Source organism: Pseudomonas sp. GL_090 (assembly GCF_057837765.1).
In genome coordinates, this window is record NZ_CM174452.1 from 111,698 (window position 1) to 169,368 (window position 57,671).

Genomic DNA, 57,671 nt, shown 5'->3' on the forward strand with positions numbered 1-57,671 from the left:
TTTCCAGAGATGGATTGGTGCCTTCGGGAACATTGAGACAGGTGCTGCATGGCTGTCGTCAGCTCGTGTCGTGAGATGTTGGGTTAAGTCCCGTAACGAGCGCAACCCTTGTCCTTAGTTACCAGCACGTCATGGTGGGCACTCTAAGGAGACTGCCGGTGACAAACCGGAGGAAGGTGGGGATGACGTCAAGTCATCATGGCCCTTACGGCCTGGGCTACACACGTGCTACAATGGTCGGTACAGAGGGTTGCCAAGCCGCGAGGTGGAGCTAATCCCACAAAACCGATCGTAGTCCGGATCGCAGTCTGCAACTCGACTGCGTGAAGTCGGAATCGCTAGTAATCGCGAATCAGAATGTCGCGGTGAATACGTTCCCGGGCCTTGTACACACCGCCCGTCACACCATGGGAGTGGGTTGCACCAGAAGTAGCTAGTCTAACCTTCGGGAGGACGGTTACCACGGTGTGATTCATGACTGGGGTGAAGTCGTAACAAGGTAGCCGTAGGGGAACCTGCGGCTGGATCACCTCCTTAATCGACGACTCAGCTGCTCCATAAGTTCCCACACGAATTGCTTGATTCATTGAAGAAGACGATATAGAAGCAGCCTAAATGGTTGTGGCTTGGTTGGTTAGAGCGCACCCCATGCTCTGTGGTAAAGAGCAGGGTGAGGTCGGCCTTGTAGCTCGAAATTGGGTCTGTAGCTCAGTTGGTTAGAGCGCACCCCTGATAAGGGTGAGGTCGGCAGTTCGAATCTGCCCAGACCCACCAATTTTGTGTGGGAAACGCCTGTAGAAATACGGGGCCATAGCTCAGCTGGGAGAGCGCCTGCCTTGCACGCAGGAGGTCAACGGTTCGATCCCGTTTGGCTCCACCACTACTGCTTCTGATTGTATAAAGCTTAGAAATGAGCATTCCATCGGTTCGATGGTGAATGTTGATTTCTAGTCTTTGACTAGTTCGTTCTTTAAAAATTTGGGTATGTGATAGAAAGATAGACTGAACGTTACTTTCACTGGTAACGGATCAGGCTAAGGTAAAATTTGTGAGTTGCTCTTAGGAGCTCAATCGAATTTTCGGCGAATGTCGTCTTCATAGTATAACCAGATTGCTTGGGGTTATATGGTCAAGTGAAGAAGCGCATACGGTGGATGCCTTGGCAGTCAGAGGCGATGAAAGACGTGGTAGCCTGCGAAAAGCTTCGGGGAGTCGGCAAACAGACTTTGATCCGGAGATGTCTGAATGGGGGAACCCAGCCATCATAAGATGGTTATCTTGTACTGAATACATAGGTGCAAGAGGCGAACCAGGGGAACTGAAACATCTAAGTACCCTGAGGAAAAGAAATCAACCGAGATTCCCTTAGTAGTGGCGAGCGAACGGGGACCAGCCCTTAAGTGGCTTTGAGATTAGCGGAACGCTCTGGAAAGTGCGGCCATAGTGGGTGATAGCCCTGTACGCGAAAATCTCTTAGTCATGAAATCGAGTAGGACGGAGCACGAGAAACTTTGTCTGAATATGGGGGGACCATCCTCCAAGGCTAAATACTACTGACTGACCGATAGTGAACTAGTACCGTGAGGGAAAGGCGAAAAGAACCCCGGAGAGGGGAGTGAAATAGATCCTGAAACCGTATGCGTACAAGCAGTGGGAGCCTACTTTGTTAGGTGACTGCGTACCTTTTGTATAATGGGTCAGCGACTTATTTTCAGTGGCGAGCTTAACCGAATAGGGGAGGCGTAGCGAAAGCGAGTCTTAATAGGGCGTCTAGTCGCTGGGAATAGACCCGAAACCGGGCGATCTATCCATGGGCAGGTTGAAGGTTAGGTAACACTGACTGGAGGACCGAACCGACTACCGTTGAAAAGTTAGCGGATGACCTGTGGATCGGAGTGAAAGGCTAATCAAGCTCGGAGATAGCTGGTTCTCCTCGAAAGCTATTTAGGTAGCGCCTCATGTATCACTGTAGGGGGTAGAGCACTGTTTCGGCTAGGGGGTCATCCCGACTTACCAAACCGATGCAAACTCCGAATACCTACAAGTGCCGAGCATGGGAGACACACGGCGGGTGCTAACGTCCGTCGTGAAAAGGGAAACAACCCAGACCGTCAGCTAAGGTCCCAAAGTTATGGTTAAGTGGGAAACGATGTGGGAAGGCTTAGACAGCTAGGAGGTTGGCTTAGAAGCAGCCACCCTTTAAAGAAAGCGTAATAGCTCACTAGTCGAGTCGGCCTGCGCGGAAGATGTAACGGGGCTCAAACCATACACCGAAGCTACGGGTATCATCTTCGGATGATGCGGTAGAGGAGCGTTCTGTAAGCCTGTGAAGGTGAGTTGAGAAGCTTGCTGGAGGTATCAGAAGTGCGAATGCTGACATGAGTAACGACAATGGGTGTGAAAAACACCCACGCCGAAAGACCAAGGTTTCCTGCGCAACGTTAATCGACGCAGGGTTAGTCGGTCCCTAAGGCGAGGCTGAAAAGCGTAGTCGATGGAAAACAGGTTAATATTCCTGTACTTCTGGTTATTGCGATGGAGGGACGGAGAAGGCTAGGCCAGCTTGGCGTTGGTTGTCCAAGTTTAAGGTGGTAGGCTGAGATCTTAGGTAAATCCGGGATCTTAAGGCCGAGAGCTGATGACGAGTGTTCCTTTGGAACACGAAGTGGTTGATGCCATGCTTCCAAGAAAAGCTTCTAAGCTTCAGGTAACCAGGAACCGTACCCCAAACCGACACAGGTGGTTGGGTAGAGAATACCAAGGCGCTTGAGAGAACTCGGGTGAAGGAACTAGGCAAAATGGCACCGTAACTTCGGGAGAAGGTGCGCCGGTGAGGGTGAAGGACTTGCTCCGTAAGCCCACGCCGGTCGAAGATACCAGGCCGCTGCGACTGTTTATTAAAAACACAGCACTCTGCAAACACGAAAGTGGACGTATAGGGTGTGACGCCTGCCCGGTGCCGGAAGGTTAATTGATGGGGTTAGCTAACGCGAAGCTCTTGATCGAAGCCCCGGTAAACGGCGGCCGTAACTATAACGGTCCTAAGGTAGCGAAATTCCTTGTCGGGTAAGTTCCGACCTGCACGAATGGCGTAACGATGGCGGCGCTGTCTCCACCCGAGACTCAGTGAAATTGAAATCGCTGTGAAGATGCAGTGTATCCGCGGCTAGACGGAAAGACCCCGTGAACCTTTACTATAGCTTTGCACTGGACTTTGAATTTGCTTGTGTAGGATAGGTGGGAGGCTTTGAAGCGTGGACGCCAGTTCGCGTGGAGCCAACCTTGAAATACCACCCTGGCAACTTTGAGGTTCTAACTCAGGTCCGTTATCCGGATCGAGGACAGTGTATGGTGGGTAGTTTGACTGGGGCGGTCTCCTCCTAAAGAGTAACGGAGGAGTACGAAGGTGCGCTCAGACCGGTCGGAAATCGGTCGTAGAGTATAAAGGCAAAAGCGCGCTTGACTGCGAGACAGACACGTCGAGCAGGTACGAAAGTAGGTCTTAGTGATCCGGTGGTTCTGTATGGAAGGGCCATCGCTCAACGGATAAAAGGTACTCCGGGGATAACAGGCTGATACCGCCCAAGAGTTCATATCGACGGCGGTGTTTGGCACCTCGATGTCGGCTCATCACATCCTGGGGCTGAAGCCGGTCCCAAGGGTATGGCTGTTCGCCATTTAAAGTGGTACGCGAGCTGGGTTTAGAACGTCGTGAGACAGTTCGGTCCCTATCTGCCGTGGACGTTTGAGATTTGAGAGGGGCTGCTCCTAGTACGAGAGGACCGGAGTGGACGAACCTCTGGTGTTCCGGTTGTCACGCCAGTGGCATTGCCGGGTAGCTATGTTCGGAAAAGATAACCGCTGAAAGCATCTAAGCGGGAAACTTGCCTCAAGATGAGATCTCACTGGGACCTTGAGTCCCCTGAAGGGCCGTCGAAGACTACGACGTTGATAGGTTGGGTGTGTAAGCGCTGTGAGGCGTTGAGCTAACCAATACTAATTGCCCGTGAGGCTTGACCATATAACACCCAAGCAATTTGACGCCTCTAACGAGCATCAGATTGCGGTGTGTGAAGACGAAAAGAACCGAAAGTTCGAAAGGCTCACAAAACACCGAAAGCTGTCACATACCCGATTTGCTGAAGCGCGGCCGACTGGCCACGATTCGGTACCCGAATTTCTTGACGACCATAGAGCGTTGGAACCACCTGATCCCATCCCGAACTCAGCAGTGAAACGATGCATCGCCGATGGTAGTGTGGGGTTTCCCCATGTGAGAGTAGGTCATCGTCAAGATTAAATTCCGAAACCCCTATCTGCGTATGCAGGTAGGGGTTTTGTTTTAGTAGAAGTCACCAGTTTTCACCGGCACGTTAAAATTCTAACGGGCTGGTCACAGAATTTCTTGACGACCATAGAGCGTTGGAACCACCTGATCCCATCCCGAACTCAGCAGTGAAACGATGCATCGCCGATGGTAGTGTGGGGTTTCCCCATGTGAGAGTAGGTCATCGTCAAGATTAAATTCCAAAACCCCTGTCTGCTCACGCAGACAGGGGTTTTGTCGTTTCAGTCTTACGCAAACAGCTTCAGCACATTGTTCATCGCATCATCGGCAAAACCCTGTACGAAAACCTTGAAGCCCGGCAGCGCCTCGGCGCCACCCTGAGCCGGTTCGGCAACGATGGTCCAGGTAGCTCGGGACTTGCCCGCACCCAGTGGTTCAACGCTCATTGCTGCCCACAGATTGGCCACACCCAGGGTGTTGTAGATAGTGGTCCAGGTCATGTGCCGTGCCTGGTCGTCCCGGGAGTTGAGTTGCTCGACCACCAGGTTGCCGTCGCTGAAAAACTTTTTGCGTAGCGATGACACGCCTTCACCCGTCATTTCGATGTGCGACAGCGCCGGGATGAAGCGATCGAAGCCGGCAAAGTTGCCGACTACGGCCCATACCTGCGTGGCATCGGCGGGCACGTCCACCGAGGACACCACGTGGCAGCCTTGAGGGTTTTTGATCAGGGTATCGGGTTGCAGAGTACTCATGGTCTTGCTCCATTGGGTCGAGTCAGATGAAATTGATTTCTTTGAGGTAGTCGCAGCCGCGACGCAGCAGCGCCGGGGACTTTTGCGGGTAGTACGCGCCCATAAGCCGTACGCCGACCTGGGCGTTGTCGTGACCGATCATCGAGATATCGCCGATGTCCTCCTCGAAGCCGTTGAGGTAGAACCCCAGCACGCCGAACAACGCGTTGTCGCTGTCGACCCGACCCAGTTGCTGTTGCCAGTCGGCGACGCTGACCATCGCGAATTCGCGCCCTGCCTCGCGGAAGGACGCCACGTAGTTGTCCCAGCTCAAGGGCTCGGGGTTGTGCAGGTTGAATACCGCTTGTTCCGGTTGATAACGACTGGCGTGGAAGGCGATGAATCGGGCGAGAAAGTCCACCGGCATCAAGTCGAAGTTCAAGGCGAACTCCGGCACTTGTCCCAGCTGGATCGAGCCCTTGAGCATCAGCATCAGGCGATTCTTGTGCGGCTGGCACACGCCCGTGAGGCTGTTGAAGCTGATGTTGCCGGGGCGGTAGAGATTGACCCGCACCCCAAGCTCCCGCGCCCGTTCGAGGGTTCGCTCGCCGACCCATTTGGACAGGTTGTAGCCGTTCTTGATGTAGATCGGTGGAGTCGGGGCGGCCGGCAACTCAAGCACTCGGCCGTCGGCGGATATCGTGCTGGAGGCCGAGAGCGTCGAGACGAAATTGAAGATTTTTTTGCTGCGTCCTTCGCACAGGCGCAAACACTCGAAAATCGGCTCGACGTTGTCCCGGGCGAGCGACTCGTAATCGAGGACGTGATTGACGTTGGCCGCGTTGTGCACCAGGGCGCCAAACTCCTGATCCAGTCGCTGGTAAACCTCGGGCGCCAAACCGAGTTCCGGCCGCGTGATGTCTGCCGTGTAAACCCGCACCCGGCTCATATCCAGATGCTCCAGACGGTTCTCCCGCAAGGCTTGGGCAAAGCGCTCGTCCGCCGATTGCCCGCTGCCGTCGCGAACCAGGCAGGCGATTTCGCTGGCACCCCAGGCCAGCAACGCCTCGACGATGTGTACACCGACAAAACTGTTGGCACCGGTGACGATCACCTTGTGCACATCGCCCATGCGGCTGACGGGCAGCGGCTGAACATCCAGTTCGCGGAAGGCATCGCGCATGGCCTGTTCGCTCAGCACTTCTTCGCCGTCGGAGCCGCGGACCAGTGTCGCCAGTTTCGCGATAGTGGGCAGTTCGATGAAGCGATTGATCGAGATGCTGCGCCCGAACTCCTCGCGCAGTCGCAGGAGCATGCGCGACAGCAGGATCGAGTGCCCGCCAAGATTGAAGAAACTTTCGTCGGTGGAAATGTCGCTCGCCGGCAGCTCCAGCAACTCCGCCCATATCTCCAGCAGCAAGGCCTCATCGGTACTGGCGGGCAGACGTCGTGGAGGGTGCTCGGTGACGTTGAGCGGCAACTCCAGAAGCGCCTTACGGTCGACCTTGCCATTACTGGCGTAGGGCATGGCTGTCAGCTCGGTCCATGCAACGGGGAGCATGTAGTCCGGCAGGTGCTGTATCGCGTGGGCCTTCAACGCTTGGCGAGCGGCGCCGGGAAGGTCTTCCCGGGGTTGGGCAAGGAAAGCCAGAATCCGCCGCTGGCTATCGATGACCACGGCAACCTGGCGGTACAACCGGCTGTCGCGCAGGCAGCGCTCAATCTCTTCCGGCTCGACCCGGAAACCGCGAATCTTCACCTGATTATCACGCCGACCACACAACTCAATCCCTTCGCTCGTCCACTTCGCCATGTCCCCAGTGCGATAGGCGCGCAGGGTCCGGCCATCAGGCAAGTTCAGGTCCAGATAGCGCTCAGCGGTTTGCTGGGGGTTGTTCAGATAACCCAGGCTCACACCCGGACCGGCGATGTACAACTCGCCGACGGTTTGTTCGGCCACCGGTTGAAAGTCGTCATCGAGAATCAACACCTGGCTGTTGGCAATTGGAGCGCCCAGAGAGCGATTGTTGTCGCCTGGCTGGAGTTTGCGCGCGGTAATCAGCACCGTGGCTTCGGTGGGCCCATAGAGGTTGTAGAGCTTGCCTTGGCGGCTCAGTTGCTCGATGACCCACGGCTCGCAGACATCGCCACCGGTCATCACATGGTCCAGGCACTGCAATTGCTCCAGCGGCAGGATGCTCAACAAGGCCGGCGGTAAAAAGGCGTGGCTCAGTTGCCGATGACGAATCAGGTCCACCAGTTGCAGCGGATCGCGGCGCTGGTCATCGCCGGGCACGATCAGTTCGGCGCCCTGCAACAGAGTGGGGAAGATGTCGATCAGTGATGAGTCGAAACTCAACGAAGAAAACTGCAACACCCGGCTCTGGCGGGTCAGCTGAACATAGTCGGCGTACCAGTGGGTGAAGTGCGCGAGGTTGGCCTGACTGAGCAGCACGCCCTTCGGATGGCCGGTGGTGCCCGAGGTATAGAGCGCCATGCATGGCGCATCGAGGTCGGGGCGTTGGCGCATCAAAGGTTGAGTGAGGTCCGCGTCGAGGGCGTCGATGCTGCTGATGTCCAGCCCTGGCATCCCGCTCGCCAGGGGATGCTCGCCGTCATGTAGCAACAACACCGCACCGGCGCTCGACAGGATGTACTGCTGACGTTGTAACGGATGGCTCGGTTCCAGCGGCAAGTACACCGCACCACTGCCCAGGATCGCCAGGATTCCCGCATACAGCGCACTGCATTTTGGCAGGCAGATCCCGATGACTACCGGGCCTTGATGCTGATCCAGAAGCGTCTGCAGACGTTGCTCGATGGCGCGGCTGTGGGTGTGCAACTGGCGATAGTCGAGGGTGTTGCCGTCGATGCTCAAGGCCGGATGGTCGGCACTCTGGATGCACTGTTGCTCCAGCCTCTCGATCATCGGCGTTTGCGCGAGTTGCTGCAGTCGTGGGTCGGCGGTGGCATTGAGGCGATGCACGAACGCAAGGCTGTCCAGAAACCGCAGGCTTTCGATGCGCTCAAAGTGGGCAGGTACGGCGGGTTCGGCGTGTTGAAAATAATCGGCATCGCGCGAGTAGCGGCTGACCAGCAACGCCACGTGGTCAACCAGTGCTGTCATGGCCTGCATACGCAACGCCTGGCCGTTACCCGACTGTTCATCGGCGATGGGTACACGGCTCAGCAGCGTTGAACCATGCCAGCACAACACGTCCAGCGATGGCAGGCCGGACGCTCGTGGCAGGCCAAGGCCCAACTGCAATGTCAGTCGTGGCGCCTGACCGGTGAATTGAAGCGAGGTGCCATCGTCGACCAGTAGATCCGCAGTCCCCGGCATTTCGTCGAGTGCGGATATCCGGGTCAGTGAGTGACCGTGTTGTTCGAGTTCCAGCGCCAGGTCGGCCATGGCCTGGCTTTGTCCGTAGAGCAAGATGTCGAGACGTCTCATGATGGGCTCCTCGTCAAACCAGATAGTTGTTGAGGGCGGTTTGTACGCACGGCGAATCGAGCAGCGAGCTGCTGTGGAAAAACCGCACAATGTTGGCCACCAGTGGGTGATGACGATTGATCGGAAAGGCCAATGCCGACACTTCGTTCCTGAGAGCGTGGCGCGTCGCGTCGTTGATCTGCAGTGCGTTGATCAAGCGGAAGTCGAAGGATTTCTGGATGTCATTGGTCAGGTAATGGGCAATGAACACCGGCAGGATCTGCGCGATGCACTGGCGGTCGTCTGCACTTGCGGCATGCCAGTAGATGCGTACCAGCCGCGCCCAGAATCCGGAATGGCGCCCCTCGTCCAGCAAGTGATCGGCCATCAGGCCCTTGATCGATTGCTTGACTGTGTTGTCCTTGGCGAACGCGGCGACATCACCGGTCACCGTGTTTTCGGCGATGGCCACGCAGATCAGCTCTACAGCGCTACGCAGGTGCTCCGGTGCGAGCGCCACGGCCGCCGGTATCGCCCGACTCAGCTCAATCTCATCCGGTAACTCGATGGGGGCGATACCGGTCATGGCGATGGTCTGTTGCATGAAATCCATCGCCACCAACGCGTGGTAATCCTCGTCCACCACTACAGTCATGGCGTCGTAGCGGCAGGCGAACGGAAACTCGATCGCGAAGTGATTCTTGGCGATGCTGCGGGCGGTTTTGTCGACGATCTCGGTTTCGAAGATCACCACATCGTTGATGAACTTGTAGAGGGTCTGCACCAGGGCGAAGTCGCGCTGTTCCGGGCATTGGCGCAGAAAGGTTTCGCTCAGCACCAGCGGTTGCCGGCTCAAGGGATAGATCAGTTTGTCGTCGTTTTCCAGCACGCGGCGCGGGCGCGTACGGATGGTCGCGCGGTTTTCCCAGGCGTCGGCGAAGGATTGGTAGTCGGCGGCGTTCATGCGCTCACCTCCACGACGGATTTGTTCATGCTCAGGCGCAACCCGTCCCACAGGGCGATACGACTTTCCACGGCAGCGATGGCGCTGGCGTACACGTCTTCCTGCCGTTGCGAGTCGCTATCGACCAGTCGCGACAGGAGCTTTTCCGCTGCCGGGCCGTGGTCCTCGGAATCGACCTCAATGTGCCGTTCGAGGTAGTACCGGAAAGTCGGCGCCTGCTCGATGCCGATGCCCCAATCGTCGAGGATGCGCTGGAACATCTGAGGGATAACGCTCTCGCGACCGTGCAGAAACGCCGCCGCCACACTGTGACCTGGCGCATGCAGTGCGGTGTGTAGCGTATGGCGAACGAAATTGGCGGCCGCCGGTTCGACGTTGATGCTCTGCAAGGCCACGTCGTAGCTCACGCCTTCTTGCTGCAGGGCCACGAAGCGTTCGATGGCAAGGGTGCATGCCCCGACTTCGCGCATTGCATCCAGGTACAACTCGAAGTGGCTGTAATGACCCTGGGCCGGACGATCATCCGACTCCTCACCCAGTACGATCTCGTTAATCAACCGCGCGGCGTGGGGATCCTGCGGCGGCAGCCAGGGCAGTCGCACGCAGGTCAGCTCCTGTTGCAGGCGCTTGGTTAGCGACATGAAGTCCCATACGGCAAACACGTGGGTTTCCATGAAGCGTCGCAGGACCGGCAGCGAATGTATTTCAGAGAAGATCGGGTGTTCGCCAAGTTCGGTCTTTTTTTGAAGCAGTCGTTCTTTAGTTGGTTTCATGGATGAGCCTGTAAATGATCTTGGATAAAAAGTCATCGAGCACTGAAGTTCGCTGGAAGTTTTCTCCTGGCGAACGGGTACCTCAAACGTATTGATCTTTTTCAGTGCTATGGACGCCGAGTAACTGAGGCGCTACTGCCGCTTGTGGCTGGCGGCGAAGAAAAATTAATACACATATAAAGTGTTGATCAAGTTGTTTTGTTGTTATTTGAGTATTCAACTTTTTCGAAGATGACAAGTTCCAATAAAACTTTTTATGTTGGTTTTATTTTGGCGTAGTTACTCCTTCCGGCTTATATAAGTCAGAATTGAATAAAGAGTGAATGCCTCACTCGAAGTAACTTTTTTGCGGGCGTCGTTTGGGGGTGTCTAAGGGGGTGGAAGTGGGTCGCGAGTGATGCCGATCCTTCCGTTCCCGTGATGAGGCTCCTTCCTTCGCTTCTCGGGGCAGGGACTGCTCCATTCGCACGGAGCGTCACCCGTTTTTTGTCCTGGTTATCCAGAGTGGGCGTAAATCGAGGTGGCCGCCATTACTGAGGCATCATGCAATCGTTGCAATGGTCGGTTTTAAGGCGGCGGGACGTTGGGGCGCGGTATGGCGCCGCAAGGGCGGTTTGGTATGGGGGCAGGGGATTTGTAATCAAATTATTCGCGGAGCATTTGGAGGGAATGCGCGGCAAGCGAGGAAAACCCTTCGGTACATTCCCCGGGCTTGCCGCCGCAGGCTACTTCGACTTGTTCCTGGCCTGTACTTCAGGGCTGTTGAGGTAGCGCGTAATGACCTCGACCCCCCGGTTCAGGTGATGCTCGAGCAGTTGCACGGAACGTTCGACGTCCCGGGCTTCGGCTGCCTGCAACAGTGCCTTGTGGTCATCCTGGGAAAGTTTGCCCAGGCCCATGGCTTCCAGGTTGAAACGCAGGAAGCGCTCTTCTTCGTTCAGGCCGTCCTCGACCAGTTTCAACAGCCGGCGATTCGGCGCCCGGGTGTAAAGCGCCATGTGGAACAGGCGATTCAGTCGACCGATTTCGGTGTAGTCGCTTTCCGTTTCCAGTTCGTCGATGTAGCGGGCAGCCTCTTCGAGATCTTCGTCCCGAAGCAGTGGCACCGACAGACGCAGAGCTTCGGCTTCCAGCAGGATGCGCAGCGCATAGGTTTCCACGGCATCGCCCTGGACCAGCGGCGCGACCACGGCGCCCTTGTGGGCAATCACGTTGAGCAACGATTGCGCTTCGAGTTGGCGCAAGGCTTCGCGTACGGGCATGCGACTGACGCCGAACAGGTCGGCGAGGTCTTGCTGACGCAGGGCCGCACCGCAGGGAATGCGCCCGTCGAGTATGGCCGCGCGCAGGGTTTCTTCGATCACCGAGCGTGCCATGTGTGCGGGAATCGGCCCGTTGACCTTGATGCTGCCGAGAGGGTTGGGCTTTTGTGTCACTAAACGCACCCTGATTGATGGAATATTTTTGGATCCAAGTGACACTAGTAACTGACTGACTGCTTGTCAAACAAGCTCTCGAGTGCCTTTCTTGCAGTTTAGCGCGCCGCCAGTGATCTCACCGTGCCATTGTCTTTTTCCGGGCTAACCTTCACCATTCGAACGACTCCCTCCTGCCTATCCAGGATGCCTTGCATTGGTGGCAAGTTTAACGATTCCCCGGGTTTTACGCTGGCTGTGCAGCGCATTGCTGCTGACTGGCGTGATGCTGGGCAGTTTGAGCGCCGATTGGGATTTTTCCTTGATCAGCCGGCGGGCGCAGGCATTGTACGGACCTTTGGGAGAAGGTCAGCAACGCATTAATGATTGGCAATACTTATTGACTAGCCAGAAGCAGATCGGCGAGCTGGAACAACTCAATGTGGTCAATCGTTTCTTCAACAAGCAGTTGCGATACGTCGAAGACATCGATCTGTGGCATGAAGTCGACTACTGGGAAACCCCGATCGAAGCCCTCTGGAAAGGCGCCGGCGACTGTGAAGACTACGCTATCGCCAAGTACTTCAGCCTGCGACACCTCGGTGTAGCCAGTGAAAAGCTGCGTATCACCTATGTCAAGGCACTGACCCAGAACCGCGCGCACATGGTGCTGACTTACTATTCAAGCCCGGAAGTCGAGCCCCTGGTGCTCGACAGCCTGATTGATGCAATAAAGCCGGCCAGCCAAAGAAAGGATTTGCTGCCGGTCTACTCTTTCAATGCGGAAGGGATGTGGTTGCCGGGTGCCAAGGGCAATAAAAAGGTCGGCGATTCCAAGCGCCTTTCGCGTTGGCAGGATGTGTTGAAAAAAATGCAGGCCGAAGGATTCCCGGTCGAGACGACTAACTAGGAGCACGTGCTCAGATGTCTTTGTTCAAACAGCTGTTGATTGCTATCTGTCTGTTCCTGGTGGTCGCCTTCACCGGCAGTTTCATGGTCAGTCTGGAGAGCTCGCGCACTCAGTACGTCAACCAGTTGCGCTCCCATGCCCAGGACGCCGCGACGGCGCTGGCGCTTTCCCTGACACCGAACATCGACGACCCGGCGATGGTCGAGTTGCTGGTCAGCTCGATTTTCGACAGCGGTTACTACGCGAGCATCCGCGTGGTCGATCTGAAGACCGACCAGGCCCTGGTCGAGCGCACGGGCATTCCGACGGTCAACAGCGTTCCGGACTGGTTCGTCAAACTGATCGGCCTGGAGCCGGCAGGTGGTGATGCGATCGTCAGCCGTGGCTGGGAGCAGGCTGCCCGGGTCGAGGTGGTCAGCCACCCGATGTTCGCGCTGGCCAAGTTGTGGCAAAGCGCTTTGGGCAGCCTGGGCTGGTTGCTGCTTTGTGGCGCGGTCAGTGCGGTACTCGGCGCACTGTTGCTGCGTCAGCAATTGAGACCGCTCGATTACATGGTCCAGCAATCCCACGCCATCGCCCGACGGGAATTCCTCAGCCTGCCGGAACTGCCGCGCACCCCCGAACTTCGCCGGGTGGTACAGGCTATGAACCAGATGGTCGAGAAGCTCAAGGCGCTGTTCCAGGAGCAGGCCGAGCGCAGTGAAAAACTACGGGTCGAGTCCTATCAGGACTCGTTGACCGGGTTGGCCAACCGGCGTTATTTCGAGATGCAATTGAATGCGCGGGTAAGTAACCCGGAGCAGGCCAGTTCCGGTTACCTGCTGCTGTTGCGGGTCAAGGATCTGGCCGGTCTGAATCAGCGTCTCGGTGGCCAGCGTACCGATGAAGTGCTCAAGGCCGTCGGCGAGCAACTGTCTCGCGAGTGCGCCAGATACCCGGAAACCCAAAACCTGGTCACCCGAATCCGTGGTGGTGAATTTGCCGTACTGGCACCGGGGCTGGTGCGCGCGGAAGCACTGCAATTGGCACAGAACCTCGACAGCGCCTTGGCCAGTCTTCACGCTACCGGCGCCACCGATGTGGCTGCCGTGGCGTCTATCGGCCTGGCGCCTTTCGCTCACGGCGACTCGCCGCAAGCCGTGCTCAGCCTCGGCGACCAGGCGCTGGCGCAGGCCGAAGGCCAGGGCGAGCAGAACTGGGCCTGTATCGAGCACAGCCTCTCGGCCAGTGTCGGCGACGATCACCACGCCTGGCATCTGATGCTCGACCAGGCGCTGACACAGCGACGTTTCGAGCTGTATTTCCAACCGGTAGTGGCTGCACAGGACACGCAACTGGTGCTGCACTACAAAGTGCTGTCGCGGCTGCTCGACGAACACGGCCAGACCATCCCCGCCGGACGTTTTCTGCCTTGGCTGGAGCGCTTCGGCTGGACTGCGCGTCTGGATCGGCTGATGCTCGAGCGGGTGTTGGAGCAAATGAGCGGGCATGAGGAGTCGCTGGCGCTGAATCTATCGTCGGCTACCCTGGCCGACCCGCAGGCGCAAAACAAAATCTTCGAGATACTGCGCGCGCACTCCAACCTCGGCCCGCGTCTGACCCTGGAAATTGGCGAAGAGCAACTGCCTGACCAGGCAGTGCTGGAGCAACTGACCCGCCACCTGCGCGAACTCGGGTTTTCCCTGAGCCTGCAACGTTTTGGCGGCCGCTTCAGCATGATCGGCAACCTGGCTCGTCTGGGTCTGGCGTACCTGAAAATCGATGGCAGCTACATTCGGTCGATCGATCTGGAGAGTGACAAACGCCTGTTCATCGAGGCGATCCAGCGAGCGGCGCACAGCATCGATTTGCCGCTGATTGCCGAGCGGGTCGAGACGCAAGGCGAGTTGTCGGTGATTCGCGAGATGGGGCTATACGGTGTGCAGGGCCAGTTGTTCGGCGAGCCCAAGCCCTGGAGCTGATGTGATCGCTCCCACGCAGCGCGTGGAAATGACCGCAGGGGCGCGCGTCAGATCAATCCGGTCTCTTCATCATCGATCAATTGACTCAACCCACCCAACGCCTCACGCGCCTGGTTTCGGTCCATGAGCTTGGCCTGGGCCGCCGTCGGCAGGTCAGTGACGCGGATCACGCCTTTCTGGGTCAGCACCTGAATCAAGTCATCGAGTACCCGGATCATTTCCAGGTCACTTTGCTTGAGCTGTTTGAGGCTGTTTTCCACAGCCGCGTTGGCAAACCAGGCCTGGATCTCATGATTGTCGGCCGACAGCGTTTCCGTAGCCTCGGCATAGGCGGCGGGTTCCACGCGTACCAACAGGCCCTGCGTATCGCGTTGCACGTAAAACATTGAGCATCCCTCGGAATTGAACCAGCGTCGTGCTGTCGGCAGCATAGGTCAACGGCACGCCAGTATGTGGCGCAGCGACGAAATCGTCACCGGGCAGTGGATGCAAACGTGACAGCCGCCCCATAGGGAGCGGCCGTTTTCGTGCATCAGCTGTTGTTGTGATCGACTTTGATGGTCGGGTCGCTACCGGCAATCAGGCTTTGCAGGTTGGCGCTAGACCAGTTATTGCCCTCCAGTTTGATCGTCACGTCCGGCGTGGCGGCTGCGGCATTGCCCGAGTTGAACTGACCGGCCGAGCTGACTTGCAGCGACGACACGCCATCGACCGTGCTGATCTTCAGGAAGTTGTCGATGGTGCTGCCGGTTTCGCCCTGCAACAGATCGCGCAGGTCGATCCGGTCGCCTTCGCTGGCCTTGAAGTCCTTGATCACGTCGTTGCCGGTGTCGCCCGCTTTCCAGACGAAGGTATCACCGCCGGAACCACCGATCAGGATGTCGTTGCCCTGTCCGCCCATCAACGTGTCGCTGCCGGTGCCGCCGAGCAGGATGTCATTGCCCTTGCCACCGTCGAGGTTGTCGTTACCACCCGAGCCGAACAGGATGTCATTGCCCGCACCGCCCAACAGGGTGTCGTTGCCGTCATGGGCACCGGATACATCGAACGCGGTGTAATGCTCGGTGATGTACTGGTGCACATTGCTGGTGGTGACTTTGCTGACTTCCACACCGGATTGCTGCGCCACGAAGGCTTGCATCGCCTGGTAACCCTCGCCGGCAATGCCGTTGAAGCTCACCAGGTCGCCGAACAGAAGGTCGTTGCCGTCGCCACCGCTGACGGTGTCGTGACCCGGCGTTGTCGCTTCGGTGTGGCCGATGATCGAGTTGGCCAGATCCTTCGGATCGATGTTGGTTTGTGGCGATTGATTCGAGTCGTACGGCTTCAGGTCGTTGAGGCCCACTCCGCTGTTGAGGCCAATGGCTTCGACATTCGACAGGTTGCTCAGCAGTGCAAAGCTGCCGGTGGAGTTGCTGATGGTGTCCGAATCGGTGCTGCTGCCGTCGCCGTCACGCGACGAGAACTCGTAGGTGCCGTCACCCTGGGCATGCAGAGAGCCGAAGTTCTTGGATGACCAGCTTTCGCTGCTATTGCCATTGCCGTTGCCGTTGCCGTTGTTGCCGTTGCTGCTGGTGGTCTTGGTCCAGACCGTCACTTGGCCCGAGGCGGAAATGTCGATCTGGTGCGTGCTGTCCGGGAACAGACTGACCGCAGTACCCAGCTGATAGCTTTTGGTGGTGATCAGACTATCGAGTGTTGTGCTGCCATACAGGATCGGGTTGGTCGACTCGCCGCTCTGATAGTAAGTCGGCTTACCGTCAGTAATGAAATACGTGAGGTTCTTCGCCCCGCTGTTGGCCACGGCGTCCGCACTCTGGAACCAGTTGGCCGTGGTTTTGAACACGTCCTCGTAGTTGGTGCCGCCGCCGGACGACATCGAGTCCAGAGTCTGCTTCAACTGAGTCAGTGCATTGGAGTCATTGAGGTTCACCGACACCGACTTGTTGACCTGGGCATCGAAGTCCACCAGGAAGATGTTCACCGTACCCGAATTGCTGCCCAGGCTTTGCTTGAGGGTGTTGAACACCGACGTCAGCGAGTCCTTGGCCGAGTTGATCGACGTGCTACTCATGCTGCCGGAGCTGTCGACCATGAACGCGATGTTGTAGTTGGCGCCTGGCACCACGGTCAGGCCGCCAATGTCGGCGATGATGATGTCGTTGCCGTCGGTGCCGTTGACGGTGTCATCGCCCGCAGTGGCGGTCGCGGCGTTGTAGACCGCCGGGTACACGGTCACGGGAATCTGCGAAGTGCTGCTGGCCGAACCACCCAGGGCCTCGGTGGAGGTCGAGGTCACGGTCAGGTTGAACTGGCCGTTGTAGTACGGTGGTGGAGTGACGGTCAGAGAGCCGAGGCTCCAGCCGGTCACGTTGGCTTCGCCACTGGACGCGGTGACCGTGAAGGTATGTCCCGCGCTGTCGGTGAGCACCGAGCCGACCGGCATACCGCTGATCTTCAGGCTCAGGCTTTCCGAGCCGTCGGTGTCGGTCAGCGCAGTGGTGATGGCGGACAATTTCACACTGGTGCCTTCGGCGCCGGTATTGAGTTTGTAACCGTCGTAGTAGCCCTCGCCATTGGTGCCGTGCAAGTCGGACACGGTCACGCCGGCATTCACCAGATCCGACACGCCGGTGTAAATCGGTACGCCGGCACTGCTCAGGTCGGTTGGTGTGCCGCCATTGACCGACAGATTGACGTCATAGCTGCCCGGGCCACTCTGGTTGTGGTGGTAGATGTCCAGGGTGTAGTAGCCGCTGGTGGTCGGGGTGTACGAACCATTGAGGTTGCCGCCCGCGCCCCAGGTGATCGCGGCGACGTTCTTGCCGCCGATGGTCACCAGCAGGCTGTCATCGCCAACACCGCTGAAGGTGTAGGTCTTGCCGGCTTCGAGGTAGATCAGGCCGGAGGTTTTCGACGCCGTACCGGCGGTCACGCTACCGTCGGACTGCACGTTGGTCACGGTGCCTGTGGAGTTCGGTGTGCCCGCGGCGTCGATCACGTTTTTCAGCGTGGTGGAGTCCGCGCCGCTGCCGCTGGTGCCCAGGCCCGACAGGCCGGTCCAGACTTCCTTGATCAGCCCGGTGGACCTTACGCTGTTGTCGGCAACGCTCAGGGTCGGGGCATCCGCCACCGGAGTGATGTCGATCTTGATCGTGCCGGTGTTGCCCAGTGCCTGGCCGTCGGTTGGCTGGAACTTGATTTGTGCGTAGTCGGACTGATTGTTGCCAAGGTTGGTACCGCTGTATCCGTCCACGCCCGATTCGTTGGCATCCGGCATGAAGCGCAGTTTGCCAGCGTCGACGTCGGCTTTGCTGAAGGTCTGGTTGGCGGCGACATCTTTCCAGGTCGAACCGTCCAGGTACTGCAGTTTGCCCTCGACCGGCAGTTGGGTGATTTTCACGCCCAGACTGGTGGCCGGGCTGTCGACGTCGCTGACGCCGAAGGTCGACCAGCCGAGGACCAGCGGCGTGTCTTCGGTGCCGGTGACGTTGACCGGTGCTGCGACCGGTGCATCATTGACCGCCACCACGTTGACCGTAGTGGTCGCGGTGTTGGAGTAGTTGCTGCCATCGGTCACCGTCACGGTGATGGTACGTGGCACGGTGCTCGGGTTTTCACTGTTGTTGGTGAAGGTGATGTTCTTGATCTGCTGCATGTAGTCGGCCAGCGTCGCGTTACCCGACAGGGTCAGGGTGACGGTGCCATTGGTGCTGTTGGCATTGATGGTGATGCCGTTGACGCTGTTGCCCAGGTTCAGCGCATCGCCGTCCTGACGGTTGGTCAGCACGATGGTCGCGCCGGTCAGCATCGTGCTGTCCGGGTCGGTGATGCTCAGGTCGGTGTCGCCGATCGACACACCCGCCCCCGGGGTGTTCTCGGTGAAGGTCACCTTGTAATCGGCCCCGGTGGCACCGCTGGAGTTGTTGGCGTCGAGGTCCAGTGCTGGTGGTGCATCGTTGTCGATGATCGAAGTGTTGACGCTGCCATTGGACGCGCTGATCGCCAGATTCTCGAAGTTGCCGCCGGTGGCCGAGTCGATCTTGACCACGAAGTTTTCGGTGTTTTCGGTGATCCGGTCATCGATGGTCGAAATGTCGAACGGCACGCTGCTGGCATTCGCCGGGATCTTGACCGTCGTCACACCGGTGAAGTCCACACCATTGGCTGCGGTGCCAGAGTAGGTCAGGGTTACGGTCACTTCACCGTGAGCCGGGTTGGTCAGCGCGAGGGTGTAATGCGCTGCCTGACCCTCGACGACAGATGTATCACCCGTGATGCTGATAGTGGTGATGTCACCGGTGTTGGCCGGCGTATTCGGCGTACCTGAACCTGCTTCATCGGTGACGGCGGTGGTGAACTGGTCTTTGCCCAGGGTCAGTTTCTCGAAACTGTCAGCGCCGCTGACCGATTCCAGCTTGTTGACGATGGACGGCTGGCCGCCGGTGTAGACGTCATCCTTGGCGATGATGGTGGCGGAAGCGGTTGCGGTATTGGCTGGAACGGTGACTTTGGTGCCATCGGAGAGGGTGAACTCCAGCGGACCGTGGTTATTGATCGGCAGACCCGCCGCGTTGGTCAGGGTCACGGTGTAAGTCACCGAACCACCTTCGGCCACGGTGGATTTGTCCGCAGTCAAAGTGGCGATGACTTCGCTGACGGTGTCGGTGATGGCCACGTTGGCCGCGGTGCCGTCGATCACCAGGTTCTCGAAGGCCTTGCCGTCGACGCTGGCCGAACCGACGGTCAGGCTCAGGTTGCTCGGGTCCTTGTAGACGTCGTCACCTTGCACCGGTGCGGTGTAGATGGCCGACAGCTTGCCGGCTTCAATGGTGACGGTGCCGCCGTTGCTCAAGGTGACCTTGAGGTCGTGATCGAGCTTCTGGTCAACCTTGACGGTGAAGGTCGGCGCAAGGTTTTCCTGCACACCGCCGTTGCCTTCGATGCTGACGGTGACCTGGTCGCCCTGGCCCGATGGCTCATCGGTGACAGTGGTGGTGAGCTGGTCCTTGCCCAGGGTCAACTTCTCGAAAGTGTCCGCGCCGCTGACGCTCTCGAGTTTGTTGACGATCGGTGCCTGACCGCCGGTGAACACGTCGTCGGCAGCGGCGATGGTCGCCGTGCCAGTCGCGGTGTTGGCCGGGACGGTAATTTTGGTGCCGTCGGACAGGGTGAATTCCAACGGACCATGGTTATTGATCGGCAGACCGGCCGCGTTGGTCAGGGTCACGGTGTAGGTGACCGAACCACCTTCGGCCACGGTGGATTTGTCCGCAGTCAAAGTGGCGATGACTTCGCTGACGGTGTCGGTGATGGCCACGTTGGCCGCGGTGCCGTCGATCACCAGGTTTTCGAAGGTTTTGCCGTCAACCGTTGCATCGCTGACGCCAATCGAGAGGGTCTGACCGTCCTTGTAAACGTCGTCGCCCTGCACCGGTGCGGTGTAAATGGCCGACAATTTGCCCGCTTCAATGGTGACGGTGCCGCCGTTGCTCAAGGTGACCTTGAGGTCATGGTCGAGTTTCTGGTCAACCTTGACGGTGAAGGTCGGCGCGAGGTTTTCCTGTACGCCGCCATTGCCTTCGATGCTCACCGTGACCTTGTCGGCCTGACCTGATGGCTCATCGGTGACGGTGGTGGTGAACTGGTCTTTGCCCAGGGTCAGTTTCTCGAAACTGTCAGCGCCGCTGACCGATTCCAGCTTGTTGACGATGGACGGTTGGCCGCCGGTGTAGACGTCATCCTTGGCGATGATGGTGGCGGAAGCGGAGGTCCCGTTCGCTGGAACAGTCACCTTCGTACCGTCGGAGAGGGTGAACTCCAACGGGCCATGGTTATTGATCGGCAGACCGGCCGTGTTGGTCAGGGTCACGGTGTAAGTCACCGAGCCGCCTTCGGCCACGCTGGATTTGTCCGCAGTCAGGGTCGCGATCACTTCGCTGACGGTGTCGGTGATGGCCACGTTGGCCGCCGTGCCGTCGATCACCAGGTTTTCGAACGCTTTGCCGTCGACGCTGGCCGAACCGACGGTCAGGCTCAGGTTGCTTGGGTCTTTGTAGACGTCGTCGCCCTGCACTGGCGCGGTGTAGATGGCCGACAGCTTGCCCGCTTCAATGGTGACGGTGCCGCCGTTGCTCAGGGTGACCTTGAGGTCGTGATCGAGTTTCTGGTCAACCTTGACGGTGAAGGTCGGCGCAAGGTTTTCCTGCACACCGCCGTTGCCTTCGATGCTCACCGTGACTTGGTCGCCCTGGCCCGATGGCTCATCGGTGACAGTAGTTTTGACGTCGGTTTGGCTCAGGGTCAGTTTTTCGAAGTTGTCCGCGCCGCTGACCGACTCCAGTTTGTTGACGATCGCTGCCTGGCCGCCGGTGAACACGTCGTCGGCCGCGGCGATGGTCGCCGTACCGGTCGCGGTGTTGGCCGGGACGGTGATCTTGGTGCCGTCGGACAGGGTGAATTCCAACGGACCATGGTTATTGATCGGCAGACCGGCCGCGTTGGTCAGGGTCACGGTGTAAGTCACCGAACCGCCTTCGGCCACGGTGGATTTGTCCGCAGTCAAAGTGGCGATGACTTCGCTGACGGTGTCGGTGATGGCCACGTTGGCCGCGGTGCCGTCGATCACCAGGTTTTCGAAGGTTTTGCCGTCAACCGTTGCATCGCTGACGCCAATCGAGAGGGTCTGACCGTCCTTGTAGACGTCGTCGCCCTGCACCGGTGCGGTGTAGATGGCCGACAATTTGCCCGCTTCAATGGTGACGGTGCCGCCGTTGCTCAAGGTGACCTTGAGGTCATGGTCGAGCTTCTGGTCAAGCTTGACGGTGAAGGTCGGCGCGAGGTTTTCCTGCACGCCGCCGTTGCCTTCGATGCTGACGGTGACCTGGTCGCCCTGGCCCGATGGCTCATCGGTGACAGTGGTGGTGAGCTGGTCCTTGCCCAGGGTCAACTTCTCGAAAGTGTCCGCGCCGCTGACGCTCTCGAGTTTGTTGACGATCGGTGCCTGACCGCCGGTGAACACGTCGTCGGCAGCGGCGATGGTCGCCGTGCCAGTCGCGGTGTTGGCCGGGACGGTAATTTTGGTGCCGTCGGACAGGGTGAATTCCAACGGACCATGGTTATTGATCGGCAGACCGGCCGCGTTGGTCAGGGTCACGGTGTAGGTGACCGAACCACCTTCGGCCACGGTGGATTTGTCCGCAGTCAAAGTGGCGATGACTTCGCTGACGGTGTCGGTGATGGCCACGTTGGCCGCGGTGCCGTCGATCACCAGGTTTTCGAAGGTTTTGCCGTCAACCGTTGCATCGCTGACGCCAATCGAGAGGGTCTGACCGTCCTTGTAAACGTCGTCGCCCTGCACCGGTGCGGTGTAAATGGCCGACAGCTTGCCCGCTTCAATGGTGACGGTGCCGCCATTGCTCAGGGTGACCTTGAGGTCGTGATCGAGCTTCTGGTCAAGCTTGACGGTGAAGGTCGGCGCAAGGTTTTCCTGCACACCGCCGTTGCCTTCGATGCTCACCGTGACCTGGTCGCCCTGACCCGATGGTTCATCGGTGACAGTAGTTTTGACGTCGGTCTGGCTCAGGGTCAGTTTTTCGAAGTTGTCCGCGCCGCTGACCGATTCCAGTTTGTTGACGATCGCTGCCTGGCCGCCGGTGAACACGTCGTCGGCCGCGGCGATGGTCGCCGTACCAGTCGCGGTATTGGCCGGGACGGTGATCTTGGTGCCGTCGGAGAGGGTGAACTCTAACGGACCATGGTTATTGATCGGCAGACCGGCCGCGTTGGTCAGGGTCACGGTGTAGGTGACCGAACCACCTTCGGCCACGGTGGATTTGTCCGCAGTCAAAGTGGCGATGACTTCGCTGACGGTGTCGGTGATGGCCACGTTGGCCGCGGTGCCGTCGATCACCAGGTTTTCGAAGGTTTTGCCGTCAACCGTTGCATCGCTGACGCCAATCGAGAGGGTCTGACCGTCCTTGTAAACGTCGTCGCCCTGCACCGGTGCGGTGTAAATGGCCGACAGCTTGCCCGCTTCAATGGTGACGGTGCCGCCATTGCTCAGGGTGACCTTGAGGTCGTGATCGAGCTTCTGGTCAAGCTTGACGGTGAAGGTCGGCGCAAGGTTTTCCTGCACACCGCCGTTGCCTTCGATGCTCACCGTGACCTGGTCGCCCTGACCCGATGGTTCATCGGTGACAGTAGTTTTGACGTCGGTCTGGCTCAGGGTCAGTTTTTCGAAGTTGTCCGCGCCGCTGACCGATTCCAGTTTGTTGACGATCGCTGCCTGGCCGCCGGTGAACACGTCGTCGGCCGCGGCGATGGTTGCTGTGCCGGTCGCGGTGTTGGCCGGGACGGTGATCTTGGTGCCGTCGGAGAGGGTGAACTCTAACGGACCATGGTTATTGATCGGCAGGCCGGCCGCGTTGGTCAGGGTCACGGTGTAGGTGACCGAGCCGCCTTCGGCCACGGTGGATTTGTCCGCGGTCAAAGTGGCGATGACTTCGCTGACGGTGTCGGTGATGGCCACGTTGGCCACGGTGCCGTCGATCACCAGGTTCTCGAAGGCCTTGCCGTCGACGCTGGCGCCGCTGACACCCACAGTCAGGGTCTGGCCGTCCTTGTAAACGTCGTCGCCCTGCACCGGTGCGGTGTAAATGGCCGACAGCTTGCCGGCTTCAATGGTGACGGTGCCGCCGTTGCTCAAGGTGACCTTGAGGTCATGGTCGAGCTTCTGGTCAAGCTTGACGGTGAAGGTCGGCGCAAGGTTTTCCTGCACACCGCCGTTGCCTTCGATGCTCACCGTGACCTGGTCGCCCTGACCCGATGGTTCATCGGTGACAGTGGTGGTGAGTTGGTCCTTGCCAAGGGTCAACTTCTCGAAACTGTCAGCGCCGCTGACGCTCTCGAGTTTGTTGACGATCGCTGCCTGGCCGCCGGTGAACACGTCGTCGGCCGCGGCGATGGTCGCCGTACCAGTCGCGGTATTGGCCGGGACGGTGATCTTGGTGCCGTCGGAGAGGGTGAACTCTAACGGACCATGGTTATTGATCGGCAGACCGGCCGCGTTGGTCAGGGTCACGGTGTAGGTGACCTGGCCGCCTTCGGCCACGGTGGATTTATCCGCAGTCAGGGTAGCGATGACTTCGCTGACGGTGTCGGTGATGGCCACGTTGGCCGCCGTGCCGTCGATCACCAGGTTTTCGAAGGTTTTGCCGTCGACGCTGGCCGAATCGACGGTCAGGCTCAGGCTGCTCGGGTCCTTGTAGACGTCGTCACCTTGCACCGGTGCGGTGTAAATGGCCGACAGCTTGCCGGCTTCAATGGTGACGGTGCCGCCGTTGCTCAGGGTGACCTTGAGGTCGTGATCGAGCTTCTGGTCAAGCTTGACGGTGAAGGTCGGCGCAAGGTTTTCCTGCACGCCGCCGTTGCCTTCGATGCTGACGGTGACTTGGTCGCCCTGGCCCGATGGCTCATCGGTGACAGTAGTTTTGACGTCGGTTTGGCTCAGGGTCAGTTTTTCGAAGTTGTCTGCGCCAGTGACCGATTCCAGTTTGTTGACGATCGCTGCCTGGCCGCCGGTGAACACGTCGTCGGCCGCGGCGATGGTTGCTGTGCCGGTCGCGGTGTTGGCCGGGACGGTGATCTTGGTGCCGTCGGAGAGGGTGAACTCCAACGGACCATGGTTATTGATCGGCAGACCGGCCGCGTTGGTCAGGGTCACGGTGTAAGTCACCGAACCACCTTCGCCCACGGTGGATTTGTCCGCAGTCAGGGTCGCGATGACTTCGCTGACGGTGTCGGTGATGGCCACGTTGGCCGCCGTGCCGTCGATCACCAGGTTTTCGAAGGTTTTGCCGTCAACCGTTGCATCGCTGACGCCAATCGAGAGGGTCTGACCGTCCTTGTAGACGTCGTCGCCCTGCACCGGTGCGGTGTAGATGGCCGACAATTTGCCCGCTTCAATGGTGACGGTGCCGCCATTGCTCAGGGTGACCTTGAGGTCGTGATCGAGTTTCTGGTCGACCTTGACGGTGAAGGTCGGCGCGAGGTTTTCCTGCACGCCGCCGTTGCCTTCGATGCTGACGGTGACCTTGTCGCCCTGGTTGTCGCTCGGGGTGCCCGAGCCCGGTTCGTCGGTGACGGAGGTTTCGACTGCGGTCTGGCTCAGGGTCAGTTTTTCGAAGTTGTCTGCGCCAGTGACCGATTCCAGTTTGTTGACGATCGCTGCCTGGCCGCCGGTGAACACGTCGTCGGCCGCGGCGATGGTTGCTGTGCCGGTCGCGGTGTTGGCCGGGACGGTGATCTTGGTGCCGTCGGAGAGGGTGAACTCTAACGGACCATGGTTATTGATCGGCAGGCCGGCCGCGTTGGTCAGGGTCACGGTGTAGGTGACCGAGCCGCCTTCGGCCACGGTGGATTTGTCCGCGGTCAAAGTGGCGATGACTTCGCTGACGGTGTCGGTGATGGCCACGTTGGCCACGGTGCCGTCGATCACCAGGTTTTCGAAGGTTTTGCCGTCAACCGTTGCATCGCTGATGCCAATCGAGAGGGTCTGACCGTCCTTGTAGACGTCGTCACCTTGTACCGGCGCGGTGTAGATGGCCGACAGCTTGCCCGCTTCAATGGTGACGGTGCCGCCGTTGCTCAAGGTGACCTTGAGGTCATGATCGAGTTTCTGGTCGACCTTGACGGTGAAGGTCGGCGCGAGGTTTTCCTGCACACCGCCATTGCCTTCGATGCTGACGGTGACCTTGTCGCCCTGGTTGTCGCTCGGGGTGCCCGAGCCCGGTTCGTCGGTGACGGAGGTTTCGACTGCGGTCTGGCTCAGGGTCAGTTTTTCGAAGTTGTCCGCGCCGCTGACCGACTCCAGTTTGTTGACGATCGCTGCCTGGCCGCCGGTGAAGACGTCGTCGGCGGCGGCGATGGTCGCCGTACCAGTTGCGGTGTTGGCCGGAACGGTAATTTTGGTGCCGTCGGACAGGGTGAATTCCAACGGACCATGGTTATTGATCGGCAGACCGGCCGCGTTGGTCAGGGTCACGGTGTAGGTGACCTGGCCGCCTTCGGCCACGGTGGATTTGTCCGCAGTCAGGGTCGCGATGACTTCGCTGACAGTGTCAGTAATTTCGACCTTGGCTTCGCCACCAATGACCAGATTCTCAAACGTCTTACCGGCAACGCTAGCATCAGCGATACCCAGCGAGGCGCTACCACCATCCTTGTAGACGTCATCACCTTGCGCCGGCAATGCATAGCCAACTTGAGTTGCGCCTGCGGCGATGATCACAGTTTGGCCGTTGCTGAGTGTCACCGTCAGGTCGTGATCCAGCTTCTGGTCGAGTTTGATGGTGAAAGTCGGTGCCTGGTCTTCCAGCACCGGACCAGCGCTTTCGATGGTAACCGTGACCTTGTCGATCACATCGGAAATCGTAGTGACTGCTGGAGTGTTGTTGAGCACCAGGTTTTCGAAGTTGCCGCCGGTGGTACCGGTGATGGTGGTGCTGACGGTGCTGCCGTTGACATAAACGTCGTTGGCCGCCGTCGGCACGTTGACGCTGCCGCTGGTCTGGCCCGCCTCGATGGTGATGACCGAGCCATTGCTCAAGGTCACGGTCATCGGCGTGCCGGCCGGGTTGCTCAGGGTGGCGGTGTAGATGATCTGGCCGCCTTCGCTGATGTTGCCGGTGGCGGTCAGGGTCAGGCCGGTGTTGTCCACGGAATCGGTGATGGTGGTCACGGCCGGGGTGGTGTTCGGCACCAGGTTTTCGAAGTTGCCGCCGGTGGTACCGGTGATGGTGGTGCTGACGGTGCTGCCATTCACGTAAACGTCGTTGGCTGCCGTCGGCACGTTGACGCTGCCGCTGGTCTGGCCCGCCTCGATGGTGATGATCGAGCCATTGCTCAAGGTCACGGTCATCGGCGTGCCGGCCGGGTTGCTCAGGGTGGCGGTGTAGATGATCTGGCCGCCTTCGCTGATGTTGCCGGTGGCGGTCAGGGTCAGCCCGGTGTTGTCCACGGAGTCGGTGATGGTGGTCACGGCCGGGGTGGCGTTGGGCACCAGGTTTTCGAAGTTGCCGCCGGTGGTACCGGTGATGGTGGTGCTGACGGTGCTGCCGTTGACATAAACGTCGTTGGCCGGGGTTTCGACCACGACGTTGCCAGTGGTCTGGCCCGCTTCGATGGTGATGACCGAGCCATTGCTCAAGGTCACGGTCATCGGTGTGCCGGCCGGATTGCTCAGGGTCGCGGTGTAGATGATCTGGCCGCCTTCGCTGATGTTGCCGGTGGCGGTCAGGGTCAGCCCGGTATTGTCCACGGAATCGGTGATGGTGGTCACGGCCGGGGTGGTGTTCGGCACCAGGTTTTCGAAGTTGCCGCCGGTGGTACCGGTGATGGTGGTGCTGACGGTGCTGCCGTTGACATAAACGTCGTTGGCCGGGGTTTCAACCACGACGTTGCCAGTGGTCTGGCCCGCCTCGATGGTGATGACCGAGCCATTGCTCAAGGTCACGGTCATCGGCGTGCCGGCCGGGTTGCTCAGGGTGGCGGTGTAGATGATCTGGCCGCCTTCGCTGATGTTGCCGGTGGCGGTCAGAGTCAGGCCGGTGGTGTCCACGGAGTCGGTGATGGTGGTCACGGCCGGGGTGGCGTTGGGCACCAGGTTTTCGAAGTTGCCGCCGGTGGTACCGGTGATGGTGGTGCTGACGGTGCTGCCGTTGACATAAACGTCGTTGGCCGCCATCGGCACGTTGACGCTGCCGCTGGTCTGGCCCGCTTCGATGGTGATGACCGAGCCATTGCTCAAGGTCACGGTCATCGGCGTGCCGGCCGGGTTGCTCAGGGTGGCGGTGTAGATGATCTGGCCGCCTTCGCTGATGTTGCCGGTGGCGGTCAGGGTCAGCCCGGTGTTATCCACGGAGTCGGTGATGGTGGTCACGGCCGGGGTGGTGTTCGGCACCAGGTTTTCGAAGTTGCCGCCGGTGGTAGCGGTGATGGTGGTGCTGACGGTGCTGCCGTTGACATAAACGTCGTTGGCCGCCGTCGGCACGTTGACGCTGCCGGTGGTCTGGCCCGCCTCGATGGTGATGACCGAGCCATTGCTCAAGGTCACGGTCATCGGCGTGCCGGCCGGGTTGCTCAGGGTGGCGGTGTAGATGATCTGGTCGCCTTCGCTGATGTTGCCGGTGGCGGTCAGGGTCAGCCCGGTGTTGTCCACGGAGTCGGTGATGGTGGTCACGGCCGGGGTGGTCTTCGGCACCAGGTTTTCGAAGTTGCCGCCGGTGGTACCGGTGATGGTGGTGCTGACGGTGCTGCCGTTGACATAAACGTCATTGGCCGCCGTCGGCACGTTGACGCTGCCGCTGGTCTGGCCCGCTTCGATGGTGATGACCGAGCCATTGCTCAAGGTCACGGTCATCGGCGTGCCGGCCGGGTTGCTCAGGGTCGCGGTGTAGGTGATCTGGCCGCCTTCGCTGATGTTGCCGGTGGCGGTCAGGGTCAGCCCGGTGGTGTCCACGGAGTCGGAGATGGTGGTCACGGCTGGGGTGGCGTTGGGCACCAGGTTTTCGAAGTTGCCGCCGGTGGTACCGGTGATGGTGGTGCTGACGGTGCTGCCGTTGACATAAACGTCGTTGGCCGGGGTTTCAACCACGACGTTGCCAGTGGTCTGGCCCGCTTCGATGGTGATGACCGAGCCATTGCTCAAGGTCACGGTCATCGGTGTGCCGGCCGGGTTGCTCAGGGTCGCGGTGTAGGTGATCTGGCCGCCTTCGCTGATGTTGCCGGTGGCGGTCAGGGTCAGCCCGGTGGTGTCCACGGAGTCGGAGATGGTGGTCACGGCTGGGGTGGCGTTGGGCACCAGGTTTTCGAAGTTGCCGCCGGTGGTACCGGTGATGGTGGTGCTGACGGTGCTGCCGTTGACATAAACGTCGTTGGCCGGGGTTTCAACCACGACGTTGCCAGTGGTCTGGCCCGCTTCGATGGTGATGACCGAGCCATTGCTCAAGGTCACGGTCATCGGTGTGCCGGCCGGATTGCTCAGGGTCGCGGTGTAGATGATCTGGCCGCCTTCGCTGATGTTGCCGGTGGCGGTCAGGGTCAGGCCGGTGGTGTCCACGGAGTCGGTGATGGTGGTCACGGCCGGGGTGGTGTTCGGCACCAGGTTTTCGAAGTTGCCACCGGTGGTACCGGTGATGGTGGTGCTGACGGTGCTGCCGTTGACATAAACGTCATTGGCCGCCGTCGGCACGTTGACGCTGCCGCTGGTCTGGCCCGCCTCGATGGTGATGACCGAGCCATTGCTCAAGGTCACGGTCATCGGCGTGCCGGCCGGGTTGCTCAGGGTGGCGGTGTAGATGATCTGGCCGCCTTCGCTGATGTTGCCGGTGGCGGTCAGGGTCAGCCCGGTGTTATCCACGGAGTCGGTGATGGTGGTCACGGCCGGGGTGGTGTTCGGCACCAGGTTTTCGAAGTTGCCGCCGGTGGTACCGGTGATGGTGGTGCTGACGGTGCTGCCATTCACGTAAACGTCATTGGCCGCCGTCGGCACGTTGACGCTGCCGCTGGTCTGGCCGGTGGCAATGGTAATGGTCGAACCGTTGGACAGGGTGACGGTCACCGGTGTCTGCGCCGGGTTGCTCAGGGTCGCGGTATAGGTAATCTGGCCACCTTCGGTGACGGTATTGCCGGCCGTCAGAGTGACCGTGGTGGTGTCGACGGTATCGGTGATCTGGGTCACGGCAGGGGTTGTCGGCGGTGTCACTGTGATGCCGGTGCCGCCGCTGGTGCTGGTGACAGTTACTTCGATCTGGGTCGCGTCGTTATAGACAGTGTCGTTCGCCGCCAATGGCACATTGACGGTGCCGGTGGTCGAGCCAGCGGGAATCACGATCACGGCGCCGTTGGACAAGGTGACAGTCAGGTCGCTCAGCGGTGCCTGGGTGAGTGTCGCGGTGTAGACCAGCACGCCACCGGCCTCGGTGATGGTCGGCGTGGCACTGAGGCTGAGGACTGAATCACTCGGGGTAATGGCGTTGGCATTGGCATTGGCATTGGTGGTCTGGCTACCCGGGATTTCCAGGGTGGTTTGCGCAGCCGAGTTGATACCCTCAGTCGGGAAACCAATGGTCGGGTCGACGCGGCCAGCCGTAGCGTCGAGCACCACGAAACTGTGACCACCACCGGCGGCACCGCCAGAACCCGACGCCGTCGGACCTGCAGCGGTGGCTTCAAGGTCTTTGGTCGGGTCGGCACCGGCGACAATGGCTTGCTGCAACTCTTCAACGGACGGAGCGGCCTGCGCGGTGGCTGCTGCCAGGTCGGTGCCGGAGTCGGGGGCGTCAGCGCTCCACTGGGTGTCACGGCCCAGATCCAGAGTGCGGCCATCGGCCAGTTCCAGGGACACGGCACCGGAAAGGCCGGTGTCGATCTGGTCACCGGCGAACAATTTGTCTCCTTCAACGAGAACGCGGCGGTTGCCCTCTGGGGACACCACGAAAACCTGACCGACAATGCTTTTGACGATGGCAACAACACTGCTCATTGAAGACTCTCCGGGGTGTCACGTTCAGTTGGCTTCCATGGACCTGATGGCGTTTGCGCCGACCAGTCTGGACGTACATTGCAAAATAGATGCACAAGTTTGACGCATCAAATCGTCAATAATTTGGCTATATTTTTTCGCTATTAACTTTATGCCAAACTATTGACCTTCTGAGTCCCATCCTAAACAATCGTCCCAGTAATGTCACATTGATATTTGAGCTGTGACCTGTCCTCGGTATGTGATCCAGTTCCGTTTTTGAACTTTCCGACATACGGTCATTCCGCTTGCCATCTTCCGACGCAGCGCGTTCTTTTGCTGTGATTCAAGACAAGAAGTCCTGGGAAATTCCTACAATGCGTTCGCCTTTGTTCATGGCTATACCTTTCGCCCTCGCCGCGTCCTTCGTCCAGGCGCAGTCCTTACCAGAAGCCATGCAACAAGCGCTGGATGTCCATCCGGAAGTCCAGGCGGGCGTCAACAGCCGGTTGGCTGCGGACTATCAGTTGAAGGCTGCGAAGGGTGGGTACTTGCCACGGGTCGACCTGCTGGGCGGTTATGGTCGTGAAGGCACCGATAGCGTGACGACGCGAGACGACGGCAACAATCACTTCGAAACCCTGAATCGCAGTGAATCAAGTTTGCGACTGACCCAAATGGTTTTTGACGGTTTTGCGACGTCCAGCGAAGTCGGGCGTCAACAAGCCACCGTCAACTCCCGCGCCTACTCGCTGCTGAGTACCTCCGAGCGCACCGGGTTGACTGTAGCCCAGGTCTATCTCGACGTGCTGACCCGCCGCGAATTCGTGCGTCTGGCCGAGGAAAATCTCAAGAGCCACCAACGCATTTACGACCAGATTCAACTGCGCACCCAGCGCGGCGTCGGCAGTGGCGCCGACCTTGATCAGGCCGAGGCGCGGATGGCCCAGGCGCGCAACAACCTGATCACTGAACAGACCAACCTGGCTGACGCCGAAACCAACTTCCTCTCCGCCGTCGGCCAGATGCCGGATCAACTGGAGCGCCCGGCGAATTTCCTGGCGCTGATGCCGGCCAACCTGAATGAAGCCCGTGCGCAGATGCTGGAAAACAGCCCGATCCTGCGCTCGGCCGAATCCGATATCGCCGCTGCCGAGAAGCAGTACGACACGGCCAAGTCGACGTTCTACCCGCGCTTCGATGCTGAGTTGGGTCGCTCCGCGGACAACGATATTGATGGTCAGAACGGCCACAATAACGAATGGCAAGCCATGCTGCGCATGCGTTTCAACCTGTATTCCGGCGGCAGCAACAAGGCTGATCTGGAGTCCAAGTCCTACCTGTCGAACCAGGCGCTGGATATCCGCAACAACGCCCTGCGCCAATTGAATGAAGAGCTGGGCCTGGCCTGGAACGCCCTGAACAATGCCAATGCGCAGGTGCCGATCGCCCAGCAATACGTCGATCACAGCACCGCCGTGCGTATCGCTTACCAGCGTCAGTTCAGCCTTGGCGAGCGTACCCTGCTCGATTTGCTCGACAGTGAGAACGAACTGTTCACCTCTTCTCGTCGTCTGGCGGAGATCAAGAACATTCAGTTATTTACTCAGTACCGAATCAAGGCGACCATGGGCGAGTTGCTCAAGAGCCAGGGAGTGGTCGCACCATTGGCATCCGTTGTGCAGAACGACGTGAAGCCCAAGGTCCAATTGCCCGGTATGAATTGAGCAGGACCTTCGTTGTTCAATTGTTAGCCAAGAGTGCCGAGCGTGGAATCAGAAGTCAGTCGGGTTCAACTCATTCATGATCCGCGCGCGTTGCATGACGATCCGCTACTGGATGGTCTGCTCGCTCTTTGCATGCTGCATCAGAAGCCTGCCAGCGCGGCAATGCTCACCACCGGCCTGCCGCTGCCCGAGCAGCGCCTGAGTGTCGACTTGCTGCCTCGCGCGGCCGCTCGCGCGGGGCTGCAAGGTCGGGTGCTGCAACGCAAGCTGGAGGATATTCCAGCGATTGCCATGCCGGCATTGTTGCTGCTCAAGGACGGTCGCAGTGCCGTCCTGCTCGGCTGGCAAGGCGAAGACCAGGTGCGGGTACTGCTCAGCGAAAGCGATGGCGGTGAGTCCCTGGTCAGCCGTGAGCTGCTGGCCGACGACTACACCGGCAAGGTCTTTTTCGCCCAGCCGCAGCACAAATTCGACGTCAACCACGGCACGCTGATTCCGCGTGCGCGCTCGTGGTTCCGCGATACCCTCAAGCGTTCGCGCTGGTTGTACGCCGACGCCATCGCCGCCAGTTTTCTGATCAACATCATTGCCATGGCCGCGCCGTTGTTCGTGATGAACGTCTACGACCGCGTCGTGCCGAACCAGGCCGAGGCGACGCTCTGGGTGCTTGCCCTCGGCATTACCGGCGCCTACCTGTTCGACCTGATCCTGAAAAGCCTGCGTAGCCTGTGCCTGGATCTGGCCGGCAAGAAAACCGACCTGATCATCTCGGCCACACTGTTCGAACGCATCGTCGGCATGGCCATGAAGTACCGGCCGGCGCGGGTCGGCAGCTTTGCCCAGAACATCCATGAGTTCCAGAGCCTGCGGGACTTCCTCGCCTCGCTGACGCTGACCAGCCTGATTGACCTGCCGTTCACGATTCTGATTTTCATTGTCATCGCGATCCTTGGTGGGCATCTGGTGTGGATACCAGTGCTGGCATTCCCGATCGCCCTGGCTATTGGCTATGCCTTGCAGAAACCCCTGGTGGCGACCATGGAGCGGACCATGGCATTGGGGGCCGAGCGTCAGTCGAGCCTGATCGAAACCCTGGCCGGCCTCGATGCGGTGAAAGTCAACAACGCCGAAAGCGAACGCCAGTATCAGTGGGAACAGACCATCGGCACCCTCAGTCGCCTTGAGTTGCGAGTGAAAATGCTCTCCGGCCTGGCGATGAACATCACCTTGCTGATCCAGCAACTGGCCGGGGTGATCATGATCGTCTTCGGCGTGTACCAGATCATCGACGGTCACCTGAGCATGGGCGGCCTGATTGCCTGCTACATGCTCAGTGGCCGTGCGCTCAGCCCGCTGGCGTCACTGTCCGGGCTGCTGACTCGTTATCAGCAGGCGCGAGTGACCATGACCTCGGTCGACCAGATGATGGAGCTGCCCCAGGAGCGCAATTTCGAAGAACGTCCGCTCAGCCGCAAGGTGCTGCAGGGCGGTATTGAGTGCCGCCAGCTCAACTTCACCTACCCGCAACAGCAGAACCTGGCGCTGAAGAACATCAACCTGTCGATCAGTCCCGGGGAGAAGGTCGGCATCATTGGCCGAAGCGGCTCGGGCAAGAGCTCGCTGGCGAAATTGCTGGTGGGGTTGTACCAGCCGGATGACGGCACGCTGTTGGTCGACGGTGTGGATATCCGCCAGATCGACGTCAGCGAACTGCGCTACAACATCGGCTACGTGCCCCAGGACATTCAGTTGCTCGCCGGCACCTTGCGCGACAACCTGGTTTCCGGGGCGCGGTATGTAGAGGACGAACTGGTGCTGCAAGCCGCGGAACTGGCCGGCGTCCACGAGTATGCGCGCCTGCATCCGCAGGGTTATGAGCTGCAAGTCGGCGAACGCGGGCAGAACCTCTCCGGTGGTCAACGGCAAAACGTCGCCCTGGCCCGTGCATTGCTGCTCAACCCGCCGATCCTGCTGCTCGACGAGCCGACCAGTGCCATGGATAACACCGGCGAAGAGCGCCTCAAGCAGCGCCTGGCAGCGGTGATCGAAAACAAGACCATGGTGCTGGTAACGCACCGGGCATCGCTATTGTCGCTGGTGGACCGATTGATCGTGATCGACCGCGGGCAGATTCTCGCCGACGGCCCGAAAGCCGCGGTGATGGAAGCGTTGAAGAAGGGGCAGATCAGTGTTGCTTAAGTCGGGTAAGGGTTCGATCCTTCGCTACTTCAAAGGCTCTGCTTCGCTTCAGGGGCAGCCGCTGCCAGAGGTCAACAAGGCGCTGATCGAGGATGCGCCACGGGTGGTGCGGCTGACGATCTGGGCGATCATCGGGTTCTTTGTGTTCCTGATGCTCTGGGCCAACTTCGCGGTAATCGACGAAGTGACCAAGGGCGACGGCAAGGCGATTCCGTCGTCGAAGATCCAGAAAATCCAGAACCTTGAAGGCGGTATCGTTGCCGAGCTGTTCGTCAAGGAAGGCCAGATCGTCGAAGCCGGCGCACCGCTGATTCGCCTGGACGACACGCGATTTGCTTCGAACGTCGGTGAAACCGAGGCCGATCGCTTGTCGATGCTGCTGCGGGTCGAACGCCTGAGCGCTGAGGTCGAAGATCGCCCGCTGAACTTCCCCGAGGATGTGCTCAAGGCCGTACCGGGTCAGGCCAAGAGCGAAGAGTCGCTCTATATCAGTCGTCGCCAACAGTTGCACGATGAGATTGGCGGCTTGCAGGAGCAACTGATCCAGCGCCAGCAAGAGCTGCGCGAATTCACGTCCAAGCAGGCGCAGTATCGCCAGCAATTGGGCTTCCAGCGTCAGGAAATCAGCATGTCCGAGCCGTTGGTGGCCCAGGGCGCGGTATCGCCGGTGGAAGTCCTGCGCCTCAGGCGTGCCGAAGCCGAGACCCGTGGTCAGCTCGACGCCACCACCCTGGCCATTCCACGTGCCGAATCGGCAATAAAGGAAGTGCAGCGCAAGGTCGATGAAACCCGCGGCAAGTTCCGTAGCGAAGCCCTGACCCAACTCAACGAAGCGCGCACCGACCTGAACAAGGCCCAGGCCACCGGCAAGGCCCTGGAAGACCGGGTCAGCCGGACGCTGGTCACTTCGCCAGTGCGGGGTATCGTCAACAAGTTGCTGGTCAATACCATCGGCGGGGTTATCCAGCCGGGCAGCGACATGGTGGAAATCGTGCCGCTGGACGACACCTTGCTGGTCGAGGCGAAGATCCGCCCGCAGGATATCGCGTTCCTGCATCCGGGGCAGGAAGCGACGGTGAAATTCACCGCCTATGACTACACCATCTACGGCGGGTTGAAGGCCAAGCTGGAGCAGATCGGCGCCGACACCATCACCGACGAAGACAAAAAAACCACTTACTACATCATCAAGCTGCGAACCGACCGCAGCCACTTGGGTACCGATGAAAAACCGTTGCTGATCATTCCGGGGATGGTGGCTTCCGTGGACATCATCACCGGCAAGAAGACCGTGCTGAGCTACCTGCTCAAGCCGATCATCCGGGCGCGGGCCGAGGCGCTGCACGAGCGGTAATCCACCTTCGGGGCTACTGGCCTCATCGTCGGAACGCCGCCCGGAGCGAGCTCCCACATTGGATTTTTTGCTGGAGCACAATTTTGTGCCTGCGGAGAACCCCTGTGGGAGCGAGCCTGCTCGCGATGGCGTCCGCCGGAACACCAAACCCTGTCAGAAAGTGACAAATAATGTCACTTGGCCACCCACTCAGTCCCTCATCAATCGCCATATCGTTATTCATTAACGGTATTTAAATTTCAATTCTTATATCTATAAAGTCATTCTCCTGCGTACCTGCCGACCAATCGGCGCGCCGCACGACACGAACCAACACGGGACCTCCGTGAGTTTCTGATCGACGCGCGCGCCTTTGAGCGTGCCGTGCGTGGGAGTGATTTATGTCTGCAGCTTCAGCTTCGCCAAGCATCGCGCCACAATTCTTTGAAATCCGCCCGTTCAGCACAGCGGTGGGCGCCGAGATCATCGGTCTCGACCTGTCCCGTCCGATCAATGATGACGATTTTTCCCGCATTCACCGCGCGCACCTGGATCATCACGTGGTGGTGTTCCGCGACCAGCGCATCACCCCTGAGCAACAGATCGACTTCAGTCGTCGTTTTGGCGTGTTGCAGATCCATGTGCTCAAGCAGTTCCTGCTGGCAGGGCATCCGGAAATCCTGATCGTTTCCAATATCGTCGAAAATGGCCAGAACATCGGCCTGGGCGATGCAGGGAAGTTCTGGCACTCCGATCTTTCCTATAAAGAGCTGCCGAGCCTGGGCTCGATGCTGCATGCCCAAGAGCTGCCGTCAGAAGGCGGCGACACCTTGTTCGCCGACCTGCACAAAGCCTGGGACAGCCTGCCGCTCGCGTTGCGCAAAGCGGTGGAAGGCCGCTCGGCGGCGCACTCCTACACGGCGCGTTACAGCGAGACCAAATTCGAAGGCAACTGGCGCCCGACCCTGACGCCTGAGCAGCTTGCCCAGGTTGCCGAAGTTGTTCACCCGGTCGTGCGTACCCACCCGGAAAACGGCCGCAAGGCGTTGTTCGTCAGCGAAGGGTTCACCACCCGCATCGTTGGCCTGCCGGAAGACGAGAGCCAGCAACTACTGACCGAGCTGTATGCCCACAGTGTGTTGCCGCAAAACATCTACCGCCATCAATGGCAGCCCCATGACCTGGTGTTCTGGGACAACCGTTCGCTGATCCACCTCGCCGCCGGATGCCCCAGCCATCTGCGCCGCAAGCTGTATCGCACCACCATCCAGGGCGACGCGCCTTTCTGATCTGTCGGAGATTTGATCATGTCCAAACGTCTTCCATTCGCACCGCTGGCCGCGGCCATCGGCCTGGGTTTCAGCCTGATCGCCGGCAGCCTGATGGCGCCGACCGTGGCTCACGCCGAAGGTGAAATCCGCATCGCCGAACAGTTCGGCATCGTTTATTTGCTGCTCAATGTGGTGCGCGATCAGAACCTGATCGAAAAGTACGGCAAGCAGGAAGGGATCGACATCAAGGTCGACTGGACCCAGCTCTCCGGCGGCGCGGCGGTCAACGATGCGTTGCTGTCGGGCTCGATCGACATTGCCGGCGCCGGTGTCGGCCCGCTGCTGACCATCTGGGATCGCACCCGCGGCAAGCAGAACGTCAAGGCCGTGGCTTCCCTGGGTAACTTTCCGTACTACCTGGTGAGCAATAACCCCAAGGTCAAAACCATCGCCGACTTCACCGAGAAGGACCGCATCGCGGTGCCGGCGGTGGGCGTGTCGGTGCAGTCGCGCTTCCTCCAATACGCGGCGGCCAGACAGTGGGGTGACAAGGACTTCAATCGCCTCGACAAGTACACCATTGCCGTCCCGCATCCTGATGCCACGGCTGCACTGGTGGCCGGCGGCACCGAGCTGAGCGGGCACTTTTCCAACCCGCCGTTCCAGGATCAGGAACTGGCCAATCCCAACGTGCACGTGGTGCTGAACACCTTTGACCTGCTCGGTCCGAACTCGCCGACGGTGCTGTTCGCCACCGAGAAATTCCGCAATGAGAACCCGAAAACCTACAAGGCATTCATTGAGGCGCTGACCGAAGCGGCGCAATTCGCACAGAACGACAAGGGCGCGGCAGCCGACACCTACATCCGTGTTACCAAGGCCAAAATCGACCGCGCCGCGTTGCTGAAAATCATCGACAACCCGCAATTCGAATTCAGCGTCACGCCGAAAAACACTTTCCCTCTGGCGGAGTTCCTCTACCGCGTCGGAGCGATCAAAAACAAACCGGATTCATGGAAGGACTACTTCTTCCAGGACGCCAAACCGCTGCAGGGGAGCTGACCGACATGAACGCCCCTTTGCAAGGCCACACGGTCAGCAAACCGATCGCGGCGGCCCAGGCGCTGCTGTCGGTCGATAACGTCAGTCTCGAATACCGCACGCCGCAGCGGGTGGTGCGGGCGACCCATCAAGTCAGTTTCGAAATCGACCCGGCGGACCGCTTTGTCCTGCTCGGGCCGTCCGGCTGTGGCAAGTCGACGTTGCTCAAGGCCGCCGCCGGCTTCATCCAGCCAGTGGAAGGCGAGATCCGTCTGCAGGGCCGGCGCGTCGATGCGCCGGGGCCGGACCGGATCGTGGTGTTTCAGGAGTTCGATCAACTGCCGCCGTGGAAAACCGTGAAGCAGAATGTGATGTTTCCGCTTCTGGCCTCGAAAACCCTCAAGCGCAGGGAGGCCGAAGAGCGGGCACTGCACTATCTGGACAAGGTCGGCCTGGCGGCGTTTGCCGATGCTTATCCGCACACCTTGTCCGGTGGCATGAAGGCACGGGTCGCCATCGCTCGGGCGCTGGCGATGCAGCCGAAAATCCTGTTGATGGACGAACCTTTTGCCGCGCTTGATGCCCTGACCCGACGCAAGATGCAGGAGGAACTGTTGCTGCTCTGGGAAGAGGTTCGCTTCACGCTGCTGTTCGTCACGCACTCCATCGAAGAGGCACTGGTGGTGGGCAATCGCATTCTGTTGCTGTCGTCCCATCCGGGCCGGGTGAGGGCGCAAGTCCACAGCCATCAATACGATTTGCACAGCCTCGGCGGTGTGGCGTTTCAGGAATCGGCGCGACGCATTCACCGGCTGTTGTTCGACGAAGGTCAATCACCGCAAACCGAGCATGAACTGGACTTCGCCGACATCCGCATCGCTTATTGAGCCAGTAGAGAGGAGGGCCCGATGAGCCATTTATCATCCCCGCGTGAAGAGTTCGAAACGGTTTTGCAGCCGCTGACCAGTGTGCCGCTGGAGCGGGGATTACCCCTCGGCCAACGACTGTGGCAGCAAGGTTGGCTGCGCAAAACCCTGATTCTGATTTTGCTCGCAGTGCTGTGGGAAGCCGTTGCCCGCTATCAGAACAACGACCTGCTGCTGCCGAGCTTTGTGCAAACCGCACATGCGCTCTATGACGGTCTGCTCAGTGGTGAATTGCTGGGCAAGGTATGGATTTCTTTGGTGGTGTTGCTCAAGGGTTACCTGATTGGCATCGTCCTGGCGTTTGCCCTGACCACACTGGCAGTGTCGACGCAGTTCGGTCGTGATCTGCTCAGCACCCTGACTTCGATGTTCAACCCCTTGCCGGCCATCGCCCTGCTGCCGTTGGCGCTGCTGTGGTTTGGACTGGGCCAGAACAGTCTGATTTTCGTGCTGGTGCATTCGGTGCTCTGGGCACTGGCACTGAACACCTACGCCGGCTTCCTCGGCGTCTCGGAAACCCTGCGCATGGCCGGGCGCAACTATGGCCTCAAGGGCATGCGCTTTGTGCTGTTCATCCTGATCCCGGCAGCACTGCCGTCGATCCTCGCGGGGCTGAAAATCGGCTGGGCGTTTGCCTGGCGGACGTTGATTGCGGCTGAGCTGGTGTTTGGTGCGACCAGCGGGAAGGGCGGGCTGGGGTGGTACATTTTTCAGAATCGCAATGAGCTGTACACCGACAAGGTGTTTGCAGGGTTGGCGGTGGTGATTTTGATTGGGTTGCTGGTGGAGAATCTGGTGTTTGATTCGTTGGAGCGGGTGACGGTGAAAAGGTGGGGGATGCTGCGGTAGCATTGCGCTTGAATCAATCTTGATCAGATATGAGTGCATGCGATGCAATTCCCCGACATGAACCTGTTGGTCGCCCTCGACGCCTTGCTCGATGAGGGCAGTGTGGTGGGCGCCGCGCGGCGGATGAACCTGAGTCCGGCGGCCATGAGCCGGACGTTGACGCGCATCCGCGAAGCCATTGGCGATCCGATCCTGGTGCGCGCCGGCCGTGGCCTGGTGCCGACCCCCAAGGCGCTGGAATTGCGCGAGCAGGTGCGCAGTGTGGTGGAGCAGGCCGGGTTGCTGTTTCGTTCGGCCGATGCGGTGGAGCTGAGCTCGCTGCGGCGGCGGTTCAGTATTCGGGCCAACGACTTCTTTGTCGGCGTCTACGGCGGCAAGCTGTTCGACACCCTTGACCGTCAGGCGCCGCACTGTGAATTGCGTTTCGTCCCGGAAGGCGATGGTGATGATGAGGCGTTGCGCGAAGGGCGGATCGATCTGAGCATCAGTAACACCCGGCCGCTGACGCCGGAAGTGAAAGTCCAGAACCTGTTTTCCACACACTTTGTCGGCCTGGTGCGTGAGGATCACCCGCTGCTGGACGATGAAATCACGGCGGAGCGTTACGCAGGGTTCTCGCATATCAGCATGTCCCGGCGTGGCATTGCCCGGGGGCCGATCGATACCGCGCTCAATGCCTTGGGGTTGGAGCGGCGGGTGGCGGTGATCGCGCCGAGCTTTCATGCGGCGATGTTCGCCTTGCCCGATTCCGACCTGATTCTGCCGGTGCCCAAGGAAGCCTTGCTGAGTGTGCGACGGCTCGGACTGAAGCTGCGCTCGTTCGACCTGCCGATCCCGTTGCCGACGTTGATGTTGACCCAGGCCTGGCATCCGCGTTTCGACAAGGATCCGGCCCACCGCTGGCTGCGTGAAACGCTCAAGACGTGTTGCGATGAGACGTGGCTGGCTGCACAACCTGAAAGTCACCGCTGAACTCCTGTGGGAGCGAGCCTGCTCGCGATGGTCGCCAACGATAACGCTGGTTGGCAGGTTCCCCGCGGCGTTCTCGGGTTTATCGCGAGCAGGCTCGCTCCTACAAGGGGCAGGGGTTTTGTATTGTTGCGTCTAGCGCACTTATAACCTGCCAATAAGTTGATTTTCGTCAGGCATCACACTTCCTAGAATGCTTCGGTCTTTCCACGCCGGAGCTTGCAGTACATGACTTCCCTCACGGCCCCGGCGCCTGTCGCCGCGACCGGCCCGACAGCTTCACCACAGGTTTTCGGCCCGCGGATCATCATCGGTCTGGTGGGCGTATTGCTCGCGGTGCTGGTGTCGGGCCTGAACGAGATGGTGACCAAAGTCGCCCTGGCCGACATCCGTGGTGCGTTGGCCATCGGCTACGACGAAGGCACCTGGCTGGTGGCCTGTTACACCGCGACGTCGGTGGCGGCCATGGCGTTCGCGCCGTGGTGTGCGGTGACGTTCTCGTTGCGGCGTTTCACCTTGTGGGCCATCAGCCTGTTCACCCTGCTGGGTGTGCTGTGCCCCTTCGCCCCGAATTACGAAAGCCTGTTGTTGCTGCGCACCTTGCAAGGCCTCGCGGGCGGTGCATTGCCACCCATGCTGATGACCGTGGCCCTGCGGTTTTTGCCGGCCAATGTGAAGTTATATGGCCTGGCCGGTTATGCCCTGACGGCGACGTTCGGCCCGGGCCTGGGCACGCCGTTGGCCGGGTTGTGGACCGAGTATGTCGGCTGGCAATGGGCCTTCTGGCAAGTCATCGCGCCGTGCCTGATTGCCATGGCCGCAGTGGCGTATGGCTTACCCCGGGACCCCCTGCGCCTGGAGCGCTTCAAGTCCTTCAACTGGCGCGGCGTGCTGCTGGGTTTTCCCGCCATCTGCATGCTGGTGATCGGCATTCTGCAGGGCAATCGTCTGGATTGGTTCGAGTCCAGCCTGATCTGTGGATTACTCGGTGGCGGGCTGTTGCTGCTGGTGCTGTTTTTGGTCGGCGAGTGGTCGCAGCCGATGCCGTTTTTCAAGATGCAGATGCTCGGCATCCGTAACCTGTCTTTCGCCCTGCTGACCTTGGCGGGCGTGCTGGTGGTGTTGCAGGCGGTGATCATCATTCCGTCCAGCTACCTGGCGCAGGTCCAGGGGTATCGTCCGTTGCAGACCGCACCGATCATGCTGCTGGCGGCGCTACCGCAATTGATTGCGCTGCCATTGGTGGCGGCGCTGTGCAACTTTCGCTGGGTCGATTGCCGCTGGGTGTTGGGCATCGGCCTGAGCATGCTGGCGCTGTCGTGCGTCGGCGGTTCGCAACTGACGTCCGCGTGGATTCGTGACGACTTCTATGTGCTGCAATGGCTGCAGATTTTCGGTCAGCCTATGGCGGTGCTGCCGCTGCTGATGCTGTCCACCGGCAGCATCAACCCGATGGAGGGGCCGTTTGCGTCGGCCTGGTTCAACACCGTCAAAGGCCTGTCGGCGGTCATCGCCACTGGGGTGATCGAGGCGTTGACCACGGCACGCCTGCATTTTCACTCGACCATGCTGGTCGATCGACTCGGCAATTCGCCGCTGGCCGAGCACGACAGCGCAAGCCTCGCTCGTCGACTGCATGAGCAAGCGGTGGTGCTCACGTCCTCTGATCTTTACCTGTGCATGGCCGGTATCGCTGTGACCCTGATCCTGCTGATTTTCTGGCTGCCGACGCGGATCTTTCCGCCGCGCGCACCGACCTGAATGCTCCACTGATACCAGAAGGTTTTTATGAACACTCAAGCAAAGCAGAAAGTCGCGGTGGCCGTGGTCGCTGCGCTGGCCGTCGGCGTGCTGCTGTACCTGACGATGCCCGGCCTTTTCGGCAAGCGCACCCAACAGAGCACCAACGATGCTTATGTCTCGGCGGATTTCACTCTGGTCGTGCCGCGCGTTGCCGGGTTCATCAAGCAAGTGCTGGTGGAGGACAACCAACAGGTCAAGGCCGGGCAGTTGCTGGCGCTGATCGATGACCGGGATCTACGCGCCGCCGCCGAGGCCGCCGATGCCGAAACGCTGGTGGCCAGGGCGCAACTGCAAAACGCCCGGGCGACCCTCGAGCGCCAGGCGTCGGTGATTGCCCAGGCGCAATCCTCGGTGGTTTCGGCAAAGGCGGAAGTGGCCTTTGCCGAGCATGAATTGAACCGCTACAACCACCTCGCCGGGGTGGGCGCCGGTACGGTGCAAAACGCACAACAGGCGCAAACGCGCATCGACCAGGCCTCCGCGCGGCTGACCAATGCCACGGCGGTGCTGGCGGCGGAACGCAAGCAAGTGGACATCCTCACGGCCCAGCGCGATGCAGCCGAAGGTGGCCTGAAACGGGCGCAAGCGAAGCTGGAAATGGCCAGCTACGAGTTGTCCTATACCAGGATCGTCGCGCCCCAGGACGGCATGGTCGGCGAACGCGCGGTGCGGGTCGGCGCCTATGTCACCCCGGGCAGCAAAATCCTCGCGGTGGTGCCGCTGGCGCAGGCTTACGTGATGGCCAATTTCCAGGAGACCCAACTGACGGATGTACAGCCAGGGCAGGCTGTACAGGTGCGCGTCGACAGCCTGCGCGGCGCGGCACTCAAAGGTCGTGTCGAAAGCATTGCGCCGGCCACCGGGGTGACGTTCGCCGCGGTCAAACCGGACAACGCCACCGGTAACTTCACCAAGGTGGTGCAGCGGATACCGGTGAAGATTGTGCTGGAGCCGGGACAATTGTTGGCCGAGCGCTTGCGGGTAGGGATGTCGGTGGAGGCGAGTATTGAAACCGGCAGCAATGTGTCGTCTGTGGGTGAGGTGACTCAGCGATGAAGGACTGTGTTGGCTGGTCAGGCGCCTTCGCGAGCAGGCTCGCTCCCACAAGGGATCTGCGCAGTGCTGACAGTTCTGGATCCTTCGCAAGTTCATTGTGGGAGCGAGCCTGCTCGCGAAGAGGCCTGTGGCAGCCACTCACCTTCAATGCCTTGCTCGTCATGAGTCTCAGCGGCTGCACCGTCGGCCCGGACTTCCAGAAGCCTGAGGTACAGCCAATTGCCGAATGGTCGAAACCATCAAGGGCAGCCACCAGCCAGGCTATCGCCGAAACGATGACCGAGCGCTGGTGGGAGGTGTTCCACGACCCCAAACTTTCAGCCCTGAGCCAACGCGCCCTGACCGACAACCTCGACCTGAAGTTGGCCAGTAGCCGCTTGCAGCAAAGTCGTGCGGTGCGCCAGGTCACCACTGCCGACCGCTACCCCAACACGTCCGCCGGCGGCCGTTACGGACGCAACCGCAACAGTGGTGAAGGCCTGAACGACCCGTCAGGGCACAACGGCCAGTCCGCCTTCAACCTGTGGGATGCAGGCTTTTCCGCCTCCTGGGAACTGGATTTCTGGGGCCGTGTGCGGCGGGAAACCGAAGCGGCCGACGCCAACCTGGAAGTCGCCGAGAACGACCGACGCGGTGTGCTGCTGTCGGTGTTGGCCGAAACCGCCCAGGACTACATTCAGCTGCGCGGCGTGCAGAACACCCGACTCGTCACCGAACAGAACCTCGACGTTGCCCGCCATAGTCTGAAGCTCTCGCAGTTGCGCCTGGCCGACGGCGTCGCGACGGACCTGGACGTCGCCGAAGCCGCCGCACAAGTGGCGGCCATCGAATCGCGCCTGCCCGCACTGGAACAGCGCCAGTGGCAATTGATCAATGCCTTGAGTCTGTTGATGGGCGAACCGCCCCAGGCATTGGCGGCGCAGTTATTCACAGACGCACCGGTGCCACAAACGCCGCGTCAGGTCGCCATCGGCTTGCCCTCGCAACTGGCTGAACGCCGGCCGGACATTCGCCAGGCCGAAGCGCGATTGCATGCAGCGACGGCCAGCATTGGTGTAGCAAAGGGCGACTTCTATCCGCGAATTACCCTGTCGGGGAACATCGGTTCCCAGGCCATGCAACTGAGCGATTTCGGCTCCTGGGGTTCGCGTTCGTTCGGGATCGGTCCGCAGTTCAGCTTGCCATTGTTCGACGCAGGCCGCTTGCGTGGCGTACTCAAGTTACGCGAAGCACAACAACAGGAAGCCGCTATCGCCTATCAGCAAACCGTGCTGCGCGCCTGGCATGAAATCGACGACCAGTTGACCGCCTACAACGCTAGCCAGCTGCGCCGCGACAGCCTGGCCGAAGCCGTGCGCCAGAACCGCATTGCGCTGGACACCGCGCAACAGCAGTACGTCGAGGGCGTGGTGGATTTCGTCACCGTACTCACCGTGCAGGGCGCGTTGCTGGCGACGCAGGAGCAGTGGGTCGAAAGCTCGACCGGCGTGTCGCTGGCGGCCGTCGGGTTGTACAAGGCGTTGGGTGGGGGTTGGGAGTCAGTGTACCCATTGGCCGAGACGGCGCAGCGTTAATACGCAGGCAATGATGGCCATCTGCTTGACGCTAGTCACCGCTGTCGTAGACTCCGTTGATCCGGAAGGGAGTACGGTCATGCGGATTTTCTGTGTGTTGGGGTTGGGATGTGTACTCGTCGCGAGCGTTGTCCAGGCGCAAACGCCTGGGACAGACGATCCGCTTGCGCAAATGGATGCAGGCGCCAGTGCTGCGACCAGCACCGAGGCTCGCGGTGTATTGCGGGCCCGGGATCAGGCCGTACTGGCCAGTGAGGTGCCTGGGCGGATTGTCGAGTTGCCGTTCAGCGAGGGGGAATCGTTCAAGAAGGGCGATACCCTGGCGCGGTTCGATTGCTCGGCCTATCAGGCGCAGCTCAATGCCGCGCAAGCGGCCAGCCGTGGCGCGGGTGAAGAATTGGCGCACAACCGGCAACTGGCCGCGCTGCATTCTGTCGGGCGTTTCGAAGTGGCACGTGCCGAGGCCAAGGTCAGCGAAACCCAGGCGCAGTCTCAGGTGTATCAAGTGCAGGTCAAGCGTTGCAGCGTGCTGGCACCGTTCGATGGCCAGGTCGTCGAGCGCAAGGTACAGCGCTATGAAAGCGTACCTGCCGGCGCACCCTTGCTGGACGTGGTCGATAACCGCACCCTGGAAATCCATCTGCTGGTGCCCTCGCGCTGGATGGCGCGACTCAAGCCCGGCCAGACCTTCAGTTTTGTCCCCGATGAAACCGGCAAGCCGCTGGATGTGACAGTCAAACGCCTGGGCGCGCGAATCGATGAAGGCAGCCAGACCTTGCTGCTGGTGGCCAGCGTGCCCGATGCCAGCGGGCTGCTGGCGGGCATGAGCGGCACGGCACATTTCGCGGAGTTCAAGTGAACGCGCCGGTGAGCGGCGGCGCCGAGCAAGTATTCGCACGCTTTCTCGACCTTGAGCGCCAGACCCGCGCAGCCCAAACGCCCGCCCAATTAGCCTACAGCCTGGTCAATGATGGCCAGGCACTGTTTGGCTTTCGCCATGCGGCACTGTTGATCGCCGGGAAGGTGCAGGCCGTGACGGGTGTCAGCGCGGTGGAGCCGAATTCACCCTTTGTAGCGTTCGTCGAGCAGGCGGTGGTGCAGCTGTTCAAGCGCGAACAATTGCAGCAGGCGCGGGTCATTGCCGCCGATGTCCTTAGCGAGTCGTTGCAGGCTGAATGGCAAAGCCTGTCGGCTGCGCAGGTGTTCTGGTTGCCGCTGATCGATCGCCAGGGCGAGGTGTTCGGCGGGTTGTGGCTGGCCAGGGACGTTAGGTGGAACCCTGCCGAACAAGTTCTGCTGGCGCAACTGGGCGATACCTACAGCCACGCCTGGCAGGCATTGCAGCCACGCAAGCCATGGCGTCTGCGCTGGACCCGCAAACGCCAGGCGTTGCTGGTCGCGTTGCTGTTGCTCGGGCTGTTGATCCCGGTGCGCCAGTCCGTACTGGCACCGGCCGAAGTGGTGCCGCTGGGCGGTCGGGTCGTGGCGGCGCCGCTGGACGGTGTGATTGCCGAGTTCCTGGTCAAACCCAACCAGACGGTGAAGGCCGGCGAGTTGCTGCTGCGCTTCGAAAGCACCACGCTCAAGGCTCAGGCCGATGTCGCCGATCGCGCCCTCGGAGTTGCCGAGGCGGAGCTCAAGGCCAACTCCCAGCGTTCGTTCGCCGATGCCGAGTCCAGTTCGAAACTGGATTTGCTGGCCGCACGGGTCGAACAGAAACGCGCCGAGCGCGACTACGCCCGTGAACTGCTCAAACGCAGCGAAGTGCGCGCCGAGCGCGATGGCATTGCGGTATTTGCCGATGCCGAACGCTGGACCGGCAAACCGGTGCAGACCGGAGAGCGACTGATGGAAATCGCCGATCCGACCCAGGCGCAATTGCGTATCGAGCTGGCCGTGGGGGACGCGATTTCCCTGGAGCCCGGCGCTGAAGTCGCCCTGTTCCTCGACAGTGACCCGCTGCAACGGCATCTGGCCAGACTCGAACGTTCAGCTTATGAAGCGCAACCCACGGCGGGCGGGCAATTGGCCTATCGGCTGGATGCGAATTTCGACACGGCCCCCCCGCGCATCGGCTTGCGCGGCACGGCAAAAATTTATGGTGACCGGGCGCCGCTGGCGTTGTACCTGCTGCGTCGACCGTTGGCCGGTTTGCGTCAGAGCGTGGGCTTGTAAGTGAGCCTGCCCGGTCTGCGTGCCGATCTGCAATTGTCCCCGGCAGCGCCGGCACTGGACGGTGCGCCCTGCTGGACGCTGGCCGACCCGGTGCGGGGGCGTTACTTCAAGCTCGGTACGACGGCGATGCGTTTGTTGCGCCACTGGTCGCTGGGGGAGCCCGAGCAGGTCCTGCAAGCGGCCAATCGCGAGCCGGGGCTGGCGCTGGATGCTGCGGATCTGGAGCAGTTGCTGGTTTTCTTGCGCAGTCACGACCTGATTACCGCCCTCGATCCCCAGCAGCGTGCCAGTTACAGCTTAAAAGCGGATGCCCAGCGCCGCAGCCTGTGGCAAGTGTTGCTGCATCAGTACCTGTTTTTTCGTATTCCGCTGTGGCGCCCCGAGCGTTTTCTCAATCGTGCCTGGCCCTGGCTGGAGCGCTTTGGCCCGCGAGCGCTGCGCTACGGATTACCCGCTGTGCTGGGGCTGGGGGTGTTTCTGGTGTCGCGGGACTGGCAGCGATTTATCGCGACGTTTCCGCATTTGTTCAGCCTTGGCGGTGCATTGGCATTTGCCGTGGCCCTGTTCTTCGCCAAACTCTGCCACGAGTTCGGTCATGCGTTCATGGCCAAGCGCGCCGGGTGCCGGGTACAGAGCATGGGCGTGGCGTTCATGGTGCTGCTGCCGATGTTCTATACCGATGTCAGCGATGCCTGGCGGATCAATGATCGCAAGGCCCGGTTGCTGATTGGCGCTGGTGGCGTGCTGGCCGAGTTGCTGTTGGCGTGCATGGCCTTGCTGGCGTGGTCGTTGCTGCCCGACGGTCCCGCCCGCACTGCAGCGTTCATGCTTGCCAGTGCCACGTGGATCACCACACTGGTGGTCAATCTCAACCCGTTCATGCGTTTTGACGGTTATTTTTTGCTCAGCGATTTCTGGCAGGTCGATAACCTGCAAGGTCGGGCATTTGCCTTGTGCCGCTGGCGCCTGCGCGAGTTTTTGTTCGGCTACGGCGAAGCGGCGCCGGAGCCTTGGTCGCCGATAATGCAACGGCGTTTGCTGATCTGGGGGTATGGCTCGTGGTTATGGCGCGCGGCATTGTTTTTCGGGATCGCTCTGGCGGTCTATCACCTGTTCTTCAAGGTGTTGGGGATTTTCCTGATGCTGGTGGAACTGGTCTGGTTCATCTTTCTGCCCATCATGAGTGAATGGCGCCAGTGGTGGGGTCGCCGCGAACAGGCGCATGGACCGCGGGTATTGCTCAGCAGCCTGGTACTGCTCGGGCTGTTGTCGGTGCTCATCCTGCCGTGGCGCAGCGCCGTCGAGGTGCCGGCCATGCTGGAAGCGGGCCGGGTCAGCACCCTGCATGCGCCGGTGGCGGCACGAATCAAAGCCGTGAAGGTGCATGACGGGCAGACGGTGGTGCAGGGTGATGTCCTGATCGAGCTGGAGTCCCCGGATCTCGATTCGCGCCAGGCCATTGCGCGCCGGGAAATCGAGATCCAGCAGTTGCAAATGCGTCGCCAGGCCAGTCGCAGCGAAACGGCTTCCGATGCTGCAATCGTCGAGCAGCGGCTGGCCGAAGCGGTCGCCGAATACCGCGGGCTGGCGGCTCAGCGCGAGCGCTTGCTATTGCGTGCCCCCCATGCCGGCACCGTGCGTGATCTGCTGCCGCAATGGACGGTGGGGCGCTGGCTGTCGACCCGGGAGCCGCTGGCCAGGGTGGTCGAGGACGGCGTGCGCTTGCGCGGCTATCTGGCCGAGGCAGAGCTCTGGCGCGTGGCACCGGGCGCCACCGGACGGTTTATCGCCGATGATCCGATGCATCCGGCGATTGCGGTGCAACTGAGCGAAATCGACACCAACGGTGTGGCGTTTGTCGATCAGGAGGCACTGACCTCCGATCACCACGGACCGATTGCCGTGCGTCGCGATCAGCATCAGCGAGCCGAGCCAGTACAGGCGCAGTACGGCGCGCGGTTGAGCACCCTCGAACCGGCGCCAACGCCGGTGCAGCCGTTGCGTGGCGTGGTAGTTTTGCAGGGCCGCGGCGAGTCGTTATTGGGGGTCGCCTGGCGACGCATGGCGGCGCTGGGGGTCAGGGAAAGCGGCTTTTAAGGAGAGCGACGATGGCGAACAGCAGTACTGTGGCAGCCGAAGGTTTGGTGGTACGGCCTTCGCTAGCCAGTGATGGTCCTTTCTTGCAGCGCCTGTATCAATCGGCCCGACCGGACCTGCAATGGATCGACGACAGCATGGAAGTGGTCGAGCAGATTGTGGCCCAGCAGTTCCAGGTGCAGGAGCAAGGACTGGGGGAAAACTTCCCCAATGCCATGCATTACGTGGTTGAGAAGCTCGGCACTGCGATCGGCGCATTGAGCACTGATTTCGGGCCGAACGAGATCCGCGTGCTGTATCTGGCCTTCATCCCTGCGGCGCGGGGGCAGGGATACGGGCGGGCGGTATTGCAGGGGGTGCAGAAAGCCGCCCAACAGATTCGTTGCCCGGTGGCGACGGTGGTCTGGGCCAGCAATCCCCATGCGCTTGCGCATTACCTGGCCCTGGGCTTTGCAGTGCAGGAGTACAACGTCGCGGCACAACGGCTGGTGTGGTATCCGCAAGGCTGAAGGCACTGCGAGCCAGATAATGGTCAGTTGAAGGCGATGTAGAAGTAGCCTCGCCGCGGATCACGTCCCATCGAAGGCACCCGGGAAACGAAAATGTTTTCCACTTCACCCAGTTCCGGCAATTGCAGCATGCATAGACCGTCCACAAAATCGGTCGGGACCAGGCTGTTGAGCTCGACACTGAATGGCATGCGCTCACTGTTGCGCATGCGGGCGCGGGGTGAGTCTTCAAGGTGTTCGATCTGCATCGGCAATTCACTGCCGTCGGGCAGGCGGAGGGCGACGGTCTGGCCCAGCAGGGCCTGGAAATGATGGCTTTGAACCGCTTGCAACATGATCAGGCTCCAGAAAATTGAACAATGCCGGGGCGCGCGGTCCCCGGCGAATCTTCAGCCGCGAGATGGAAAATACCCTTGCAGGGCGATGCTGAAGTTGATGACCAGGAACGGGTTCATCACGCTCATGGGCTGGGCTCCGCCCGTGGAGGCAATCTCTCCGGTGACGGTGGTGCTCACGCCCTTGAGCGCCACCGCCGATGCTCCTTGCTGATCGGAGTAGATATTCGCCGTCCCCGGTCCGCCGCTCGAAGCGCCGATGAACGAGTTGGTTGCCGTTGGCACGTTCACCGGATTGCTCGCCGGGCTGGCCAGCTGCAGGGTGGTGGTGGCGGTAAGTCCGGACAACAGGTGGGTGTGGTTGGGCATGTTGCCGATGGTTGCGGTGACGTTTTCGGTACCGGAAATCTCGCCAATGGTGCGCGTGCTGAGATTGCTGCCCGTGCCTTGGGCCATCGGTAATCGACCTTGCAGGTTGGGTAGCATGAAGGTGGTCTGGCCGTCGCCGCCGTAGTTCACGCCAATCAGCGAGAACAACGCACTCCATTGCGAAATGCTCAAGGTCTGGCCATTGCAAAGGGCCCAGTTCTGGGGGGCGAAATCAAAGGCGAAAGGCTGGATAGTGCCGATAAATACTTCCATGAATCCTCATCCTTCAGGTTGGTGGTTGGCGCGCCACGCGGCTGCCAGACACCTGGGGTGTCGACTCCTGTTCCTTTACGTGGCTTGGTCACGCCACGCCACAGCGTAGACGTAGATTTTGAGAGTTGTGGCGAGGCGGTATTTATCCGATGGACGCGCTCCCCAAGGCTGTTGTCGTTAACGTCCTTCAATGGTTGCGCAAAGCTCGGTATCAAGTCGGTTTAGCTTCAAATTGATATCAAAACACCACTAGTCGAGGTTTCATCGATCGACTACGCTTTGTCCTACAAAGGACTATCAAAAACGGTGAAGGGACTTGCACCATTTTCATTTCATTTCCGGTTTGCCACGCTCGGGCTCGACCCTGCTTTCTGCAATCCTGTTGCAGAACCCGCGTTTCCATGCCGGAATGACCAGCCCGGTGGGTTCCCTGTTTTCCGGTGTTCTGGAGCAGTGCAGCGCTGGCAGCGAGTTCGGCGCGGTGATCGACACCGACATGCGCCGCCGCCTCTTGCACGGCCTGTTTGATTCCTTCTACGCCGACAAAGCCGACAAATCGGTGGTGTTCGACACCAACCGCCTTTGGAGCGCCCGGCTGCCGGCCATCAACGATCTGTTTCCCAAGGCCAAGGTGATTGCCTGTGTGCGCAACGTCGCCTGGATCATGGACAGCATCGAGCGGCTTTACCGCGCCAATCCCTATGAAAACACCAAGCTCTTCGGCGATGCCGTCGAGCGCAACACTGTCTACAGCCGTTGCGAAACCCTGGCCCAGCGCAATCGCCTGGTGGGTTTTGCGTGGGCGGCGCTCAAGGAAGCCTATTACGGCGAACATGCCGACTCCTTGCTGATCATCGACTATGACTTGCTGACCCAGGCTCCGGAGCGAGTGCTGCGGCTGGTCTACGACTTTATTGACGAGCCCTGGTTCGAGCACGACTTCGAACACCTGGCGTACGACGCCCCGGAATTCGATCAAGCCCTCGGGGTGACCGGCCTGCACAAGGTCAGACCCAAAATTGCGGTACAGGCCCGGCGCACCATCCTGCCGCCGGATCTGTTCAAGCAATACTCAGACTTGTCCTTTTGGCTCGATGGCTCTGCCAGCGCCGCCAATGTCATTCGTATGAAGTCCGACGCCGCGAACATTTGATCGCGGCGTTTTTCATTGATGCCTTACGTATATTCGTTCGAATTCGGGTGAGCAGCATGTGGTGGACCATTTTTGACGGAGCAAAGGCAAAGTCACGGGCAACCGAAGGCCAACGGACGCCAGCGGCGCCCATGATCATGTCCCTTGAACCGCGCATGCTGTTCGACGGCGCCGTCGCCGCCACGGTGGCCGATACCGCGGCCCAGGCCGATAGTCATTCCACAACCGATGCCGCCAAGGCACCGACCGCCGATCACCCGACGGCCAGCAAGGACACCCACGGCCAGGCCGATGCCGCACCTGCCGCCAGCCCCGTCGCGGTGCCTGGCCAAAGCGTGGTGTTCGTCGATTCTCGGGTCAAGGATGCCGACAGCCTGATGCAAGGGGTGGCGTCCGGCACCCAGATCGTGAAACTGGTCGCCGGCAAGGATGGCTTGCAACAGATCGCCGACTACCTCGACCAGCATCAGGGCATCAGCTCGGTGCAGATCATTGCCCACGGCAACACCGGCGACCTGTGGCTGGGCGACAGCTATCTGTCGGCCGACAACGTCGCCGCCCGCAGCGCGGTGCTGGCGCAAATCGGCAAGGACATCAACGCTGGCGGGGACATCCTGATCTACGGCTGCTACACCGCCGATGGCGAGCGTGGCTTGAGCTTTGTCGATTCGCTGGCGCAAATGACCGGACGCGATGTAGCGGCTTCGAACAACCGCACCGGTGTGGGCGGCGACTGGGATCTGGAAATCGTCACCGGCAACATCGAAAGCGCCAACGTGCTGTCGACGCAAGCCATGAGTGATTACCAATGGGGCCTGGCTACATGGACCGCCACCAACAACGCCAACACGGGCGTCGGCTCACTGCGTGCCGCCATCGCCTCGGCGCAGAACGGCGACATCGTCACCTTTAACAGCAGCATGACGGTGCAGCTGACGTCCGAACTGCTGATCAACAAGAACATCACCGTTGATGGCGACTTGAACAACGATGGCGCGGCTGACGTGATTCTCGATGGTCAGTACAGGACCCGAGTGATTGAAGTGGCATCTGGCAGTACCGTGACACTCGATGGCCTGGTGATCACCAGGGGCCTGGTGTCGGGCACGGGCGGCAACGGTGGCTACGGTGCCTCGGGCGCGATGGCCGGTGGCATTTTCAACGCCGGTATTCTTACCCTGAAAAACGTAACCGTGACTTCCAACGGCGCTTCCGGTGGCGGCGGTGGTGGCGGTGTCACCGGCGCTTTTTACGGCGGTGGCGGTGGTGGTGGCGGCGGTTTGGGCGGCCAGGGCGGCGGGCATGGCGGTTCGTCAGGGCCGGGTACCGGCACGTTGGGCGGTGGTGCGGGCGGCGGCGGCGCCGGTGGTTACGGCGGCGGTTATGACGCGACCCACATGGGCGGTCGCGGCGGTACCACCACTGGCGGTGCTGGTGGGGTGGGCGTTTCCTATTACAGCAACGGCGGTAATGGTTCGACGGCCACCAATGGCACGATTTCCATTGGCGGCGGTGGTGGCGGGGCCGGTTGGGACAAGGTGGGTGGCGCTGGCGGCAACGCGGTGGGCGGGATCTACAACGCCAGTAGCGGCACGATCACCATCATTGGCACGTCGACCATTAGCAACAACATTGGCGCCGGTGGCGGCGGTGGCGGTGGCGGTGGCCAGGGCAGCAATGCCAGCAATGGCGGTGTGGGCGGCCGGGGCGTCGGTGCGATCTGGAACAAAGGCACATTGTTGATCACGGCAGCCAACTTCGCGGCCCTGGCCGGTAATGCCGCGGCCAGTGGTGCAGGCGGTACCGCGCAGGGCGGGGGGACAACCGGCACCTCGCCAACCTCCGTTGCGACAATCTATAACGACGGTGGTGTACTCAACACCGCGTATTCGCCGCCACCGACCGCGACCATTGTGGTCGCTGACACTACGCTGAGCATCGGCGAAACGTCCTTGGTGACGATCACGTTCTCCGAGATCGTGACCGGTCTCACCAACGCCGACCTGACGATTGCCAACGGTACGCTCAGTACAGTGAGCAGCAGTAATGGCGGGCTCACCTGGACGGCAACGTTTACCCCGACCGCCAGTATTACCGATACCTCCAATGTCATCACTCTGGACAACACCGGAGTGATAAATCTTCTGGGCACCGCCGGCGTCGGTACCACCAACTCCAATAACTATGTCGTCGATACGGCGCGGCCAACCGCCAGCATTGTGTTCACCGACACGGCCCTCAGGGTGGGCGAAACCTCGCTGGTGACCATCACTTTCAACGAAGCGGTCACCGGTCTCACCAATGCGGACCTGACGATTGCCAATGGTACCTTGACCTCGGTGAGCAGCGGCGACGGCGGCATTACCTGGACGGGGACCTTCACCCCGACCGCCAGCATCACTGACGCGACCAACCTGATCACCCTGGACAACACTGGGGTCAGCGACCTGGCAGGTAACGCCGGCAGTGGTACCACCGACTCGAACAACTACGCCATCGATACCGTGCGGCCAACGGCAACCATCGTGGTGACGGACACCGCGCTGAGAATTGGCGAAACGTCTCTGGTGACCATTACCTTTTCCGAGGCGGTCAGCGGTTTCACCAACGCCGATCTGACCATTGCCAACGGCACGTTGACCTCGGTGAGCAGCAGCGACGGCGGCATCACCTGGACCTCCACGTTCACCCCGAACGCGAGCATCAACGACACGACCAACCTGATCACCCTGAACAACACAGGGGTCAGCGACCTGGCGGGCAACGCCGGCAGCGGCACTACCGATTCCAACAATTACGCCATCGATACACTCCGCCCGACCGCGACCATTGTGGTCGCGGACACGGCGTTGAGAATCGGCGAAACCTCTCTGGTGACGATCACTTTCAACGAAGCGGTCAGCGGTTTCACTAATGCCGACCTGACCATCACCAACGGCACGTTGACCGCCGTGAGCAGCAGCGACGGCGGCATCACCTGGACGGCGACCTTCACCCCGACCGCCAGCATCACTGACGCCACCAACCTGATCACCCTGGACAACACCGGTGTGGCTGATCTGGCCGGCAACGCCGGCAGCGGCACCACCGACTCCAACAACTACGCCATCGATACCGTGCGCCCGACGGCCACCATTGTGGTGACGGATACGGCGCTGAGAATCGGCGAAACTTCTCTGGTGACGATCACTTTCAGTGAAGCGGTGAGCGGTTTCACCAACGCCGACCTGACCATTACCAACGGCACGTTGACCTCGGTGAGCAGCAGTGACGGCGGCATCACCTGGACGGCAACCTTCACACCTTCGGCGAGCATCAACGACACGACCAACCTGATCACCCTGGCCAATACCGGGGTCAGCGACCTGTCGGGCAACGCCGGCAGCGGCACCACCGACTCCAACAACTATGCCATCGACACGCTGCGCCCGACCGCCACGATCGTGCTGGCCGATACGGCGCTGACCGCGGGCGAAACCTCGCTGGTGACCATCACTTTCTCCGAGGCGGTAACCGGTTTTACCAACGCCGACCTGAGCATCGCCAATGGCACGTTGACCTCGGTGAGTAGCAGCGACGGCGGGATCACCTGGACCGCAACGTTTACCCCGACAGCAGGCATCATCAGCGCGACCAACGTCATCAGCCTGGCTAACACTGGCGTGGCGGATCTGGCGGGCAACACCGGCAGCGGGATCAGTTCCTCAGGCAACTACGCCATCGACACCGCTCCGCCGACCGCGACGATTGTGGTGACCGACAACGCCCTGAAAATCGGTGAAACGTCACTGGTGACCATCACCTTCAACCAGGCCGTGACCGGTTTCACCAACGCCGACCTGACCATCACCAACGGTACGTTGACCTCGGTGAGCAGCAGTGACGGCGGCATTACCTGGACCGCCACCTTCACCCCGACTGCCAGCATCACCGATACGACCAACCTGATCACCCTGGACAACACCGGCGTGCAGGCTGCCGCCACCGGTAACGTGGGCAGCGGCACCACCGATTCCAACAACTACGCCATCGACACCGTGCGCCCGACGGCCACCATCGTGGTGACGGACACGGCGTTGAGAATCGGCGAAACCTCGTTGGTGACGATCACCTTCAGTGAAGCGGTGAGCGGTTTCACCAACGCCGACCTGACGATTGCCAACGGCACCCTGAGCGCGGTGAGCAGCAGCGACGGCGGCATCACCTGGACGGCAACCTTCACGCCGTCGGCGAGCATCAACGACACGACCAACCTGATCACCCTGGATAACACCGGGGTCAGCGACCTGTCGGGCAACGCCGGCAGCGGCACCACCGATTCCAACAACTTCGCCATCGACACGGTCCGCCCGACCGCCACGATCGTGCTGGCCGATACGGCGCTGGCGGCGGGCGAAACGTCACTGGTAACCATCACCTTCTCCGAGGCCGTGACCGGCTTTACCAACGCCGACCTGAGCGTCGCCAATGGCACGTTGAGTGCGGTGAGCAGCAGTGACGGCGGCATCACCTGGACCGCCACCTTCACCCCGACAGCAGGCATCATCAGCGCGACCAACGTCATTAGCCTGGCCAACACTGGCGTGGCGGATCTGGCGGGCAATACCGGCAGCGGGATCAGTTCCTCAGGCAACTACGCCATCGACACCGTCCCGCCGACCGCAACAATTGTGGTGGCCGACAACGCCCTGAGAGTCGGTGAAACGTCACTGGTGACCATCACCTTCAACCAGGCCGTGACCGGTTTCACCAACGCCGACCTGACGATTGCCAACGGCGCGTTGACCTCGGTGAGCAGCAGTGACGGCGGCATCACCTGGACCGCCACCTTCACCCCGACTGCCAGCATCACCGATACAACCAACCTGATCACCCTGGACAACACCGGCGTGCAGGCTGCCGCCACCGGTAACGTGGGCAGCGGCACCACCGACTCCAACAACTATGCCATCGACACCGTGCGCCCAACGGCCACCATTGTGGTCGCGGACACCGCGCTGAGAATCGGCGAAACCTCGCTGGTGACCATCACTTTCAGTGAAGCGGTGAGCGGTTTCACCAACGCGGATCTGACCATTACCAACGGCACATTGACCGCGGTCAGCAGCAGTGACGGTGGCATTACCTGGACGGCCACCTTCACACCTTCGGCGAGCATCAACGACACGAGCAACCTGATCACCCTGGACAACACCGGGGTCAGCGACCTGTCGGGCAACGCCGGCAGCGGCACCACCGATTCCAACAACTATGCCATCGACACGGTCCGCCCGACCGCCACGATCGTGCTGGCCGATACGACGCTGAGCGCGGATGAAACCTCGCTGGTGACCATTACTTTCTCCGAAGCAGTAAGCGGTTTCACCAACGCCGACCTGAGCATCGCCAACGGCACGTTGACCTCGGTGAGCAGCAGTGACGGCGGGATTACCTGGACCGCGACCTTCACCCCGACCGCCGGCGTAAATGACACGAGCAACGTCATCACCCTGAACAATACCGGTGTCACCGACGTGGCCGGCAACACCGGCAGCGGCACCACCAACTCCGGCAACTACACGATTGATACCGTGCTGCCGACGGCTACCATCGTGGTTGCCGACAACGCCCTGCAAATCGGTGAAACGTCGTTGGTGACCATCACTTTCAGCGAAGCCGTGAGCGGTTTCTCCAATGCTGACCTGACCATCGCCAATGGCACTTTGAGCGCCGTCAGCAGCAGCGACGGCGGCATCACCTGGACGGCAACCTTCACCCCGACCAATGCCATCACCGACACCAGCAACGTCATCACCCTGGATAACAGCGGTGTGCAAAACGGCTCGGGCAACGCCGGCAGCGGCACTACCGATTCCAACAACTATGCCGTCGACACCATGCGCCCGACGGCTACCATCGTGGTCGCGGACACGGCGCTGGCGGTGGGCGAAACCTCGGTGGTGACTATCACCTTTTCCGAGGCGGTGACCGGCTTTACCACGGCCGATCTGACGGTGAGCAACGGTACGCTG

At 60.4% G+C, this 57,671-nt stretch carries 28 protein-coding genes, 2 tRNA genes and 4 rRNA genes (2 of these 34 running past the window's edge); 25 read left to right on the top strand and 9 right to left on the bottom strand.

The window, feature by feature from the left end; genetic code table 11:
• From AC3ITA_RS00555 to rrf (AC3ITA_RS00580), 6 genes are all read left to right on the top strand, one after another.
• A 16S ribosomal RNA gene (locus AC3ITA_RS00555) occupies positions 1–537 on the top strand; it begins 1,000 nt to the left of the window's first position.
• A 160-nt stretch (positions 538–697) separates the two neighbouring features.
• Positions 698–774, top strand: a tRNA-Ile gene (locus AC3ITA_RS00560).
• A gap of 30 nt (positions 775–804) precedes the next feature.
• Positions 805–880, top strand: a tRNA-Ala gene (locus AC3ITA_RS00565).
• A 247-nt stretch (positions 881–1,127) separates the two neighbouring features.
• Positions 1,128–4,021 (top strand): 23S ribosomal RNA (locus AC3ITA_RS00570).
• Positions 4,022–4,180: 159 nt separating this feature from the next.
• Positions 4,181–4,296 (top strand): 5S ribosomal RNA (rrf, locus tag AC3ITA_RS00575).
• 108 nt (positions 4,297–4,404) lie between these two features.
• Positions 4,405–4,520, top strand: a 5S ribosomal RNA gene (gene rrf / locus AC3ITA_RS00580).
• The 16S, 23S and 5S rRNA genes sit together here with 2 tRNA genes alongside, the layout of an rRNA operon.
• A gap of 55 nt (positions 4,521–4,575) precedes the next feature.
• On the opposite strand, the gene AC3ITA_RS00585 is transcribed toward rrf (AC3ITA_RS00580), so the two are convergent.
• The 5 genes from AC3ITA_RS00585 to AC3ITA_RS00605 form a co-directional block, all read right to left on the bottom strand.
• Positions 4,576–5,043 carry an SRPBCC family protein gene (locus tag AC3ITA_RS00585; RefSeq protein WP_489279108.1) on the bottom strand — a complete coding sequence of 156 codons (468 nt, stop codon included), beginning with the start codon at positions 5,041–5,043 and terminating at the stop codon, positions 4,576–4,578.
• A 22-nt stretch (positions 5,044–5,065) separates the two neighbouring features.
• Positions 5,066–8,476 (bottom strand): amino acid adenylation domain-containing protein, encoded by a 3,411-nt coding sequence (locus tag AC3ITA_RS00590; RefSeq protein ID WP_489279110.1) that lies wholly within the window; start codon positions 8,474–8,476, stop codon positions 5,066–5,068.
• Positions 8,477–8,489: 13 nt separating this feature from the next.
• The gene (locus tag AC3ITA_RS00595) at positions 8,490–9,419 is read right to left on the bottom strand and encodes a diiron oxygenase (RefSeq protein ID WP_489279111.1); all 930 of its coding nucleotides are present in this window, start codon (positions 9,417–9,419) and stop codon (positions 8,490–8,492) included.
• Positions 9,416–10,192 (bottom strand): DUF3050 domain-containing protein, encoded by a 777-nt coding sequence (locus AC3ITA_RS00600; protein WP_489279113.1) that lies wholly within the window; start codon positions 10,190–10,192, stop codon positions 9,416–9,418. The genes AC3ITA_RS00595 and AC3ITA_RS00600 overlap by 4 nt, the downstream gene beginning before the upstream one ends.
• A 725-nt stretch (positions 10,193–10,917) precedes the next feature.
• The gene (locus tag AC3ITA_RS00605) at positions 10,918–11,628 is read right to left on the bottom strand and encodes a GntR family transcriptional regulator (RefSeq protein WP_095946218.1); all 711 of its coding nucleotides are present in this window, start codon (positions 11,626–11,628) and stop codon (positions 10,918–10,920) included.
• Between the two features lie 196 nt (positions 11,629–11,824).
• On the opposite strand from AC3ITA_RS00605, the gene lapG reads away from it, so the two are divergent.
• Together lapG and lapD are read left to right on the top strand one after the other, a co-directional pair.
• Positions 11,825–12,517: a cysteine protease LapG gene (lapG, locus tag AC3ITA_RS00610; protein WP_150674306.1), complete on the top strand. Its 693-nt coding sequence runs from the start codon at positions 11,825–11,827 to the stop codon at positions 12,515–12,517.
• A gap of 14 nt (positions 12,518–12,531) precedes the next feature.
• Positions 12,532–14,478, top strand: coding sequence for a cyclic di-GMP receptor LapD (gene lapD / locus AC3ITA_RS00615; RefSeq protein ID WP_095946216.1), 1,947 nt, complete (start codon positions 12,532–12,534; stop codon positions 14,476–14,478).
• Between the two features lie 47 nt (positions 14,479–14,525).
• Here the strand turns inward: lapD and AC3ITA_RS00620 are convergent, their stop codons facing one another.
• Complete coding sequence (locus AC3ITA_RS00620; protein ID WP_095946215.1) at positions 14,526–14,864, bottom strand: tryptophan synthase subunit beta; 339 nt, start codon at positions 14,862–14,864, stop codon at positions 14,526–14,528.
• A gap of 146 nt (positions 14,865–15,010) precedes the next feature.
• Positions 15,011–30,022 (bottom strand): retention module-containing protein, encoded by a 15,012-nt coding sequence (locus tag AC3ITA_RS00625; RefSeq protein ID WP_489279116.1) that lies wholly within the window; start codon positions 30,020–30,022, stop codon positions 15,011–15,013.
• Positions 30,023–30,378: 356 nt separating this feature from the next.
• Here AC3ITA_RS00625 and AC3ITA_RS00630 point away from each other — a divergent pair, with 356 nt between their 5' ends.
• The 15 genes from AC3ITA_RS00630 (at position 30,379) to AC3ITA_RS00700 (ending at position 49,530) form a co-directional block, all read left to right on the top strand.
• Positions 30,379–31,728 carry a TolC family outer membrane protein gene (locus AC3ITA_RS00630; RefSeq protein WP_150674312.1) on the top strand — a complete coding sequence of 450 codons (1,350 nt, stop codon included), beginning with the start codon at positions 30,379–30,381 and terminating at the stop codon, positions 31,726–31,728.
• A gap of 42 nt (positions 31,729–31,770) precedes the next feature.
• Complete coding sequence (locus tag AC3ITA_RS00635) at positions 31,771–33,927, top strand: type I secretion system permease/ATPase (protein WP_150674313.1); 2,157 nt, start codon at positions 31,771–31,773, stop codon at positions 33,925–33,927.
• On the top strand, positions 33,917–35,281 hold the full coding sequence (locus AC3ITA_RS00640; RefSeq protein ID WP_150674314.1) for an HlyD family type I secretion periplasmic adaptor subunit: 1,365 nt from the start codon (positions 33,917–33,919) through the stop codon (positions 35,279–35,281). Before AC3ITA_RS00635 ends, AC3ITA_RS00640 begins: the two co-directional genes overlap by 11 nt.
• A 380-nt stretch (positions 35,282–35,661) precedes the next feature.
• Positions 35,662–36,549 (top strand): TauD/TfdA dioxygenase family protein, encoded by an 888-nt coding sequence (locus AC3ITA_RS00645; RefSeq protein WP_095946106.1) that lies wholly within the window; start codon positions 35,662–35,664, stop codon positions 36,547–36,549.
• A gap of 18 nt (positions 36,550–36,567) precedes the next feature.
• Positions 36,568–37,593 carry an ABC transporter substrate-binding protein gene (locus tag AC3ITA_RS00650; protein ID WP_489279120.1) on the top strand — a complete coding sequence of 342 codons (1,026 nt, stop codon included), beginning with the start codon at positions 36,568–36,570 and terminating at the stop codon, positions 37,591–37,593.
• A 5-nt stretch (positions 37,594–37,598) separates the two neighbouring features.
• A complete protein-coding gene (locus AC3ITA_RS00655) occupies positions 37,599–38,459 on the top strand; it encodes an ABC transporter ATP-binding protein (RefSeq protein WP_489279122.1) in 861 nt (286 codons plus the stop codon).
• Between the two features lie 21 nt (positions 38,460–38,480).
• Positions 38,481–39,347 carry an ABC transporter permease gene (locus tag AC3ITA_RS00660; RefSeq protein ID WP_095946103.1) on the top strand — a complete coding sequence of 289 codons (867 nt, stop codon included), beginning with the start codon at positions 38,481–38,483 and terminating at the stop codon, positions 39,345–39,347.
• Positions 39,348–39,389: 42 nt separating this feature from the next.
• Positions 39,390–40,319: a LysR family transcriptional regulator gene (locus tag AC3ITA_RS00665; RefSeq protein ID WP_095946102.1), complete on the top strand. Its 930-nt coding sequence runs from the start codon at positions 39,390–39,392 to the stop codon at positions 40,317–40,319.
• Positions 40,320–40,544: 225 nt separating this feature from the next.
• Positions 40,545–42,077, top strand: a complete 1,533-nt coding sequence (locus AC3ITA_RS00670) for an MFS transporter (protein ID WP_489279125.1) — start codon at positions 40,545–40,547, stop codon at positions 42,075–42,077.
• Positions 42,078–42,104: 27 nt separating this feature from the next.
• A complete protein-coding gene (locus AC3ITA_RS00675) occupies positions 42,105–43,175 on the top strand; it encodes an HlyD family secretion protein (protein ID WP_489279127.1) in 1,071 nt (356 codons plus the stop codon).
• Positions 43,172–44,749, top strand: coding sequence for an efflux transporter outer membrane subunit (locus AC3ITA_RS00680; protein ID WP_489279128.1), 1,578 nt, complete (start codon positions 43,172–43,174; stop codon positions 44,747–44,749). The genes AC3ITA_RS00675 and AC3ITA_RS00680 overlap by 4 nt, the downstream gene beginning before the upstream one ends.
• 79 nt (positions 44,750–44,828) lie before the next feature.
• Entirely contained in the window at positions 44,829–45,608 is a 780-nt protein-coding gene (locus AC3ITA_RS00685; RefSeq protein WP_414928730.1) for an efflux RND transporter periplasmic adaptor subunit, read from the top strand.
• Positions 45,605–46,924 (top strand): efflux RND transporter periplasmic adaptor subunit, encoded by a 1,320-nt coding sequence (locus AC3ITA_RS00690; RefSeq protein WP_489279131.1) that lies wholly within the window; start codon positions 45,605–45,607, stop codon positions 46,922–46,924. The genes AC3ITA_RS00685 and AC3ITA_RS00690 overlap by 4 nt, the downstream gene beginning before the upstream one ends.
• Complete coding sequence (locus AC3ITA_RS00695) at positions 46,925–49,021, top strand: efflux RND transporter periplasmic adaptor subunit (protein ID WP_489279133.1); 2,097 nt, start codon at positions 46,925–46,927, stop codon at positions 49,019–49,021.
• An 11-nt stretch (positions 49,022–49,032) separates the two neighbouring features.
• The gene (locus tag AC3ITA_RS00700) at positions 49,033–49,530 is read left to right on the top strand and encodes a GNAT family N-acetyltransferase (RefSeq protein ID WP_489279134.1); all 498 of its coding nucleotides are present in this window, start codon (positions 49,033–49,035) and stop codon (positions 49,528–49,530) included.
• A gap of 23 nt (positions 49,531–49,553) precedes the next feature.
• Here the strand turns inward: AC3ITA_RS00700 and AC3ITA_RS00705 are convergent, their stop codons facing one another.
• A complete protein-coding gene (locus AC3ITA_RS00705; RefSeq protein WP_095946094.1) occupies positions 49,554–49,865 on the bottom strand; it encodes a DUF6916 family protein in 312 nt (103 codons plus the stop codon).
• Between the two features lie 54 nt (positions 49,866–49,919).
• Complete coding sequence (locus AC3ITA_RS00710) at positions 49,920–50,507, bottom strand: phage tail protein (protein WP_095946093.1); 588 nt, start codon at positions 50,505–50,507, stop codon at positions 49,920–49,922.
• A gap of 316 nt (positions 50,508–50,823) precedes the next feature.
• Between AC3ITA_RS00710 and AC3ITA_RS00715 the strand changes: the two genes are divergently transcribed.
• Both AC3ITA_RS00715 and AC3ITA_RS00720 read left to right on the top strand, forming a co-directional pair.
• Positions 50,824–51,660: a sulfotransferase family protein gene (locus AC3ITA_RS00715; RefSeq protein WP_095946092.1), complete on the top strand. Its 837-nt coding sequence runs from the start codon at positions 50,824–50,826 to the stop codon at positions 51,658–51,660.
• Positions 51,661–51,791: 131 nt separating this feature from the next.
• Positions 51,792–57,671, top strand: partial view of an Ig-like domain-containing protein gene (locus AC3ITA_RS00720; RefSeq protein ID WP_489279137.1) — the 5' portion only. It continues 4,707 nt past the right edge of the window; the window shows 5,880 of its 10,587 coding nt (coding positions 1–5,880); it begins with the start codon at positions 51,792–51,794; the stop codon falls past the right edge of the window.

Excerpts from the sequence above, each read along its gene's own strand:
- AC3ITA_RS00595 (WP_489279111.1), bottom strand. The coding sequence starts at position 9,419 with ATGAACGCCGCCGACTACCAATCCTTCGCCGACGCCTGGGAAAACCGC.
- AC3ITA_RS00705 (WP_095946094.1), bottom strand. The coding sequence starts at position 49,865 with ATGTTGCAAGCGGTTCAAAGCCATCATTTCCAGGCCCTGCTGGGCCAG.
- AC3ITA_RS00685 (WP_414928730.1), top strand. The coding sequence starts at position 44,829 with ATGCGGATTTTCTGTGTGTTGGGGTTGGGATGTGTACTCGTCGCGAGC.
- AC3ITA_RS00620 (WP_095946215.1), bottom strand. The coding sequence starts at position 14,864 with ATGTTTTACGTGCAACGCGATACGCAGGGCCTGTTGGTACGCGTGGAA.
- AC3ITA_RS00670 (WP_489279125.1), top strand. The coding sequence starts at position 40,545 with ATGACTTCCCTCACGGCCCCGGCGCCTGTCGCCGCGACCGGCCCGACA.
- AC3ITA_RS00680 (WP_489279128.1), top strand. The coding sequence starts at position 43,172 with ATGAAGGACTGTGTTGGCTGGTCAGGCGCCTTCGCGAGCAGGCTCGCT.
- AC3ITA_RS00655 (WP_489279122.1), top strand. The coding sequence starts at position 37,599 with ATGAACGCCCCTTTGCAAGGCCACACGGTCAGCAAACCGATCGCGGCG.
- AC3ITA_RS00600 (WP_489279113.1), bottom strand. The coding sequence starts at position 10,192 with ATGAAACCAACTAAAGAACGACTGCTTCAAAAAAAGACCGAACTTGGC.
- AC3ITA_RS00710 (WP_095946093.1), bottom strand. The coding sequence starts at position 50,507 with ATGGAAGTATTTATCGGCACTATCCAGCCTTTCGCCTTTGATTTCGCC.
- AC3ITA_RS00630 (WP_150674312.1), top strand. The coding sequence starts at position 30,379 with ATGCGTTCGCCTTTGTTCATGGCTATACCTTTCGCCCTCGCCGCGTCC.
- AC3ITA_RS00700 (WP_489279134.1), top strand. The coding sequence starts at position 49,033 with ATGGCGAACAGCAGTACTGTGGCAGCCGAAGGTTTGGTGGTACGGCCT.
- AC3ITA_RS00650 (WP_489279120.1), top strand. The coding sequence starts at position 36,568 with ATGTCCAAACGTCTTCCATTCGCACCGCTGGCCGCGGCCATCGGCCTG.
- AC3ITA_RS00675 (WP_489279127.1), top strand. The coding sequence starts at position 42,105 with ATGAACACTCAAGCAAAGCAGAAAGTCGCGGTGGCCGTGGTCGCTGCG.
- AC3ITA_RS00645 (WP_095946106.1), top strand. The coding sequence starts at position 35,662 with ATGTCTGCAGCTTCAGCTTCGCCAAGCATCGCGCCACAATTCTTTGAA.
- AC3ITA_RS00660 (WP_095946103.1), top strand. The coding sequence starts at position 38,481 with ATGAGCCATTTATCATCCCCGCGTGAAGAGTTCGAAACGGTTTTGCAG.
- AC3ITA_RS00665 (WP_095946102.1), top strand. The coding sequence starts at position 39,390 with ATGCAATTCCCCGACATGAACCTGTTGGTCGCCCTCGACGCCTTGCTC.
- lapD (WP_095946216.1), top strand. The coding sequence starts at position 12,532 with ATGTCTTTGTTCAAACAGCTGTTGATTGCTATCTGTCTGTTCCTGGTG.
- AC3ITA_RS00585 (WP_489279108.1), bottom strand. The coding sequence starts at position 5,043 with ATGAGTACTCTGCAACCCGATACCCTGATCAAAAACCCTCAAGGCTGC.
- AC3ITA_RS00590 (WP_489279110.1), bottom strand. The coding sequence starts at position 8,476 with ATGAGACGTCTCGACATCTTGCTCTACGGACAAAGCCAGGCCATGGCC.
- AC3ITA_RS00625 (WP_489279116.1), bottom strand. The coding sequence starts at position 30,022 with ATGAGCAGTGTTGTTGCCATCGTCAAAAGCATTGTCGGTCAGGTTTTC.